The organism is Acidisphaera sp. L21 (genome assembly GCF_009765685.1).
In the GTDB taxonomy this organism is placed as follows: Bacteria; Pseudomonadota; Alphaproteobacteria; order Acetobacterales; family Acetobacteraceae; genus LMUY01.
Map to the genome: position 1 here is coordinate 1 of NZ_LMUY01000070.1, position 55488 is coordinate 55488.

Annotated in this window: 59 protein-coding genes and 1 pseudogene (1 of these 60 only partly in view); 17 read left to right on the top strand and 43 right to left on the bottom strand. The window is 66.0% G+C overall.

What is annotated here, in order from left to right; translation table 11 throughout:
* The 16 genes from GSQ76_RS12665 to GSQ76_RS12740 all read right to left on the bottom strand — a co-directional run.
* On the bottom strand, positions 1-480 hold a 480-nt coding region (locus GSQ76_RS12665), incomplete at its 3' end, for a nitrilase-related carbon-nitrogen hydrolase (protein WP_335904899.1).
* A 1-nt stretch (position 481) separates the two neighbouring features.
* Complete coding sequence (locus tag GSQ76_RS12670; protein ID WP_254070384.1) at positions 482-1834, bottom strand: dihydroorotase family protein; 1353 nt, start codon at positions 1832-1834, stop codon at positions 482-484.
* 65 nt (positions 1835-1899) lie between these two features.
* A complete protein-coding gene (locus GSQ76_RS12675; RefSeq protein ID WP_158744279.1) occupies positions 1900-2664 on the bottom strand; it encodes a tetratricopeptide repeat protein in 765 nt (254 codons plus the stop codon).
* 20 nt (positions 2665-2684) lie between these two features.
* Entirely contained in the window at positions 2685-3620 is a 936-nt protein-coding gene (locus tag GSQ76_RS12680) for a type II secretion system F family protein (RefSeq protein ID WP_158744280.1), read from the bottom strand.
* The gene (locus tag GSQ76_RS12685; RefSeq protein ID WP_158744281.1) at positions 3617-4573 is read right to left on the bottom strand and encodes a type II secretion system F family protein; all 957 of its coding nucleotides are present in this window, start codon (positions 4571-4573) and stop codon (positions 3617-3619) included. The genes GSQ76_RS12680 and GSQ76_RS12685 overlap by 4 nt, the downstream gene beginning before the upstream one ends.
* Before the next feature lie 26 nt (positions 4574-4599).
* Complete coding sequence (locus GSQ76_RS12690) at positions 4600-5958, bottom strand: CpaF family protein (protein WP_335904900.1); 1359 nt, start codon at positions 5956-5958, stop codon at positions 4600-4602.
* Positions 5955-7175 (bottom strand): cellulose synthase operon protein YhjQ/BcsQ, encoded by a 1221-nt coding sequence (locus GSQ76_RS12695; RefSeq protein WP_158744282.1) that lies wholly within the window; start codon positions 7173-7175, stop codon positions 5955-5957. Before GSQ76_RS12695 ends, GSQ76_RS12690 begins: the two co-directional genes overlap by 4 nt.
* Positions 7175-7393 carry a hypothetical protein gene (locus tag GSQ76_RS12700; protein WP_158744283.1) on the bottom strand — a complete coding sequence of 73 codons (219 nt, stop codon included), beginning with the start codon at positions 7391-7393 and terminating at the stop codon, positions 7175-7177. The genes GSQ76_RS12695 and GSQ76_RS12700 overlap by 1 nt, the downstream gene beginning before the upstream one ends.
* A gap of 89 nt (positions 7394-7482) precedes the next feature.
* Positions 7483-8853: a type II and III secretion system protein family protein gene (locus GSQ76_RS12705; RefSeq protein ID WP_158744284.1), complete on the bottom strand. Its 1371-nt coding sequence runs from the start codon at positions 8851-8853 to the stop codon at positions 7483-7485.
* Positions 8853-9710: a Flp pilus assembly protein CpaB gene (cpaB, locus tag GSQ76_RS12710; protein WP_158744285.1), complete on the bottom strand. Its 858-nt coding sequence runs from the start codon at positions 9708-9710 to the stop codon at positions 8853-8855. The genes GSQ76_RS12705 and cpaB overlap by 1 nt, the downstream gene beginning before the upstream one ends.
* A 3-nt stretch (positions 9711-9713) precedes the next feature.
* Complete coding sequence (locus tag GSQ76_RS12715; protein ID WP_158744286.1) at positions 9714-10223, bottom strand: prepilin peptidase; 510 nt, start codon at positions 10221-10223, stop codon at positions 9714-9716.
* 63 nt (positions 10224-10286) lie between these two features.
* Positions 10287-10469, bottom strand: a complete 183-nt coding sequence (locus GSQ76_RS12720; RefSeq protein WP_158744400.1) for a Flp family type IVb pilin — start codon at positions 10467-10469, stop codon at positions 10287-10289.
* Positions 10470-10611: 142 nt separating this feature from the next.
* Entirely contained in the window at positions 10612-11340 is a 729-nt protein-coding gene (locus GSQ76_RS12725; RefSeq protein WP_158744287.1) for a lytic transglycosylase domain-containing protein, read from the bottom strand.
* 81 nt (positions 11341-11421) lie between these two features.
* Entirely contained in the window at positions 11422-12423 is a 1002-nt protein-coding gene (locus GSQ76_RS12730; RefSeq protein ID WP_254070385.1) for an enoyl-CoA hydratase/isomerase family protein, read from the bottom strand.
* A 12-nt stretch (positions 12424-12435) separates the two neighbouring features.
* Complete coding sequence (locus GSQ76_RS12735; protein WP_158744288.1) at positions 12436-12882, bottom strand: hypothetical protein; 447 nt, start codon at positions 12880-12882, stop codon at positions 12436-12438.
* Positions 12883-12886: 4 nt separating this feature from the next.
* Positions 12887-13144, bottom strand: coding sequence for a hypothetical protein (locus GSQ76_RS12740; protein ID WP_158744289.1), 258 nt, complete (start codon positions 13142-13144; stop codon positions 12887-12889).
* 173 nt (positions 13145-13317) lie between these two features.
* On the opposite strand from GSQ76_RS12740, the gene GSQ76_RS12745 reads away from it, so the two are divergent.
* The 3 genes from GSQ76_RS12745 (at position 13318) to GSQ76_RS12755 (ending at position 16272) form a co-directional block, all read left to right on the top strand.
* Positions 13318-14367, top strand: coding sequence for an extracellular solute-binding protein (locus GSQ76_RS12745; RefSeq protein WP_158744290.1), 1050 nt, complete (start codon positions 13318-13320; stop codon positions 14365-14367).
* Positions 14352-15464, top strand: a complete 1113-nt coding sequence (locus GSQ76_RS12750; RefSeq protein WP_158744291.1) for an ABC transporter permease — start codon at positions 14352-14354, stop codon at positions 15462-15464. The genes GSQ76_RS12745 and GSQ76_RS12750 overlap by 16 nt, the downstream gene beginning before the upstream one ends.
* A 181-nt stretch (positions 15465-15645) precedes the next feature.
* The gene (locus GSQ76_RS12755; RefSeq protein WP_158744292.1) at positions 15646-16272 is read left to right on the top strand and encodes a glutathione S-transferase family protein; all 627 of its coding nucleotides are present in this window, start codon (positions 15646-15648) and stop codon (positions 16270-16272) included.
* On the opposite strand, the gene thiL is transcribed toward GSQ76_RS12755, so the two are convergent.
* Genes thiL through GSQ76_RS12800 form a run of 9 tightly spaced genes read right to left on the bottom strand, consistent with a single transcriptional unit; the run spans position 16269 to position 23573 of the window.
* Positions 16269-17195: a thiamine-phosphate kinase gene (gene thiL / locus GSQ76_RS12760; protein WP_158744293.1), complete on the bottom strand. Its 927-nt coding sequence runs from the start codon at positions 17193-17195 to the stop codon at positions 16269-16271. The genes GSQ76_RS12755 and thiL overlap by 4 nt on opposite strands.
* A 2-nt stretch (positions 17196-17197) precedes the next feature.
* Positions 17198-17698: a transcription antitermination factor NusB gene (gene nusB, locus GSQ76_RS12765; protein ID WP_158744294.1), complete on the bottom strand. Its 501-nt coding sequence runs from the start codon at positions 17696-17698 to the stop codon at positions 17198-17200.
* Positions 17698-18180 (bottom strand): 6,7-dimethyl-8-ribityllumazine synthase, encoded by a 483-nt coding sequence (ribH, locus tag GSQ76_RS12770; protein WP_158744295.1) that lies wholly within the window; start codon positions 18178-18180, stop codon positions 17698-17700. Before ribH ends, nusB begins: the two co-directional genes overlap by 1 nt.
* Entirely contained in the window at positions 18177-19292 is a 1116-nt protein-coding gene (gene ribB, locus GSQ76_RS12775; RefSeq protein WP_158744296.1) for a 3,4-dihydroxy-2-butanone-4-phosphate synthase, read from the bottom strand. Before ribB ends, ribH begins: the two co-directional genes overlap by 4 nt.
* 9 nt (positions 19293-19301) lie before the next feature.
* Positions 19302-19895: a riboflavin synthase gene (locus tag GSQ76_RS12780; RefSeq protein WP_158744297.1), complete on the bottom strand. Its 594-nt coding sequence runs from the start codon at positions 19893-19895 to the stop codon at positions 19302-19304.
* Complete coding sequence (gene ribD, locus GSQ76_RS12785) at positions 19895-20989, bottom strand: bifunctional diaminohydroxyphosphoribosylaminopyrimidine deaminase/5-amino-6-(5-phosphoribosylamino)uracil reductase RibD (RefSeq protein WP_158744298.1); 1095 nt, start codon at positions 20987-20989, stop codon at positions 19895-19897. The genes GSQ76_RS12780 and ribD overlap by 1 nt, the downstream gene beginning before the upstream one ends.
* Before the next feature lie 6 nt (positions 20990-20995).
* Positions 20996-21451, bottom strand: coding sequence for a transcriptional regulator NrdR (gene nrdR / locus GSQ76_RS12790; RefSeq protein WP_158744299.1), 456 nt, complete (start codon positions 21449-21451; stop codon positions 20996-20998).
* Between the two features lie 31 nt (positions 21452-21482).
* Entirely contained in the window at positions 21483-22778 is a 1296-nt protein-coding gene (gene glyA / locus GSQ76_RS12795) for a serine hydroxymethyltransferase (protein WP_158744300.1), read from the bottom strand.
* A 57-nt stretch (positions 22779-22835) separates the two neighbouring features.
* A complete protein-coding gene (locus GSQ76_RS12800; RefSeq protein ID WP_158744301.1) occupies positions 22836-23573 on the bottom strand; it encodes a dienelactone hydrolase family protein in 738 nt (245 codons plus the stop codon).
* A gap of 135 nt (positions 23574-23708) precedes the next feature.
* On the opposite strand from GSQ76_RS12800, the gene hemB reads away from it, so the two are divergent.
* Complete coding sequence (hemB, locus tag GSQ76_RS12805) at positions 23709-24701, top strand: porphobilinogen synthase (RefSeq protein WP_158744302.1); 993 nt, start codon at positions 23709-23711, stop codon at positions 24699-24701.
* A 46-nt stretch (positions 24702-24747) separates the two neighbouring features.
* On the opposite strand, the gene tsf is transcribed toward hemB, so the two are convergent.
* Both tsf and rpsB read right to left on the bottom strand, forming a co-directional pair.
* Entirely contained in the window at positions 24748-25656 is a 909-nt protein-coding gene (tsf, locus tag GSQ76_RS12810; protein ID WP_158744303.1) for a translation elongation factor Ts, read from the bottom strand.
* Between the two features lie 33 nt (positions 25657-25689).
* A complete protein-coding gene (gene rpsB, locus GSQ76_RS12815; RefSeq protein WP_158744304.1) occupies positions 25690-26469 on the bottom strand; it encodes a 30S ribosomal protein S2 in 780 nt (259 codons plus the stop codon).
* Positions 26470-26704: 235 nt separating this feature from the next.
* On the opposite strand from rpsB, the gene GSQ76_RS12820 reads away from it, so the two are divergent.
* Positions 26705-26923, top strand: coding sequence for a hypothetical protein (locus tag GSQ76_RS12820; protein WP_158744305.1), 219 nt, complete (start codon positions 26705-26707; stop codon positions 26921-26923).
* 3 nt (positions 26924-26926) lie between these two features.
* Here GSQ76_RS12820 and dnaE read toward each other — a convergent pair whose 3' ends face one another.
* The 16 genes from dnaE to hisB form a co-directional block, all read right to left on the bottom strand.
* Positions 26927-30331 carry a DNA polymerase III subunit alpha gene (gene dnaE, locus GSQ76_RS12825; RefSeq protein ID WP_158744306.1) on the bottom strand — a complete coding sequence of 1135 codons (3405 nt, stop codon included), beginning with the start codon at positions 30329-30331 and terminating at the stop codon, positions 26927-26929.
* 39 nt (positions 30332-30370) lie between these two features.
* Positions 30371-31288: an ABC transporter permease gene (locus tag GSQ76_RS12830; protein WP_158744307.1), complete on the bottom strand. Its 918-nt coding sequence runs from the start codon at positions 31286-31288 to the stop codon at positions 30371-30373.
* Positions 31285-32235 carry an ABC transporter permease gene (locus GSQ76_RS12835; RefSeq protein ID WP_158744308.1) on the bottom strand — a complete coding sequence of 317 codons (951 nt, stop codon included), beginning with the start codon at positions 32233-32235 and terminating at the stop codon, positions 31285-31287. The genes GSQ76_RS12830 and GSQ76_RS12835 overlap by 4 nt, the downstream gene beginning before the upstream one ends.
* Positions 32236-32239: 4 nt before the next feature.
* Positions 32240-33196 carry an ABC transporter ATP-binding protein gene (locus tag GSQ76_RS12840; protein ID WP_158744309.1) on the bottom strand — a complete coding sequence of 319 codons (957 nt, stop codon included), beginning with the start codon at positions 33194-33196 and terminating at the stop codon, positions 32240-32242.
* Positions 33193-34155, bottom strand: coding sequence for an ABC transporter ATP-binding protein (locus tag GSQ76_RS12845; protein ID WP_158744310.1), 963 nt, complete (start codon positions 34153-34155; stop codon positions 33193-33195). Before GSQ76_RS12845 ends, GSQ76_RS12840 begins: the two co-directional genes overlap by 4 nt.
* Positions 34148-35782: a peptide ABC transporter substrate-binding protein gene (locus GSQ76_RS12850; RefSeq protein WP_158744311.1), complete on the bottom strand. Its 1635-nt coding sequence runs from the start codon at positions 35780-35782 to the stop codon at positions 34148-34150. Before GSQ76_RS12850 ends, GSQ76_RS12845 begins: the two co-directional genes overlap by 8 nt.
* Positions 35779-37437, bottom strand: coding sequence for a peptide ABC transporter substrate-binding protein (locus GSQ76_RS12855; protein WP_158744312.1), 1659 nt, complete (start codon positions 37435-37437; stop codon positions 35779-35781). The genes GSQ76_RS12850 and GSQ76_RS12855 overlap by 4 nt, the downstream gene beginning before the upstream one ends.
* A 70-nt stretch (positions 37438-37507) precedes the next feature.
* The gene (locus GSQ76_RS12860; protein ID WP_158744313.1) at positions 37508-39487 is read right to left on the bottom strand and encodes an acetyl/propionyl/methylcrotonyl-CoA carboxylase subunit alpha; all 1980 of its coding nucleotides are present in this window, start codon (positions 39485-39487) and stop codon (positions 37508-37510) included.
* A 5-nt stretch (positions 39488-39492) separates the two neighbouring features.
* Entirely contained in the window at positions 39493-41100 is a 1608-nt protein-coding gene (locus tag GSQ76_RS12865) for a carboxyl transferase domain-containing protein (protein WP_158744314.1), read from the bottom strand.
* Complete coding sequence (locus tag GSQ76_RS12870) at positions 41100-42269, bottom strand: isovaleryl-CoA dehydrogenase (protein ID WP_158744315.1); 1170 nt, start codon at positions 42267-42269, stop codon at positions 41100-41102. Before GSQ76_RS12870 ends, GSQ76_RS12865 begins: the two co-directional genes overlap by 1 nt.
* A 39-nt stretch (positions 42270-42308) precedes the next feature.
* Positions 42309-43043: a 1-(5-phosphoribosyl)-5-[(5-phosphoribosylamino)methylideneamino]imidazole-4-carboxamide isomerase gene (gene hisA / locus GSQ76_RS12875; protein WP_174247339.1), complete on the bottom strand. Its 735-nt coding sequence runs from the start codon at positions 43041-43043 to the stop codon at positions 42309-42311.
* A complete protein-coding gene (locus GSQ76_RS12880) occupies positions 43040-44224 on the bottom strand; it encodes an alpha/beta fold hydrolase (RefSeq protein WP_158744316.1) in 1185 nt (394 codons plus the stop codon). Before GSQ76_RS12880 ends, hisA begins: the two co-directional genes overlap by 4 nt.
* A 29-nt stretch (positions 44225-44253) precedes the next feature.
* Positions 44254-44805, bottom strand: coding sequence for a GNAT family N-acetyltransferase (locus GSQ76_RS12885; protein WP_158744317.1), 552 nt, complete (start codon positions 44803-44805; stop codon positions 44254-44256).
* The gene (gene hisH / locus GSQ76_RS12890; RefSeq protein WP_158744403.1) at positions 44802-45437 is read right to left on the bottom strand and encodes an imidazole glycerol phosphate synthase subunit HisH; all 636 of its coding nucleotides are present in this window, start codon (positions 45435-45437) and stop codon (positions 44802-44804) included. Before hisH ends, GSQ76_RS12885 begins: the two co-directional genes overlap by 4 nt.
* Positions 45437-45796 (bottom strand): DUF2628 domain-containing protein, encoded by a 360-nt coding sequence (locus tag GSQ76_RS12895; RefSeq protein ID WP_158744318.1) that lies wholly within the window; start codon positions 45794-45796, stop codon positions 45437-45439. The genes hisH and GSQ76_RS12895 overlap by 1 nt, the downstream gene beginning before the upstream one ends.
* Positions 45793-46383, bottom strand: coding sequence for an imidazoleglycerol-phosphate dehydratase HisB (hisB, locus tag GSQ76_RS12900; RefSeq protein ID WP_158744319.1), 591 nt, complete (start codon positions 46381-46383; stop codon positions 45793-45795). The genes GSQ76_RS12895 and hisB overlap by 4 nt, the downstream gene beginning before the upstream one ends.
* 113 nt (positions 46384-46496) lie before the next feature.
* Between hisB and GSQ76_RS12905 the strand changes: the two genes are divergently transcribed.
* The 12 genes and pseudogenes from GSQ76_RS12905 to GSQ76_RS12960 form a co-directional block, all read left to right on the top strand.
* Positions 46497-47021 carry an SHOCT domain-containing protein gene (locus tag GSQ76_RS12905; RefSeq protein WP_158744320.1) on the top strand — a complete coding sequence of 175 codons (525 nt, stop codon included), beginning with the start codon at positions 46497-46499 and terminating at the stop codon, positions 47019-47021.
* Between the two features lie 45 nt (positions 47022-47066).
* A pseudogene (locus tag GSQ76_RS12910) lies at positions 47067-47965 on the top strand (ABC transporter permease).
* Between the two features lie 6 nt (positions 47966-47971).
* On the top strand, positions 47972-48799 hold the full coding sequence (locus tag GSQ76_RS12915) for an ABC transporter ATP-binding protein (RefSeq protein ID WP_158744321.1): 828 nt from the start codon (positions 47972-47974) through the stop codon (positions 48797-48799).
* Positions 48800-49534, top strand: a complete 735-nt coding sequence (locus tag GSQ76_RS12920; protein ID WP_158744322.1) for an ABC transporter ATP-binding protein — start codon at positions 48800-48802, stop codon at positions 49532-49534.
* Positions 49535-49662: 128 nt separating this feature from the next.
* Complete coding sequence (locus GSQ76_RS12925; protein WP_158744323.1) at positions 49663-50688, top strand: aspartate-semialdehyde dehydrogenase; 1026 nt, start codon at positions 49663-49665, stop codon at positions 50686-50688.
* A 1-nt stretch (position 50689) separates the two neighbouring features.
* Positions 50690-51010 carry a multidrug efflux SMR transporter gene (locus GSQ76_RS12930; RefSeq protein ID WP_158744324.1) on the top strand — a complete coding sequence of 107 codons (321 nt, stop codon included), beginning with the start codon at positions 50690-50692 and terminating at the stop codon, positions 51008-51010.
* A 125-nt stretch (positions 51011-51135) separates the two neighbouring features.
* Positions 51136-51567, top strand: coding sequence for a succinate dehydrogenase, cytochrome b556 subunit (gene sdhC, locus GSQ76_RS12935; RefSeq protein ID WP_158744325.1), 432 nt, complete (start codon positions 51136-51138; stop codon positions 51565-51567).
* Complete coding sequence (gene sdhD, locus GSQ76_RS12940) at positions 51567-51986, top strand: succinate dehydrogenase, hydrophobic membrane anchor protein (protein WP_254070386.1); 420 nt, start codon at positions 51567-51569, stop codon at positions 51984-51986. The genes sdhC and sdhD overlap by 1 nt, the downstream gene beginning before the upstream one ends.
* 24 nt (positions 51987-52010) lie before the next feature.
* Positions 52011-53822, top strand: a complete 1812-nt coding sequence (gene sdhA, locus GSQ76_RS12945; RefSeq protein WP_158744326.1) for a succinate dehydrogenase flavoprotein subunit — start codon at positions 52011-52013, stop codon at positions 53820-53822.
* Between the two features lie 72 nt (positions 53823-53894).
* Positions 53895-54677: a succinate dehydrogenase iron-sulfur subunit gene (locus tag GSQ76_RS12950; protein WP_158744327.1), complete on the top strand. Its 783-nt coding sequence runs from the start codon at positions 53895-53897 to the stop codon at positions 54675-54677.
* A 71-nt stretch (positions 54678-54748) separates the two neighbouring features.
* Positions 54749-55408: a tyrosine-protein phosphatase gene (locus GSQ76_RS12955; protein WP_158744328.1), complete on the top strand. Its 660-nt coding sequence runs from the start codon at positions 54749-54751 to the stop codon at positions 55406-55408.
* Positions 55409-55428: 20 nt separating this feature from the next.
* On the top strand, positions 55429-55488 hold the 5' end (the start) of the coding sequence (locus GSQ76_RS12960; protein ID WP_158744329.1) for a hypothetical protein. The gene runs 579 nt beyond the window's last position; 60 of the gene's 639 nt are visible here — the first part of the coding sequence; its start codon is at positions 55429-55431; the stop codon falls past the right edge of the window.

Here is a 55488-nt window from a genome sequence, read left to right on the forward strand (position 1 = left end):
CGAGGCGCCGGCACGCCAGACGGGAAAGCCCTTGTCGCCGTAGGTGAAGTAACGCTTCTCCAACTGATGGAACCGCTCCCCCGCCCGCGGCTCGACCGAACCCGGGAGGTGCACCTTGCGGTAGGTGCCGATGGTTTTGCCCTCGGGCGACACCAGGATGGCGGTGTTGAACAGCGCCCCCGGGGTTTGTTCCGCGTAGCCGATGGTGAAGGCGACGCGCAGGTCGCGGGCGCGGTCGAACAGGGTTTGCACCGCTGGGTTGGGCATCGCGGACTCGGTGAACGCAGCAAGCTCGGACGGGCTCAGCAGCCAGCGCGGAAAGAAGGTGGTGAAGGCGAGTTCGGGGAACACAACCAGCTTGGCGCCTTGCTTGGCCGACTGCTCCAGCAGGGTGATGATGCGGTCTAGCGTGTGGACGCGGGTATCGTCACGCTGGATGGGGCCCATTTGGGCAGCGGCGACGGCAATCTTGCGTGCCATGCTAGGCAGCTCCTCGTTTCACGAATTGTCCGGTGCCGGGCTTGGCCAGCACGTTGGTTCCATCCCACACCACTTTCCCACGCAAGATTGTGGCGGCGACACGGGCGCAGATGGCGCGGCCCTGGTACGGGGACCAGCGGAGTTCCGGTCGGTCCTGGATCTCCGCCTCCTCGAAGGTGAATTGGCCGGGCTGCATAACCACGAAATCCGCGTCCTTGCCGATCGAAATGGCGCCCTTGCGGCCGTCCAGCCCGTGATGTTGCGCTGGGCGTTCGGCGCAGTAGGTGGCCATCAGGGTCAAGGGCAGGCCGCGTTCTTCCAGCAGGGTGAACATCAACGGGGCGAAACTCTGCAGCCCCGTCAACCCGGCGCCGCATGCGAAGATGTCGGCGAAGTCCTTACGGTCCACCGGCCAGGGCGCGTGGTCGGTGGAGATGTAGCCCACCTTCCCCGCCACTAGCGCCTCCCACATCCGCTCCACCTCGGCCGCGGTGCGGAAGGGCGGGTTGCATTTGCCGCGGCCGCCGAGGCGCACCAGGTCCTCCTCGGTCATGCAGAGGTATTGGATGCACGCCTCGCCGGTGGCCTTCGCCCCCATGGCGCGGAAGGACTCGGCGATGGTGAAGCCGCGCGCGACGGAGGAATGGGCGATGTGGACGTGGGCGCCGGTTTCCAGCCCGATCTCGAAGATCTCGTTATCCGCCATCGTCTCCGCCAAGGGCGGGCGGGTGCGGCAATGCATGATGGCGTCCGTCTGCCCAGCAGCCCGGGCCTCTGCGGTCAGCCGCTCCACCAACTCCTGGTCCTCGTTATGGATGGAAACGGGGATGCCGGTGGTGGCAATCGCGGCGAAGGCTTCCACCATGGTGGGGTGGTCGATGCGGGGGAAGCGCACGGCGTCGTATTCGTAGGTGGACAGCTTGAACGAGCAGACGCCGCCCTGGGCAAGGCCCGGGATTTCACCGACGCCGCCCTGCTTCGTGATGGTGCCGTACAGGCCCATGTCGACATGGGCGGTGCGGTTCACCCAGCCGATCTTGTCGGCCAGGATGTCGGCGTTGGTGACAGCACGCGGCACGTCGTAGGGCATGTCGACGCAGGTGGTGACGCCACCCGCCGCGGCGGACCGGGTCGCGTTCTCGATCCCGGACCAGCCGAGCGACGAACTGGTGTGCATATGGCCGTCGACCAGGCCGGGGAAGACGCAATTCTCGCCATAATCCAGCACCCGCGCCGCATTGGGCGCCGGCCCCGTGCCGATGGCGGCGATGCGCTCGCCATCGATGGCGATCCAGCCATTTTTCGTGATGTCACCCGACGTCACGATCGTGCCGCGGACCAGACTGTCGTGCATGGGCTCTCCTTCGTTGCCCATCGTAAGCCCCCGAGGGAGGCTGGGCAACGAGGAGAGGGCTTTGGCTAGGGAGCCGGCGCGGCGACCGGGCCGGTGCTGGTGTTCAGCGCGGCATAGCCGGCCATGGCGATCGGCATTTGTTCCGGTGACAGATCCGGCTTCAGCAGCGAGGCAGCGCCGGCCTGGTCACCCGACATAGCCAATGCGGTGGCCAGGTCGTGGCGCACGCGCCGCGGGGCGCTGGGGCTCGCTGCGAGGGGCCGCAGCACCTCCACGCCCTGTGCCGCATTGCCACCAAGTGCCATCGACAGTCCGAGGTTGACGCGGGCTGCATCCAGTTCCGGCGATTCTTCCAAGGCCTTCTGATACGCCACCTGCGCCTCGGAATGCTTCTCCTGCATATCCAGCGAGATGCCGAGATTGGTGAGCGCGCGGGGATCGCGGGGCGAACTGGCCAGCACGCGCCGGAACGCTGCCTCCGCATCTGGGGCGCGGCCGCTGAGCAGGAGCACCCGGCCGAGACCGAATTGCGCCCCGGTGGAGGAGGATGACACGCGCAGGGCCCGGCGGAAGCTGCCCTCCGCCTGCGCCATCTCACCCATCTCGGTCAGCGCCTGGCCCTCGATGAGCAAGGCGCCCAGATCATCACGGTTGATGGCAAGCTGGCGACGGGCAACGGACAACGCGGCCTCTGGCGCGCCACCGGCCAGGGCGGCGGCGCCGACCTGCAGGCTGGGCGGCCTGTTGACGAATGATTTGGTCGACCCGGCGCAGCCGTTGAGCAGCATGGCCGAGGGTAGCAGCAAGGCAAGAAGCGGAAGCGCACGCATTTTGCGAAACTCCATTGAACCTAGTGACCGTGCAGCGACGCCATGACCTTCAGCGCCGCCGGACCACCCACCACTGCAAATACCGTCGGAAGTATGAACACAATCATAGGAACGGTGAGCAAAACCGGCAGACGGGCCGCTCTTTCTTCGAAACGAGTCAGCGCCTCGGTCCGCATTTCGGAGGACAGGGTGCGCAGCGCCTGCGAGAGTGGCGTGCCGTATTGCATGGTCTGCACCAACGTGGCGCCCAGCCGCTTCAGGCTGTCCAGCCCGGTGCGGTTGCCCATGTTCTGCAGTGCCACGCGACGGTCCGAGATGATGCGCAGCTCGCTTGCAGTCTGCCGCATCTCCTCCGCGACCGCGGGGTGGGCGTGACCGATCTCCGCGGCGACGCGGGTGATGGCGGGTTCCAGGCCCAGGCCTGCCTCGGAACAAATCACCATCATGTCCAGCGCGTCGGGCAGGCCGCGATCCAGCTTTTGCAAAAAGCTCTTGCGCATGGACTTCACGATATAGTCGGGTGCGAGCAGGCCGAGGATGGCTGCAACGCCGGTGCCGCCGTTATGCGTCACCGTTGAAAAGTGCATATAGCCCAGTCCGAACCAGGCCATGACCGGGAACCCCACCAGCATCAGCAACTTGCTGCCGACGAACAGGCCCAGACCGTTGCCACCGCGGAACCCCGCGGCCATCAACGTCTGCTCCAACTCGGTGACCGTCTTGTCCGACAGGAGGCCGCTGCGCGCGAGCGCCGTGCCGATCATCGCGATATAGCGAAAGGGGCCGCCATTGCCGGCTGCGCGGGGCCGGGTGGAGCGCGCCATGCCGGCCGCAAGCTGCATCTGTGCCACGCGATTGGCCATCTTCTCCTGCGCCTCGACCGCACGGAGCAGCAGCAGTGCTCCCAGGCCGCAGAGCAGTGATACGCCGCCCGCAGCCATCATCAGTGGCGTCATGACAGGCTCTTTCGGATCATGTAGCGCATCGTCACCATTCCAAGTCCTAGCCAGAGTACTGCGCAGCCGAACAATGTCTGCCCCGGCCCCTCGCGCATCAATTCCCCAATGTAGTCCGGGTTGAGCACGGCGAGCGCACCGGCGGCGAAGACCGGAAGCACGGTCAACACCGCGGCACTGGTTCGCGCCTCGGACGCAAGGGCGTAACCGCGGGATTTCAGTGCCACGCGCTTGCGCACCACATCGGCCAGATTCTCCAACGTCTCCGTCAACCCGCCGCCAGTCTGGCTCTGCAGCGCAAGGGCGGTGGCGAAGAAGCGATATTCCGGCAGCCGGTTGCGCGCGGCCATCTCCCGCAGCGCGTCCTCGATTGGCGTGCCGATGCTAACCTGGTCGTAAAGACGTCCGAATTCGACTGATGTCGGCGCCTCCGCATCCTGCGCCACCGCGCGCAATGCCTCGGACACGGGGATACCGACCCGCACGCCGCGGACGATCGTCGCAAGCGCATCCGGGAATTGGCGATAGAGCGTGGCGGCCCGCTTGTTATCGTTGCCTTTATAGACCGACCGCGTGACCAGTAGCGCGACCACCGGGACCAGCAGCCAGGACAGCGGCCCCAATAGGCCGTGCAGCAGCCATTGGACGGCCCAGCCAGGAATGACCGAGACTGGCATGACCAGGATAGGCTTCAGCGGATATGGGTCCCGCCGGATGGGGTCCATGCCGATGAAGCTTTTGACGCTTCGCAGGAGCGAGGCGGTTGGCAGGGCGACGGACAGGCGAGCGATGCCGACCGCGGCCTCCTGACTCGGCTGGTAGGGCGTGACGATTTTGACCCGACGCTCGCGCAACTGCCGGGCGCGTTGGTCGGCATACAGCACCAGCACCCCGGCGGTGGAGAAGCCGACGAGCACGACACTCGCGATCATCAGCAGGCTTGTCATATTCATCGCAACCTCCCGATCTTAGGCCTGTCCTACGACCGGCCAGCCTCTTCCAACGACGACGCCCATACCTTATCGAGGCCGAAATAGGCGAGCCGTTCGTTGAATGACGGGCGCGCGCGGCTGACGCGGTAGACGCCCTGCAGGCGGCCGTCTTGCCCCTCGCCCGTCATCTCGAAGGCAAAGATGTCGTTCAGGATCACCACGTCACCCTCCAGCCCGCAGACTTCCGTCACCTGGATCAAACGGCGGCCGCCGTCGCGCTGGCGTTCCACCTGCACGATGATGTCCACGGCACCGACGATCTGTTGCCGGATCGACTTCGAGGGCAGACCGAAATTGCCCATCTGCACCATGTTCTCGATACGCGTGATGGCGTCGCGGGCGGTGTTGGCGTGGATGGTCGACATGCTGCCGTCATGGCCGGTGTTCATGGCCTGCAACATGTCGAACGCCTCGCCGCCACGAACCTCGCCGACGATGATGCGGTCGGGGCGCATACGCAGGGCGTTTCGCACCAGATCGCGCTGCGTGATCTCGCCCCTGCCCTCCAGCGATGGCGGCCGCGTTTCCATGCGCACCACGTGCGGCTGCTGCAACTGCAATTCCGCCGCGTCTTCGACTGTGATCACACGCTCGGAGGCGTCGATCAACTGGCTGACGGCGTTGAGCAAGGTGGTCTTGCCGGAGCCGGTGCCGCCACTGATGATGATGTTCAACCGGCAGCGGCCAGCGATTTCCAGAATGCGCGCCACCGGTGCCGTCATCGAGCCGTATTCGACCAACCGGGCGAAGTCGATCCGCTTCTTACTGAACTTCCGGATGGAGATGTAGGGGCCGTCCAGCGCCAACGGCGGGAACACGATGTTGACGCGGCTGCCGTCCTTGAGGCGGGCATCCGCCATCGGGCTGCTTTCGTCCACGCGCCGGCCGACATCGGCAGCGATACGCTGGCAGATATTGGCGACGTGCGAGGCGTCGCGGAACTTCACGTTCGACAGATACACGCGGCCGGCGCGTTCGACGAAGACCTTGTCCGGGCCGTTGACCATGATGTCGGCCACGGTCTCGTCTTCCAGCAACGGCTCCAGCGGGCCCAGACCGAGCATGTCGTTAACCAACTCGGCCGCGAGTTGGCGCTGTTCGCGTCCGTTGAGCTGGATACGTTTATCGGTCGCGATGTCGGCCAACAACCGCTCCACCTCGATGGCGAGGCGGTCGGAGGCCATGCCGGCGATGGAGACCGGGTCCAGCCGGGTGAGGCAGAGCTGGCGCAGTTCCGCCAACGGTGCGGCGGCCCGAACGCCGGGTGTGGCCTCGACCACGACGGGGGTCGCGGCGATCGGCGCTGGCGGCAGGTCTGCCGCGGTGCGGCGGCCGAATGCGCTCACCGGCGAGACCAAGGCATGCGCCGCGTCCTCTTCATCGGCGCAACGGTCGGCGCGAACGCCACCTCCTTTGCCAGATCGAAGATACCGGTGCGGAAGCCGCTACGCTGCTTGACGGCTGGCTCACCCATATTTTCCGCCGCCCCCAGCACACGCGGAAGATCGGGGATCGTGACATCGACGGTCATGCGCATGGCTTCCTCCACCTGGCGCTTTGTGAGGCCGCCGGGCATCCCGTTGCGGTTCAGCACCAGCACGGCACGCCGGGCCTGTGCCGTGCCGGACGGCAGGGCGAGCATGCGCAAGGCGTCGCGAACATTGGCCAGCGTCGGCAGCATCACCAGGACGCGCTGCTGCGTCAGGTCCAGCAGGTCGCGTGACAGCAGGCTGCTGCCGAACGGCACATCGGCGACTACGAAGTTGAACCGGCGGCGCATCAGTGCCGCCAACCGCTCCGCCGCGCCTGGGGCGCAACCGGGCTGTTCCGACAGGGCTTCCTCGCCGGCCATGATGTGCAGGCGGTCGCCAAGGGGCATGGCGGCGCGTTCGACGAACAGTTCGTCCACCCGGCCGGGCTGTTCCAATGCGGAGCGTAGGCCTGGGCCCGATTGCGCGCCCAGCAGCATGGCGGCCGTGCCGGTCTGCAGGTTGGCATCCAGCAATGCCGTGTGGCGGCGGCCGATATCGGCCAGGTGCCAGGCCAGGTTTGCCGCGATCGTTGTGGCGCCTGCCCCGCCGCGCACGCCGGTCACCGTGACCATGCGGCCGCCGAGCGCGGCATTGGATGGCGCCTGATGCGTGATCTGGGCGCCGAAATGGCGGGCGACCATTTCCGACACCAGCGGCTTGTAGAGATACTCGGTGGCACCGAGCGTGCGGGTGACCTGGCGATAGAATGCCACGTCCTGCCGCTCGCCCACGATCATCACCTGCACATCCGGCTCCAGCACGTGGCTGAGGTCGGCGAGCAGGCCGAGCGGCTGTGATTCCCCGGTGATATCGATCACCAGGGAGCGCGGGGTGGACATCTGCGCCAGTGCCGTCAGCGCAGTACGAACGTTGCCGCGGCGGATTTCGAACCCGGCCGGCAGCGCCTGCGTCAAGCCTTCCCGCAGAACCGTCTCGCTGTCGCTGTCGGCAATGAAGGCGAGAAAGGGCATCCGGTCGGAACGCGACGTCGCTTCCGGCGGAGTCGGCGTAAGCGTTGTACCACCATCCATTATTGCGTGCTCGCTGCTGAGGCTTGTCCGCCAGTGCTGATCGAAATCGGAGATACCTTCGAGATCGACGCATCCGGCAGCTGATACGTCTTGCCCAAGCGATAGCGACCGACGGCATTCGCGACCACCTGGCCATCGGCGCGGCCATCCGCGACGCCCGTCACCAGATCCTGAGGATCGGCGATCATGGCGCGGAGGTTGGCATCGTTCGAGCCCACGGGCTGCCAAGTGCCTGGCCGCTCGTGAGGATCGCCACCCCACGCGCAGCCAACGGCTGGGAGCAGGATCGCGAGGCATAGGAGGCGCCTCATTGAACGATGAACCCGGCGTCGCCAGGAACCGTCTGGCGGATTGCGACATTCTGCGCCGTGCCATGCGCCTTCTGGCGCAGCAGCAGGATGCGCTCCAGGTCATTCGGCGGCTTCCAGCCGGCATCCGGCGTGCTGAGTGCGTCTGGGCTGCTGGCGGGTTGCACCAGATACGGGGTCACCAAGATCACCAACTCCGTCTCATTGCGTTGAAAGCTGTCGGACCGGAACAGGGCGCCCAGAATGGGCACGTCGCCCAGCCAAGGCACGCCATCCGTAGTCAGCCGCGTCGAGTCCTGCATCAGGCCGGCGATGGCGAAGCTCTGCCCGCTGCCCAGTTCGACGGTCGTGTCGGCACGTCGCACCTGAAGGGCCGGGATCTGCACCGTGTTGTTGCCGGAACCGAGCGTGATGGCGCCCTGGTTGGTCAACTCGCTGACTTCGGGGCGGACATGCAGGCTGATGCGGCCGGAGGTGAGAACCGTCGGCACGAAGGCGAGGCTGACACCATACTGCTTGAACTCGATCGAGATACTGTCGCCGAACTGTGCAATCGGGATGGGGAATTCACCGCCCACCAGAAAGCTCGCTGCTTCGCCGCTCATCGCGGTGATGTTCGGTTCGGCTAGCACGTGAACCAGTTGGTCCTGCGCCAGGGCGTCGATCACCGTGTTGACGTCAACCGACTTGCCGAAGTTGAAGCCAGTCGACAACGTACTGGTTGCCGCAGTGACCAGCGCGGTCGCCGTGCTGAACTGCGTGATACCGTAGCGCGCGCCGATATTCGCCATCGCCTGCCAGTTCACACCCAATTCCCGGGTGATGTTGCGCGACATCTCCACGACGCGAACGCGCAGGTTCACCTGCACGGCGCCATTCACCGTGGTGCGGTTGTCCAGCTTCTGGGTGTCGGAGGTGAGGTTGGCGCGGCCGATGGTCTGCGCACGCTCCGCGTCCATCGGCGTGCGAGCCGCGCCATTGATCACCAGACCGTTGTTGCGGACGCCCGCGGTCATGCTGTTGCCCGGCATGGACGCGTTCATCTGCCCGTTGGTTGCCGAAGCGGAATAGCCGCTAGGGCCAACGGTGACGTCGAACTGCGCGATCGGCTGGCCACCGGCCGACATGGCCGCGACCGTGGTGTGGCCCGTGGCGACGCCGAATAGAAACAGGCTGGTTGGGCTGGCAGGACGTACCTCCACCACTTTCGGGTCCGCTGCGAACACGCTGGCAGCGGGTGCAGTCAGGGTGACGACGCGGCCGGACCCGGCCTCGATCATCATGGACTGCCCCGGTAGATTTGGTGGGGGCCGGCGGGCTGCGGTGCAGGCAAGCACCAGCACCAGCAGAAAGGTTGCGCGTTTGAACATTAGAACCGGAACTCCTTTCCGTCGGATGCACCCTGGAACAGGCGCACCATGGAACCGCCATCTTTGGCGGTTGGGGGCGTAGGCCGGCCCAAAGCCGGCGAAACATCGCCGCCCCAGGTCGTTTGAACCACGGCGGACTGGGCCGCCTGGACTGTTTCGGTGCTATCGGCCGAGCGTACGGCAAGCGAAAGCTTGCCCAGCCGGTTGGCCACCGCGATCCGCTCCGCCTGGGAGGTCGTGACCTCCAGCGTGACGGTGCGGCCGCCACCATTGTTCTCGGTTGGCGCCACGCCACGCGCCAGCAACTGATCGATGGCGATCACGCGCACATCCGCCAGAACCGTTTCGGCAGCAACGCGGCGGGCGGGCGGCAGCGCCGGATCGTCCAGCGTCTGCGTCAGGATGAGGTCGACATGGTCGCCGGGCCAGATGAGACCGGCGCTGCCACTGACATTATCGACACCGACGGTAGCAGCCCGCATATTCGGGCCCAGCACCGCGGCGAGAAAGCCATGGTCGCCGGGGCGCATGACATCGGACGCCAGGACCGGCTCACCCGGGCCCAAGCTACGGCGCAGCATGGCGCCCGTCAGGCCAGCGCGGATCACGGGGGAGTCCTCCTGCGCAGTAGGTGGCGCATTAGGAAGGTCGGCCTGGATGACGTCCTCCGGCTTCAGCAGAGTGCCAGCACGCAATTGCGCGGCAGCTGCCAGCACAAGATGCTTCACCGGTGGTGGGGGTGCATCTGCGACGGCGCTCGGGGGCGCCGGCGGCGGCCGCGTGGACAACCATGCAACGGTGCCGAAGCCACCAAGGCCCAGCGCCATCAATCCGAAGACGGCGAAACGGAGCAGCATCGGTTAGCCCCCAAGTAGAACGAAGGTTGCACCAGCGGCGATTGCCGTGGCGTAGGGCAGCGGGCCACGCCGCTGCAGCCGGCGCTGCTCAACGCGAAGGTAGCGCCGCAAATAGGTTGCCGGCCGCTGCGGAGCGGGCGGTGGAGCGAAATGGGCCAGCACGGCGTAGCCCAGGGCCAGCGCGCCACCCGCCAAGCAGGAGGCCAGAACGAAGCCCAGCACCGCGGCGGGTGATACCAGCAGGGCACCCGCGCCAAACAGCTTGACATCGGCACCGCCGAGCCAGCCACGGCGCCAGCACAGCGCGGCGATGGAGAAAACGAGAAACGCGGCAAACAACCCCATTGGCAGCGTGCCGTCATCCAGCCTTAGGGCCAGCCCAAGAATGGCAATGGCGGCCGGGACGCGATTGGGCACCAGGCGCATCGCCCAGTCCTGCAAACACGCAACGCCAAATAGGGCGAGGCCTGCGGAGAGCAACAGCAATTGGACGGTCGAAAACGGCTCGGCCATGGTTTTGTCCTAGGCAAGAGTGGGCTACCGACACGGGCAAACGCATCGGCAGCCCATGTCGCTTTAGCGAGTGGTAACCAGCTTGGTGCTCACCGAATTAAACACGGTCGACAGATTGGTCCCCAGCGTGGTCACGGCGGTGATGATCACTACGGCGATCAGCGCGGCAATCAGGCCGTATTCCAGGGCGGTCACCGCGCGACGATCGGCCTTCAGTGCCAGCCAAGCCTTCATGTACTCGATCATATCCTGCATCCTTGTTTCCTGGCGCAGCCCCGGGAAGTCGGAGCGCCCACACACTCGTTTGTTCCGGCATTTTTGCCGGCAGAGGCTGCGCCGTCGGTGGCGGCCATGGGCAGGAGTTAATCAGCAAAAGTTGACTGAAATATTAAAGCCGCGACGCTGACGGTGTAATGACGACAGGAAGCCGCAAACCACCGCTACGCAGCGCCGTCGGCCGCATGACGCGAGGGGCTGCAGCCGCGTAATCGGTGATGCTGGCAGTGGCATTCGGCATGGCGGCGGCGGCATAGGCCTGCGGGACGATCACCCGCACTAGGGCTGCGACCTGCGACATCGGCGGTGCGGGCATGCTGGCGCCACCATGCCAGGACGCCACGACCTGTCGCATATACGGGATGCCTAGCGAGGGATCGGCGGAATGGTAGCGGCCGACCGCGTCTTCCCATCCTGTCGCGATCCCACGGAGATCACGTAGAAAAGCACCTGCCGCGCGGGCGTTTATGCCGGGGTCGAAGGCTGCCTCCAGGCTGGCGAAGGCGCCCGGGTGATACATGAGATTGACCTGGAAACAGCCGACGTCGATCGACCGGATCCCCCGGGCCTGAAGCGACCGAACCAGGCCGATCGCCTCGGCAGCGGAACTGAGGTAGTAGCCCTGTCCGGCTGCATTGACCGACCAAGGCCAGGGCGCCACGCGGCCATCTGCGCCGCGGCGGCCACTTTCGATGCGGCCAATCGCGACGAGAAGATCGGCCGGCAGCCCATCCGCCTGCTCCGCGTCATGGCCTGCCGACTCGCATTCGTTTGCGAATGCGGGTGGTGCCAGAAGCAGAAGTGCCAGGAGAAGTAACAGACGGGATGCAGCACGTTTCACCCCGGTAGGGTGACGCCTAAGCGTTAGTAAATGCCGAACGAGTCGGTAACGTTTACCCTCGGTCGACCCGGTGAGATGCGGTTAAGCGAACATTGCATCAATCGCTGCGGGATCCACGGCTTCGATACTGGGCGCCGACCAGCGTGGCTTGCGATCCTTATCGACCACCATGGCGCGCACACCCTCGGCAAAATCTGGGTGAGCGGTGGCATGCCGGGTAAGCGCCAGCTCCGCCGCCAAACATTGCGGCAGCGTACGCCCTGCCCCGGCACGCACGATTTTGAACGTCCACAGCACGGCGCTGGGTGACATGCTGCGCAAGGTCGCCAGCGTATCGCGTGACCAGTCGGTCTGTTCGGCGGAGAGGTTGGTGATGATGGCAGCCACGCTGTCGGCACCGAAGCACCGATCGATCGCGTCCATCTGGGCGGCAATCTGGGCGTCGAACGGGCGCTGGATGGCTGCCAAGGCCGACACGCCATGCGCCGCGAGCCCGGCCGGCAGGGCGGCAATGGTCTCCCGATCGGTGAAATGGGTCGCAAGCCCGGCATACGTAGCGTCCGGCCCCAACAGGCGCACACCAGTCAGCGCCATATACATCCCGATATGCCCACGCAGGCGCGGCAGGATAAAGGTTGCGCCGATGTCCGGGAATAACGCGATGCCCGTCTCCGGCATCGCGAACATGGCGGCTTCCGACACGACCCGCACGGTGCCATGCACCGACACGCCAATGCCGCCGCCCATGCAAATGCCGTCCACCAGGGCGATGAACGGCTTCGGATAACACGCGATCGCCTGGTTGACCTCGTATTCCTCAGCAAAGAATGCCGCGATGTCATCGTGTCGTTCGGCTAGCGCCATATCCCGCACCGCGCGAATGTCACCACCAGCACAGAAGGCACGACCGCCTGCCCCCTCGATGACGACGGCATGCACCGAGGGGTCATCCCGCCACTCGTCGAGGGCGGCGGCGATGCCGTGGATCATGCTGTGATCCAGCGCATTCAACACACGGGGGCGGTTCAGCAGGATGAACCCGGCGCGTCCTTCGCGCCGGGTCAGCACCATCGGTTCGGTCAAGGCACGCCCCGCTTATTTGTTGGTCACAAACTTAGCGAGGAGAGCAGCGACTGTCATGCCCAGTAGGCTTTGGCGACCCGCCTTGCGGAACAGCATCTGGCTGAGGGGAGCGAGCATTGCCGTCAACGCAAGGGTTTGACGCATGGCGGCGAGCGATTGATCACGCAAAATCTTCGCCTCCTCCTCCACCACGTCGGGCGAGCTGGACATGGCCATCAGCCCGCATATCAGGACGATCACCACATCGAACCCCAGCACCGCCACCGCGCCCCAAATCGGGGTTAGCAAAGCCGGCACCAGAGCGATGTAGGCAACGAAGTGCAGCATCACCAACACGGCGACCAGGAACACGACCGCAACCGCACCCCAAACGGCCCGCATGGCCTGGCGCCGTAGAAGGCGCTTGAGGCGGAAAATCTCCGCCTGGGCGGCGGCGCGCCCCAGATCGACCGTGCGCATCGGCCTAGCGGACGAAGCGGCCGAGAACGTATCCGACGACGCCTGCCAGTGCGATTGCGATCAACGGGCGATCACGCACCTGACCGGCAACGGTGTCGGCCTGTTCCTTTGTGTAGTCGCTCGCCTGCCTGGTAACCTGGCTGGCCCGGTCGACGTAGCCGGACACGGCTGGCCCAACGCGGTCTTCCATCAGCTGATTGACCTGCTTACGCAGCGCGGTGATCTGGGCCTGGGCATCGTCGGCGGAGAATGACATGGCCATGGTAAGCACTCCTGGTGTTGTAAACGGGGGGTGGCGCCAGAACGCGGTTCTGTGATCGGGGTTGCCAGTTGGATCGGGTATTTCGCCCCGCGACGACGCCTTGGCGGGATTGCTAGAACCGCCTGTGCGACGTTAGGTTCTGTTACACCCTCCTGGCCAGGACTGACCGCCTGATGACGTCTCGCATGCTGTTGGCCACCACGCTGTGCGGGGTTTCACTCTGCCTGTCTGCCGTCGCACCGTGCCTTGCCCGCGATTTGATGGTGGTTGGCCGCGGCGGCTCTCTGCAGCAGGCGCAAGAAGATGCGTATTTCAGGCCTTTCACCGCGGCGACGAAGATCCCGCTTTCCCTCCGATCCTGGCATGGCGGGTTGGCGCCTTTGCGTGACAAGACCGAACAGGGCTCCGCCGACTGGGACCTGGTGCAGGTAAACGCTGCCGAATTGCTGGTGGGGTGTGATGAAGGTCTGTTCGACAAGCTGAATTGGGCGGCGCTCGGCAACCGGGACAAATATGTGCCACCGCAGGCCGCCACCGATTGCGGCGCTGGAACCGCGTTGACGAACACGGTGCTGGTTTGGGACCGCGACAAATTTCAGACCACCCCGACCTGGTCGGATTTCTGGGATGTGGCGCGCTACCCCGGCAAGCGAGGCCTGCGCCGCGATGCGCGGACCAACCTTGAAATCGCATTGATGGCGGATGGCGTGGCGCCGGGTGAGGTCTACCGCGTGCTACGCACGGATGACGGCGTGGACCGGGCGTTTCGCAAGCTGGACCAGATCAAGCCGTATCTGGTGTGGTGGACGCCCGACGCGCCGGCGGGCCAGGTGCTGGGCGCTGGCGAGGTGCTATTTTCGACCGCCGACAGCGTGTCCGTCGCCTTGGCGAACCGGGTGGCCGGCCGGCATTACGGTGTGCAATGGACCGGCAGCCTATACACCATTCGATCCTGGGCGATGATGAAGGGCACCCCAAACGCTGCGGATGCCGCCAAGCTGTTGACCTCGATGGCCGACCCGATCCGCCAGGCTAATCTGGCCAGCACCGTCCCCGTCGGCCCCGTGGTCAAGGGCGCGAACGAGTTGCTGCCGCCGGACATGGCCGCCGCCTCCCCCACCCTGCCCGCCAACCTGGCCAACGCCCTGCAGGTGGACGAGGCGTTCTGGCGCGACAATGGCGACAAGCTACGACAGCGCTTCGATACGTGGCTGGCGCACTAGACACGGCCAACCCCACACGCCCCGGCGCCGTGTTGACCGAGGCACCGGGCGTGCTGGCAATCACCGGCCGATTGGACATTACAGGGACGGCGCAGCTATGGGCGTCGGCCATGCGGATCGCCCGGTCCTCGCAGGGGCAGACGCTGGTGATCGACCTGTCCGGCCTCACGGCGGTGGATACGGCGGGTGCAGCCCTGGTGGCGGCCACCATGACCCGGCATGGCGATGCGGCGTTGCGGGGTGCAGGTGCAGATGTGGCTGCGATGGTGGCGCAAGCCGCGGCGGCGCCAGCGCCGAAGGCGGTCCGGCCGCCGCCCTGGACCTATCTCGGCGTCATGCGCGCCACGATGCATCACATGGCCGATGCGCTGGCGTTCCTGGGGGAAGGCCTGGTCGCGCTCGTGACAGTACGACGACGGCGGCGGCAGTTCCGGCTTGCCGATTTGATGCGGCTGGCGGATGAGGCCGGGTGGCGCGCGCTGCCTCTGGTGCTGCTGCTGGGTTACCTGATGGGCCTGATCCTGGCGTTCCAATCCTCCATTCCGCTGCGTCGATTCGGGGCGGATCTGTTCGTCGTCAACCTGGTCGGCCTGTCGCTGCTGCGGGAGTTGGGCCCGCTGCTGGCGGCGGTGGTGCTGGCGGGACGCACTGGATCCGCCTTCGCAGCCGAACTCGGCACCATGAAGGTGAACGAGGAATTGGCCGCGCTGGAAACCATGGGCCTGTCGCCCGTCACCATGCTGGTGCTGCCCCGGCTGGCCGCCGCGGTACTGGTGATGCCCGTGCTGACGCTGTTCCTGGAACTGGCCGGGCTATGCGGCATGCTGACGGTGATGTTGGGCTTCGGCTACTCCCCGGCAGCAGTGTCGACGCAATTGCTGCGCGCGGTGCATGGGCATGATCTATGGAGCGGCCTGTTCAAGGCGCTGGTGTTCGGCGTGGCTGTGGCCGGGATCGGATGCCGCGCCGGGCTGGCCACCGGCTTCGGTCCACGCGCGGTGGGCCAGGCGGCGACCGCGGCGGTGGTGGGCGGGATCGTGATGACGATCGTGCTGGATGGCGTGTTTGCGGTCGTGTTCTTCCGGCTGGGGGTCTGAGTCAGGCGGAGCCGAAGCGATCGAGATAGGCGCAGAACATGTCGGCCATCGCCTCAGAATAGGCATCCATGGCGTTCGGCGAGGATTTGGAACTATCGATGCGGCTCTAGGGCTGCGCCGAGGCTAGCGGCGTGGCCACTCGAGGCCCTATGACCGAGGCAACTTACGCGAAAGAGTTCTCATGCTTCGGATCTGGGGCCGCGCCAACTCGGTGAACGTGCAGAAGGTTTTATGGTGCTGTGAGGAGTTGGGCCTGCCGTTCGAACGCATCGATGCCGGCATGCAGTATGGGCGCAACCAGGATGACGACTATCTGGCAATGAACCCAAATGGCCGCGTGCCCACGATCGAGGATGATGGTTTCCGGCTGTGGGAGAGCAACTCGATCATCCGCTACCTTGCCCTGCAATACGCGCCAGCGCACCCGATCTACCCGGCGGCCCCGCGCGAACGGGCAGGAATGGAGCGGTGGCTGGACTGGGTGCTAACGACGCTGCAGCCCGCCGAACGGCCAGTGTTCTGGGGCTACGTGCGCACCGATCCGGCCGACCGCAACGCAGCCGCCCTGGCCGATGCTACGGAGAAGGCCGGGATGCTGTGGGCGTTGCTGGACCGGCATCTGCAGGGGCGACGCTATTTGGAAGCGGAGTGCTTCACCTTGGCCGATCTGGTGATGGCCACCTATGCCAGGCGGTGGTTCGGCATTCCCGAGATCGTACGGCCTGCGATGCCGGATCTGGAGCGCTGGTATGCAGCGATGCAGTCTCGTCCAGGCTTCCAGAAAGTCGTGGCGCCGCCGCTGAGCTAAGCGAAATGGCTCCAACCGCGTGTGGCGATGTCCAGGGTCTGCCCTTGCTCGCCCAGTACGATCACGCCCTCGCCGGGTTGAAACCGGCCGATACGGGTGGCGCGGATGCCAGGCGGTCGCACGCCGGGGGGTGCGGCCAGGAGCAACTCGTAGTCGTCGCCGCCGATCCACGCCTTTTCCCGCCATGCCACGCCGGCCGCGATCGCTTGGGGGGAGAGCGGGATCTGCGATGCTTCCACCGTCGCGGCCAAGCCACTAGCGCGGCAGATATGGCCGAGATCCTGGAACAATCCGTCCGATACATCCATCGCAGCGTGCGCCCAACCTACGAGCGGCAGGCCAAGCCGCGGTGTGGGGCAGTCGTAGCGACCTTTCAGATACCCATCCGGGTCCGCCAACTCGCCTCGGGCGGCGTGTAAGCCCAACACGCCGTCGCCGATCGTGCCAGTAACCCAGACATCATCGCCGGGCTGCGCCCCGGACCGCAGGATGGCGCCGCCAGGTGCCACGTGGCCGATGGCGGTCAGCGACAGGGTCAACGGCCCAGGTGTTTCCGTCGTGTCGCCGCCTAGGAGGCTGATCGCGAAAGTTTCCTGGTCCTGCTTCAGCCCGGCCGCAAATCCGGTGAACCAATCATCCCCCAGAGAGCGTGGCACCGAGATCGTGATCAGGTAGCCGAGCGGCGTCGCACCCATCGCCGCCAGATCCGACAAGTTCACCCGCAGCAATTTGCGCGCGATCAGACCCGGTGCGGTAGCGGGGAGGAAATGCACCCCCTCCACCATCGCATCGGCGGTCACCACCAACTCCCGTCCGGGCGGCGGGGCGAAGACGGCGGCATCATCGGTGAGGTCCAGCGAACCAGGGCCAGCGATGGGGCGGAAGTGCCTGGCGATACGGGAAAACTCGGGTGGTAGCACCACGACTAGGCGGCCGGGTTGCCCACGACCTGAAACTCAGCCCCGCGCAGGGTCCGGGCCATATGGTCGAGCAGCCCGTTTACCATGCGCGGCTCGTCGCCGGTGAAGAAGCCATGCGCCACGTCCAGATACTCGTTCAGCACGACGCGGGCGGGTGGGCCGTCGGACATCCCGAGTTCCGCCCCGGCCGCGCGCAGCAGGGCGCGGAGCACTGGGTCCAACCGGGTGAACGGCCATTCCGCGGGCAGCGCGTCGGCCACCAGCTTATCCAGCATATCCTGCTCTTGCACGGCGCGGCGGACGATTCGGCTGAACAGCTTCACGTCCGCATCCGGCACCCGACCCTCTTCAAACCCACCGGAGCCCGGTATTTCGCCCAGGCGATGGCGGATGAACTGGTCGACGATCGTCTCAACCGTCTCACCACTCTGTTCCGACTGGAACAGCGCCTGGACGGCAGCGACGCGGCTGGCGGTACGGGGACGGCCTTTGACGGGTTTACCCATCAGACGGCGCCCAGTTGGCGCGCGGCGATGACTTGGCGCAGGGCAGCGACCGCGGCCTCCGCACCCTTGTTATGGCCATCCGGACCAGATCGGGCAGTGGCCTGGGCCAGCGTGTCCACCGTCAGCAGTCCGGTGCCCAGCGCCAAGCCGTATTGCAGCGCCACGTCCATCATGCCGGTCATCGTGGCAGCGCAGATGAAGTCGTAATGGTCTGTTTCTCCACGAACCACGCAGCCGAGCGCGATGAATCCGTCGAACTTTTCCGTCCCACGCAAGGCGATGCGGATTGCCTGAGGCAGTTCGAAGGCGCCGGCAACGTCCAAGACCAAGTGGCTGGCCTGTGCCTCCTCCAGGATGCGGATGGCCGCAGTGGTCATGCCGTCCACCACATCCTTGTAATACGGCGCTCGGACCAGAAGCATCCGAGCCGGCGCGCCAGGCACCGCCGGGGCGGTGGGTAGCGGAGCGTCAAGCGTGCTCATTCGTCGATCGACCGCTGGCTGACGATGTTCAGCCCGTAAGCCTCCAACCCGATCACCGTGCGATGGGTGTTCGAGATGAGCACCATATCCTTCACCCCGAGATCGACCAGGATCTGCGCGCCCACGCCATAATCGCGCAGCGAATTCACCGGCCGCGGGCTGGTGCCCATTTTCTTTACCCGGTCGGACAGCGACGTGCTGATTGCTTCGCGGATCAGGACGATGACACCCCGGCCCTCCTCAGCGATCATCTGCATGGCGCCGTGCAACTCGTTGGCATGCGGGCCGCCGAGCATGTCGCCCAGCAAATCCACCGCATGAACGCGGACCAGCGGCGGACCGCCCTCCGACAAATTGCCTTTATACAGAACCAGATGTTCCGCATATTCAACGGTGTTGGCGTAGACGATCAGCTTCCAATCGCCGCCCTCGGCATGCAGCGTCGCACCCTCCGTCACCCGGCGGACCAGACGCTCGGTCCGGCGGCGATGGGCGATCAGGTCTGCGATGGTGCCGAGCTTCAGATTATGGTGCTGGGCGAAGGTCACCAAGTCCGGCAGGCGGGCCATGGAGCCGTCGTCGTTCATCACCTCGCAGATCACACCCGCCGGGTTCAGACCGGCGAGGCGAGCGATGTCGACCGCCGCCTCCGTATGGCCGGCGCGGATCAATGAGCCGCCTTCCCGCGCCATCAGCGGAAACACGTGACCCGGCGTGGTGATGTGATCGCGACCCAGTTCCGGGTTGATCGCCACCGCCACCGTGTGCGCCCGGTCGTGGGCGGAAATGCCAGTGGTCACCCCTTCCCGCGCCTCAATCGAGACGGTGAAAGCGGTTTGGTGTCGGGTGCCATTCGCCTGCGCCATCAGCGGCAGGCCGAGTTGCTCGACACGCGCCCGGGTCATGGCCAGGCAAATCAGCCCGCGGGCGTAGCGGGCCATGAAGTTGATCGCGTCGGGCGTCGCGAATTGGGCGGGGATGACCAGGTCGCCCTCGTTCTCCCTGTCCTCGTCATCGACCAGGATGAAGATGCGCCCGGCCCGGGCTTCCTCGATGATGTCTTCGGCGCTGCTGATGTAGTCGTGCAGCGAGGCGCGCTTCAATTCGCTCATGCGGAGTTCCTACGCCGTCTCGGCCAGGCGCGCCACGTAGCGGGCGAGCGTGTCGATTTCGATGTTAACAGGCATCCCCGGCTGCAACCCACCCATATCCGTATGGTCAAGCGTGTGCGGGATGATGTTCACGCCGAACATGTCACCCTCTACCTCGTTGACCGTGAGGGATATGCCGTTCAACGCGACACTCCCCTTGGGCGCGATAAAACGCGCCAGAGCCTTCGGCACCCGGACGCGAAACCGGGTCGAACCATTTTCCGGCGTGCGGGACACGACCTCGCCAACGCCATCTACATGGCCGGACACGATGTGGCCGCCTAGTTCGTCGCCGACCCGCAGCGCGCGCTCCAGGTTGATGCGGCTGCCGACTTGCCAGTCGCCGAGCGTGGTGTGCGCCAATGTTTCCGCCGAAGCGTCGACTGCGAACCAATCCGGCCCAAGCGCCACCGCGGTGAGGCAGCAGCCGGAGCAAGCGATGGATGCGCCGATGGCCGGCGGGTCGGACCAAGCCTGTTCCACCACCAGGCGCATGTCCTGCCCGGCGGCGATCGGGGTGACGCTGCGAACACGGCCGACGGCGCTGATAATGCCGGTGAACATCAGGCGGCGCGCGAAAATTCGGTGAGCATGTCGTCTCCTACCGCGCGGATGCTGGTTCGGGTGAAGCGGGGCATGGCGGACAGGTCGGTGACGCCAAAGGCTTGGGCTGCGGGCCAGCCATCGCCGCCCATGATGCCCGGTGCGTGGAACCAGGCGATGCGGTCGACCAGGCCATCGCGCAGCAGTCCGGCGGCGATCTGCGCACCGCCCTCGACCAACACGCGCGTCAACCCGGCAGCACCGAGGGCCTGCAGCCCGGCGGCGAGGTCCACCCCACGCTCGCCACCGGCGACGCTCAACATGCGGACCCCCGCAGTGGAAAATGCCTCCTGCCGGTCGGCCGGTACGCCGCCGCGATGGATGATCCAGGTTGGGTCGGTCGTGGCGGTGGCAATCAGTCGTGCCGTCAACCGGGTGCGGAGGTGGCTGTCCACCACCACGCGCACGACGGGCGTGCTGCGGAAACCGACGATGCGACAGGTGAGCGAGGGGTTATCTGCAGCCACCGTGCCGACCCCGACAAGGACCGCATCGTGCTGCCCGCGCAGGGCGTGGGCGGCGGCACGGGCCGACGCACCGGTGATCCACTGACTTTCGCCACTGCGCGTCGCGATCTTGCCGTCGAGCGTCGTGGCCAGCTTCAGCGTGACCAATGGGCGGCCGTGCTGCACGCGGCACAGAAACCCGGCCTGCATCTCGTCGGCCTGGGCGGTGAGCACCCCGGTCACCACCTCGATCCCGGCGGCGCGCAAACGGGCGATGCCGGCGCCATCGACGCGGGGGTCAGGGTCATTCCCGGCGATCACCACGCGGGCGACGCCAGCGGCGACTAGCGCCTCGGTGCAGGGCGGGGTTTGGCCGGTGTGATTGCACGGCTCCAGCGTGACGTATGCGTCGGCCCCGCGGGCTGCCTCGCCTGCCATCGCCAGCGCTTGAGTTTCCGCGTGGGGGCGGCCGCCGGGCTGGGTGACACCGCGACCGACCACCTGCCCGTATTGCACGATGACGCAACCGACGGACGGGTTCGGCCAGGTGTTACCGAGCCCACGCCGGGCTAGAGCCAGCGCGGCGCGCATGTGCGAGGGGTCGACCATGAAATGCTATGTAGGTTCCTCAAGTGAGCCGAGGAAGGCCTCGAAATCCTTTGCCTCGCGGAAGTTGCGGTAGACGCTGGCAAAACGGACGTAGGCGACCGCATCCACCTCCTTCAGCGTCTCCATCACCATTTCGCCCACCTGCTTGGAAGGAATGTCGTTTTCGCCGGAGGCTTCGAGCTGACGGACGATGCCGGTGATGATCCGCTCGATCCGCTCGTCGCTGACCGGGCGCTTGCGTAGGGCAATGCGGACGGACCGGGCCAGCTTGTCCCGGTCGAATGCAACGCGGCGGTTGTCGGACTTCACCACCGTCAGTTCGCGAAGCTGCACCCGCTCCACCGTGGTGAAGCGCTGGCCGCAACCGATGCAGAAGCGCCGGCGGCGGATGGCCGCGGAATCCTCGGTGGGACGGCTGTCCTTCACCTGGGTGTCGTCATGGCCGCAAAACGGGCACCTCACGCATCGTCTCCCGTCAGCAGGAACTGCATGCTCAGTAGATGGGGAAGCGTGCGCACAATTCCCGTACTCTTGCAGCAACAGCCGCTTCGGTCGCCTCGTTGGCGCCGTCGTTGGAGTGGGACAAGCCCTCGAGCACCTGGTTGATCATCTCGCCCACCTGCCGGAACTCGGCGGCGCCGAAACCCCTCGTGGTGGCGGCAGGGCTTCCCAGGCGAATGCCGCTGGTCACGGCGGGCTTGGCCGGGTCGAACGGGATGGCGTTCTTGTTGGCGGTGATCAGCGCCCGTTCCAGGCTGGCCTCGGCCGCCTTGCCCGTGGTGTTCTTCGGCCGCAAATCCACCAGCACTAGGTGGCAGTCGGTGCCGCCGGTCACGATGTCGCAGCCCAGCTCCTTCAACGTCTCACCCAGGATGCGAGCATTCTCCAATACCGCCTTCTGATAGCTGCGGAATTCCGGGCGCAATGCCTCGCCAAACGCGGCAGCCTTGCCGGCGATGACGTGCATCAGCGGGCCGCCTTGCAGGCCGGGGAACACCGCGGAGTTGATCTTCTTCGCCAGATCCTCGTCATTGGTGAGGATCATGCCGCCGCGCGGGCCGCGAAGCGTCTTGTGCGTCGTGGTGGTGACCACATGAGCGTGCGGGAACGGCGAGGGATACAGCCCGGTCGCCACCAGCCCGGCATAGTGCGCCATATCGACCAGGAAGATCGCACCGACTTCGTCCGCCACCTTGCGAATGCGCGGGAAGTCGATCGCGCGCGGATAGGCGGAGCCGCCGGCAATGATCATGCGCGGCTTCTCGGTCCGGGCCAGACGCTCCAACTCCTCGTAGTCGAGCAGGCCGTCGTCCTTACGCACCCCGTACTGGATGGCGTTGAACCACTTGCCGGAGAGGTTTGGCGCGGCGCCGTGGGTGAGATGGCCACCGGCCGCCAGGCTCATGCCCAGGATGGTATCGCCGGGCTTCACCGTGGCAAGGAACACCGCCTGGTTCGCCTGTGCGCCGGAATGCGGCTGCACGTTGGCGAAGCCGCAGCCGAACAACTGCTTGGCGCGGTCGATGGCCAGCGTTTCCGCCACGTCCACTTCGACGCATCCACCATAGTAGCGACGGCCGGGATAGCCCTCGGCGTATTTGTTGGTGAGGACCGAGCCCTGCGCCTCCATCACGGCGGCAGACACGATGTTCTCGCTGGCAATCAGCTCGATCCCGTCTTGCTGGCGCACCAATTCGGCACGCAGCACCGCGGCAAGCGCCGGGTCGGTTTCGGCGAGCGGGGCGGTGAAGAAACGGCGCAGCGAGGTGGCCGGGGTCTGTTCGGTCATGGCGGAGTCTCACGAAGGACAAATGTTGGTATCACGCCCAAGGGTTCCGAGGATACCTTAAGGCAATCCGGCGATGAAGGCGGACACGCGGCGCCCAGCGTCCTCGCGCGCGGCGCTATTGACGCTGGCGCTGCTGATGCCGCCGACTGGGGTGAGCAGGCCATGCTTGCCTTTGACGATCTTGGTCCTCCCCGGCGCCTCGGGCACATCGAACTCATGGTGCGCACCCGCGTAGGTGACCAGGGTGACTTTGCCGGGCAGCTTATCGGCCAGGGCATGACAGGCGGCGACGGCGGCCGAGTTCTCCTCTGGCTCGCCCATCAGGATCATCAGCGGAGCGGCCGGGGCCCAATCCTTGGTTTCTGCCAAACCGCGACAGATCGGGTAAAAGGCAATGAGGCCGCGGATCAGCCCGGCGGGAAGGTCAGGCGAGGCGCGCCCGGCGTTGAGCACGGTATTGCCACCATCCGACCAGCCCATCAGCACCAGCCCACCCGGTGGCGTGCCGGGTCGATCGGCCAGCCAACGCAGAGCCGTGAGCGCGTCGTGACGCCGCACGCCCGCCGGCGTGACCAGCCGCGTGCGAGCCGAGCATTGCGAACCGAGACCGCGGGAGCCGAAGCTGTCGGGGAGAAGCACGGCGTGACCGGCGGCGGCAAGTTGCCGGGCCCAGCTATCGTCGCGTGCCGGGGCGGGTCCGCTGCAGCCATGCAATGCCACGATTGCAGCCCCGCGCGCCCTGCCCTGGGCGGCAAACAGGTCTGCATTCAGCATGATGCCCTCGGGTCCAGGCACACGAACAGCCTCCGCTCGCGCAAAAACGGGCAGCAAGAGCATTAATAGGACGATAAAACGCATGGGCGACACCGTATCATTGCGCGAACGAGGCTCGCTCTACCCGGCGCGGCCCGCTGGGTCTACGGTTCTTCCATGAGCATCGGTCGCTATCCCACCACCCGCCTGCGCCGCAATCGCCGCGACGGTTGGACCCGCCGCCTGGTTGCCGAAACCCATTTATCGGTGGACGACCTGATTTGGCCGATCTTCCTGATTGAGGGTGAGCATCAAACGACCGAAGTGGAGTCGATGCCTGGCGTGCAGCGCGTCACGCTGGACCGGCTCGCCGGGCATGTGCGCCAGGCGGCCGATCTGGGCATTCCCGCGATTGCCCTTTTCCCCAACATCCCGGTCGAGTGGAAGGATGCCGAGGGGAGCGAGGCCGGCAACCCGGACAGCCTTATGTGCCGGGCCGCCAGACTGCTGAAGAAAGAATATCCAGATATCGGCCTCGTCGGCGACGTGGCGCTGGATTGCTACACCAGCCACGGCCATGACGGGGTGCTTCGCGACGGCTACGTTCACAACGACGACAGCATCAAGGTGCTGACAACCCAGGCGCTGAACCAAGCCCAAGCCGGGATCGACGTGATTGCCCCGTCCGACATGATGGATGGGCGCATCGCCGCCATCCGGTCGCGGTTGGATGAAGCCGGGCTGATCGACACGCGGATCATGAGCTATGCCGCCAAGTACGCCAGCGCGTTCTACGGCCCGTTCCGCGATGCAGTGGGCACCGGCGGCGCGCTGAAGGGTGACAAGAAAACCTACCAGATGGACCCGGCCAACTCCGACGAAGCCCTACGCGAGGTTGAGCAGGATCTGGCGGAGGGCGCGGACATGGTGATGGTCAAACCCGGCATGCCCTATCTGGACGTGGTACGCCGGGTGCATGACCGGTTCGGCGTGCCGACCTTCGCCTATCAGGTATCGGGCGAATACGCGATGATCGCCGGAGCGGCAGAACGCGGCTGGATCGATGGCGACCGCGCCATGATGGAAAGCCTGACGGCGTTTAAACGGGCGGGCGCTGCGGGGGTGTTGACGTATTTCGCCGTCGCCGCCGCCAAGATACTGCGCAGATAGAAAGAACTGCGCCCTCCCCCGTGGGAGAGGGCGCGATCTTTAGGCGTTAGAGGCCAGCGGCCGCCGCTACTTCGGCTGCAAAGTCGCCGGTCTGCTTTTCGATGCCCTCGCCGAGCGCATAGCGCACGAAGCCGGTGATGCTGGCGCCAGACTTCTTGGCGACAGCCTTCACCCGGCTCTCGCCGTCATGCACCCAAACCTGCTCAAGCAGCACCACTTCTTCGTAGTATTTGCGGATACGGCCGACGACCATCTTCTCGATGATCTCCTCGGGCTTGCCGGAGGCACGCGCCTGCTCGGACAGCACGGCCTTCTCACGCTCCAGCGCGGCGGAATCGACACCGTCGACGTCCAGCGCCTGGGGCTGGGTGGCGGCAACGTGCATGCCGACCTGGCGGCCAAGCTGCTCCAGCGCGGCGGTCTCACTGGCGCCTTCCAGCGCCACCAGCACACCGATCTTGCCCAGGCCGGGCTTCAGCGCCTGATGGACGTAGCTGGCGACGGCGCCAGACTGCACCTTCAGCACGCGGACGCGACGGATCGACATGTTCTCGCCGATCGTGGCGACCATGTGGGTCAGTTCCTCAGCGACCGTGCGGCCGGTGCCGGGGAACGGCGCGGCCTTGAGCGCCTCCACATCCTCGCCGATGTCCAACGCCATGCGGGCGGCGGTCTCGACGAAGTTCTGGAACGTCTCGTTGCGGGCGACGAAATCAGTCTCGGCGTTAACCTCGATGATCGCGCCACGGTTCGGCATGGTGGCGACGCCAACCAAGCCCTCAGCCGCAACCCGGCCGCTCTTCTTCGCAGCCGCGGCAAGGCCCTTCTTGCGCAGCCAGTCGACTGCAGCTTCCAGGTCGGCGCCCGTCTCGGACAGCGCCTTCTTGCAGTCCATCATCCCGGCGCCGGTCTTCTCGCGAAGTTCCTTCACCAGGGCTGCTGTTACTTCAGCCATCTTTCTTCTCCGTCTTCCTAGGCGCCGGGCTTCTTATGCAGCGGGCTGTTCGGCCAGGACGTCGTCCGGCATGGCGCCCATCGGCAGTTCTTCATCGGCACCGATGTCACGGCCCGAAGCCGCCATCTCGGCGCTGATGCCGTCCAGCACGGCGCCGGCAATCAGGTCGCAATACAGCGTAATGGCGCGCAGGGCGTCATCGTTGCCGGGGATCGGGTAGGTGACGCCGGCCGGGTCGGAGTTGCTGTCCAGAATGGCGATGACGGGGATGCCGAGCTTGTTGGCTTCCTCGACCGCCAGCTTCTCCTTGTTCGTGTCGATAATGAACAGGATGTCCGGCAGGCCGCCCATCTCCTTGATGCCGCCCAGCGCGCGCTCCAGCTTGTCGCTGTCGCGGGTAATATCGAGCACTTCCTTCTTGGTCAGACCCTCGACGTTACCGGCGAGCAGTTCCTCGATCTGGCGCAGACGCTTGATGCTGCCGGTGATGGTCTTCCAGTTGGTCAGCATGCCGCCGAGCCAACGATGGTTGACGTAGTACTGGCCGCAACGCTTGGCCGCATCCGCCACGTGCTCCGCCGCGGCGCGCTTGGTGCCGACGAACAGAACGCGGCCGCCATTGGCCGTCGTGTCCCGAACGGCGCGCAGGGCGCGATCCAGCATCGGGACGGTCTGCTGCAGATCGATGATGTGCACCTGGTTGCGAATACCGAACAGGAACGGCGCCATGCGCGGGTTCCAGCGGCGGGTGTGGTGACCGAAATGGACACCGGCCTCGAGCAGCTGGCGCATCGTGAAATCGGGTAAAGCCATGAGAATGTTACTTCCTGCAGTCCGGTTGAGCCTCCGCGGGGCCAGGCCTTGCGGCACCGGTACTGGCTGTGAAGCCAGGAAGGCGCCCCGCGTGTGAATTATCGGCCCGCACATCCTGCGCGCTGCCGATGGGCGGCCATATGGCGGAAACCGTCGACGATGGCAAGGGATGGGGCAGTGACGGAACCAAACCGTCCGCAGCTTCGTTTTCCGTCCCTAGGACACGGAGGTAACGATGATCCGCGCGATACTGGTGGCCACGCTTGCACTGGCGGCCCCGGCGCTGGGCCAAACACCCCGAACGCCAGGCCCGACAGCGGACCCGGCAACGACCAACACCACGCCGCCCGCCAAGCCGAGCGCGACGGATGCATCTGGGTTGCCAGCGAAGACTGTGCCGGCGACACCAGCCGCGCGCGTCGACACGCCGCCCGAAGTGGTGGCACCGAAGTAGCGGCTAGACTTCCTCGACTCGCTCCACGCCCGGGATCAGCTTCAACGCCTGGGCCAGGCGGGGGGTGACGTTGAAGCCGCCGGGGAGCTCGATCTCCACGTCCTGGCTTTCGCCGACACGCGGCAGCAGGGTCACCCGGCCCTTCCCTTTCCGCTCGCGGTCCAGGATCGTCCGAATGTGCGGCACGGCGGCGGTGGCACCCAGCCAGATGCGGATGCCGGCGCCAACCTCGGTCGAGGCTTGTTCCAAGGATATGACGGCGGTGGCGGTCAGGCGTAGCGCCTCGCCTTCCTGCTTGACGTCCGCCGTCACCAGGATTGGAGCGCCATCGCGCAATAACTCGCCGCTGGCGGCCAGGACCTCGGAGAAGAACGTCACCTCGTAGCTGCCGGCTGCGTCGGATAGCCTGACCCACGCCATCTTGCTGCCACTGCGGGTGGGGCGTTCCTTGCGACCGATCACACACCCCGCCAGCTTGACGCGTGTGGTGCCGGAGGCAGCCAGCGCCTCCAACTTGCCAGAGCCAGTTGTGCCAAGCCGGCGCAGCAGGGTGGCATACATATCCAGCGGATGCGCGGTCAGGTGGAAGCCGATTGCCTCCGCCTCGAAGCCCAATCGCTCGAGCGGTGGCCAATCCGGCGTAGCAGACAGTCGGATCGGCTGCGGCGCGGCGCCGCCGAACAGGCCGATTTGCCCGCTATCCTTCTGCTCCGCATCGGCCTGGGCCCGGCGCAGTATCTGCTCGGCCCCGGCGAAAAGCTGCGCCCGGTTCGGGCCGAGGCAATCCAGTGCCCCGGCGCGGACCAGATTTTCGATCTGCATCTTGTTCAGTTGGCGTGGATCGACCCGGCTGGCCAGGTCGGTCGCGTCGCGGAACGGCCGGTCGCCCCGCGCCTCCACCAACGCCTCCATGGCCGCCAAGCCGACCTTCTTCACTGCCGCCAGGGCGTAGCGGATGGCGGGCTTGCCCAGCGCATCCTTGTCAACCGTGAAGTCGGCGCCAGAGCGATTGATGTCTGGCGGCAGCACCCGAATGCCCAGCCGCTCCGCCTCCTGCCGCAGGGCGGCCAGCTTGTCGGTGTTGTTGATCGCCAGCGACATGCAGCCGGCGAGGAATTCCACCGGATGGTTGGATTTCATCCACGCGGTTTGATAGGCGACCAGGGCGTAGGCAGCGGCGTGCGACTTGTTGAACCCGTAATCGGCGAATTTCGCCATCAGTTCGAACACTTCGACGGCCTTCGGCTCCGGAATGCCGCGCTTGGTGGCACCGTCCACGAAGGTGGCGCGCTGGCTGTCCATCTCTGCCCGGATTTTCTTGCCCATTGCCCGGCGCAACAGGTCGGCGCTGCCGAGGCTGTAGCCGCCCATGGTCTGGGCGATCTGCATCACCTGCTCCTGATAGACCATGATGCCGTAGGTCTCGCCCAGGATGGCGTGTAATTCGGGGTGCGGCGGCTCCCACGCCTCGCCATGTTTACGGCGGCAGTAATCGGGAATGTTCGCCATCGGGCCGGGGCGGAACAGCGCCACTGCGGCGATCAGGTCTTCGAACCGGTCGGGACGCATCTGGCGCAGCACGTCCCGCATACCGGCGGATTCGAACTGGAACACCCCGCCGGCATCGCCCTTGGCCAACATGGCGAAGGTGGGCGCGTCATCCAGCGGCAGGCGGTCCAGATCCGGCGGCTCGGCCATGTAGGCCAGCGCACGCTGCAGGATGGTCAGCGTGGTCAGGCCCAGGAAGTCAAACTTTACCAGCCCGGCCTGCTCCACGTATTTCATGGAGTATTGCGTCACCAGCGTGTCCGATTTCGGATCGCGGTATAGCGGCACCAATTCCACCAGCGGCCGGTCGCCAATCACCAAACCGGCGGCGTGGGTGCTGGCGTGGCGGTACAGCCCCTCCAACTGCAACGCGACTTCCAGCAGGCGATGGACCGATTCGTCGTCGGTCTGCATCTGCTGCAGCTTCGGCTCGCCATCGATCGCCTGGCGCAAAGTCACGGGCTTGGCCGGGTTGTTCGGGATCAGTTCGGCAACCCGGTTCACTTGGTAGAACGGCAGGCCCAGCACGCGGCCGACGTCGCGCACGGCGGCGCGGGCCTGCAGCTTTCCGAACGTGATGATCTGCGCCACACGGTCGGCGCCGTATTCGCGGCGGACGTACTCGATCACCTCGTCCCGCCGGTCCTGGCAGAAATCGATGTCGAAGTCGGGCATGGACACGCGTTCGGGGTTCAAGAACCGCTCGAACAACAAGCCGAACCGTAGCGGATCCAGATCGGTGATCGTCAGCGCCCACGCCACCACCGACCCGGCGCCGGAGCCACGACCTGGCCCGACCGGAATGCCCTGCGCCTTCGCCCACTGGATGAAGTCGGCGACGATGAGGAAGTAGCCGGGGAACCCCATCGCGGCGATGACGCCCAGTTCGTATTCCAGCCGCTCGCCATAATGCGCGCGGGCAGCGGCATCTGCGCCGATCGCGTCCATGCGGTGGACAAGCCCTTCACGCGCCATGGCCCGCACGGTCTCGTCTTCGGACGCGCCGGGACGCACCTTCGGGCAGACGGGCAGCAGCGGCTTGCGGGTTTCCGCCATGATGGAGCAGCGCCGGGCGATGGCCAGTGTGTTATCGCAGGCCTCGGGCAGGTCGGCGAACAGCTTGCGCATGGCGGCGGCGGGCTTGAACCAGTGTTCACCCGTGACCCGGCGGCGCTCCGGATCCGCCATCAAACGGCCGCCGGCGATGCACAGCAGGGCGTCATGCGCCTCCTGCATCTTGGCGTTGGCGAAAAAGCACTCGTTGGTGGCGACCAGGGGCAGGCCCGCGGCATCCGCCAGGCTGATGAGGCCGGGCTCGATCGCCCGCTCCAGCGCCAGGCCGTGGCGGTGCAGTTCCACCACGGTACGGTCGCCGAACGCCTCGACAAGCTCGGCCAGCAACGCCTCCGCCTCAGGCTGCCGGGCCTCCGCCAGCAGCCGCGCCAGGGGGCCGCGCGTGCCGCCGGTCAGCAGGGTCAACCCAGCGGCGTGGTCCAGCACCGTGCGCAACGGTAATTGTGGTTCCGCCGGGTCGGAAGTGGCGAAGCCGAGGGAGGACAGGATCTGCAGATTGGCCAAGCCCTGCGCATCCTGCGCCAGCAGCACGATGGGGTCCGGCGCCATGCCCGGCCTGTCGGTGCGCACCAGGCTAATCTGGCACCCAATGATCGGCTGCACGCCCTTGCCAGTGCAGTACTGGCTGAACTCCAGCGCGCCGAACAGATTGCCAGTGTCGGTAATCGCCACCGCGGGCATCGATGCCTCCCGCGCCAGGGCGGCGATCTTATCCACCTTGATGGCGCCCTCGCTCAGCGAGTAGGCGGAGTGGACTCGGAGATGGACGAAATCGGCGTGCGGCATGCCTCTAATGTAGGGCGTAGCGTCGCCAACCCCCAAGCATCAACGTTCGCTGCGGGGGTCGAAGGCATGCTGCAGGCCGTCGCCCAGGAAGTTCACGGCGATGACGGTGATGAAAATCAGCAGGCCCGGGTAGATCGCTAGCGCCGGGGCGGTGGTGACCAATTCCTGCGCGTTGTTCAACATGTTGCCCCAGGAGGGTGTCGGCACGACGATGCCGAAGCCCAGAAAGCTCAGCACGCTTTCGAACAGGATGACGCGGCCGACCGTCAGCGTCACGGCCACGATCAGCGGCGTGGCCACGTTCGGCAGGATGTGGGTGCGCATCACGTAACCCGCCCCGCCACCGCTGGCCCGGGCGGAGCGGACGTAGTCGCGGTCGCGCAGCGCCATAGTGGCGGCGCGGGTCAGCCGGGCAATGCTGGTCCAGTCCACCAGGGCGATGATGATCACCACGCGCCAGAACCCGGCAGCGCTGGAATGCGCGAATTCGGAGGAGAAACCCAGCTTCGTCAGGTCCAGCGCGCCCAGCACGATCAGCAGCGGCAGCAATGGCAGGGCGATCATGCCGTCGGTGAAGCGCATCAGCAGCGCATCGGTGCGGCCGCCAAAATACCCGGCGACCACGCCGATGAACAGCCCGATGACGCTGCCCACCCCGGTCGCCAGCAACCCCACGAGCAAGGAAATCTGGCCGCCGAGCATAAGCCGGATCAGTTCATCGCGGCCGGCATCGTCGGTCCCCAGCGGGTGCTGGGCGGAGGGCGGGCTGTATTGCGACAGCAGATCCGTCTCGTACGGGTCGACGCCCAGGTAGTGCGCGACCGGGCTCGCCGCCAGCACGAACACCAGCAGCAGGAACAGCACGAACAGGCTGGCCAAGCCCGTTCGGTGATTGCGGAACCGGCGCCAGCGCAGCGTCCAGGGGGAAACGGCGCGGTCGGTCGTGGTCGCGCTCATAGGCTGATCCTCGGGTCCAGCCAGCCATAGGCGAGGTCGGCCACGAGATTGCTCAGCAAGGTGACCAACGTGGCGAATAGCAGTCCGGTCAGCGCCAGGTTGAAGTCGTTCCCCAGGATGGCGTCGTAGATCATCTTGCCCATGCCGGGTTGGGCGAACATCGTCTCGGTGATCAGCGCCCCGCTGAACAGGCTGCCGAAGCTGAGCGCCATGACGGTGACGACCGGGATCATGGCGTTGCGCAGGGCGTGGATCATGACAATCCGCCCCTCCCCGGCGCCCTTCGCCCGGGCGGTGCGGACATGGTCCATGCGCAACGTCTCGATCATGGCAGCGCGGACAAATCGCGTGAAATGCCCGGTATTGGCCAGGGCGAGCGTAGTGACTGGCATGACCAGATGTCGGAGATAGTCGTTGAACCCGCCATCGCCCACGGTGCTGATGCCGCTGGCCGGGAACCAGTGCAGTTGCACTGCGAACACCAGGATCATCACCAGCGCCAGCCAGAACACAGGCACGGAAATGCCGGCGAAGGCGAACAGGCTGACGATGTTGTCGATGATGCCACCCGGCTTCAACGCCGCCGCCACACCCAACGCAAAGGCCAGCAGCACCGACAGGATGAAGGACGCAAACATCAGCTTGCAGGTCTGCAGCAGCGCCGGGCCCAGCACCTCCAGCACCGGCTGGGAATGGGTGCGGGAGAAGCCGAAATCGCCCTGCAACGCCGCGACCAGCCAATACCAGTAGCGCAGCATAATCGGCTGATCCAGGCCGTAGATCGCTCGCAGATGCGCCACTACCTCAGGCGTGGCGCCGGGGTTCGACGCGATCATGACGTCGATCGGGTCGCCCGGCATCAGCCCGATCAGGCTGTATATGACGAAGGACATCACCAGCAGCACGATCAGCGCCTGACCGACCCGGCGCAGAATGAATCGAGTCATGCCGTCATTCCTTGAAATGACACGCCGCGAGTTGCGCCGGCCTCCCAGGGGCGGATTCCAATTGGGGCGGCGTGGTGCGGCAAATATCCTGGACCTTCGGGCAGCGAGGGTGAAAGACGCAGCCCGGCGGTGGGTTCAGCGGGCTCGGCATCTCGCCGCGGATGGCCACGCCCCGGCTGCGACGCTTGCCGATGCGGGGAACCGCCTGCAGCAGCGCCTGGGTGTAGGGGTGGGACGGCGTGTCGAACAACTCGGCGCGGGGTGCGACCTCGACCAGCCGGCCGAGGTAGAGCACGGCCACTCGATCGGCCAGATGGTTCACCACCGCCAGGTCGTGGCTGATGAACAGGTAAGCCAATCCGGCCCCGCGCTGCACAGCCGCTTCCTGCAGCGCACGGAACAGGTTCAGCACCTGGCTCTGGATCGACACGTCCAGGGCAGACAGCGGCTCGTCCGCCACGATCAGCGTCGGCGCCGGGGCGAGTGCGCGGGCGATGGCGATGCGTTGACGCTGGCCGCCGGAGAATTCGTGTGGGTAGCGGTTCAGCGCATCCCGCGGCAGGCCCACCTGCCCCACCAGTTCCGCCGCCCTCGCCTGCCGTTCCGCCGGGGTGCCGATGCCGCCGATGCGCAGCGGCTCGGCGATGATGGCGGAGACCGGCATGCGTGGGTCCAACGCGCCGAATGGGTCCTGGAAGACGATCTGGATCGCCTTATGGGTTTCCTTGCGCACTGCCTTGTCGATGGCTTTGCCGCGGAACCGCATCGTCCCCGAGGTCGGCCGCTGCAGCCCGGCCACGACGTTGCCCAGCGTGCTCTTGCCGCTGCCGCTCTCGCCGACCAGGGCCAGCGTCTCGCCCTCGGCAATCTCCAGCGACACATTCTCCACCGCGCGCAGCAGGCGGCGGTTGACGGTGAAATGGACCTGGATGTTCTCCAGCGTGACAAGCGGCGGACTCATTGGCGGGCCTTGAAGCAGGCCGCCCAATGACCGGGCGCCAACTCGTCCAATGGCGGCTCCGCCTGCCGGCACGACGCATCGCCCCGTGGGCAGCGATCGGCGAAGCGGCAGCCGACGAAGCTGCTGTCCAGGTTCGGCACGCCCCCGGGGATCACCGGCAGTTCGGCCACGCGATGCGCCGGATCCGGCAAGGTGGCGATGAGGCCGAGCGTATAGGGATGCAGCGGTTCCGCGAACAGCGTGTCGGCAGGCGCACGCTCCACCACCCGGCCGGCATACATGACGATGATCTCGTGCGCGATCTCGCTGACCACGGCCAGGTTGTGGCTGATGAACTGGATCGCCATGCCGATCTCGTCCTGCAGGCCCAGCATCAGGTCGAGGATCTGCGCTTGGATCGTTACGTCGAGCGCGGTCGTCGGCTCGTCCGCAATCAGCAGCGCCGGCCGGCAGGCAAGCGCCATCGCGATCATCGCCCGCTGCCGCATGCCGCCCGACAGCTGGTGCGGATAGGCTGCCGCGCGCTCCTTGGGTGAGGTGATGCCGACATCGGACAGGCTCTCGACGGCGCGGCCGCCGGCCTGCTTCCAGGTGAGGCCCTGGTGCAGCACCATCACCTCCGCGATCTGCCGGCCCACCGTCATCACCGGGTTCAGGGCGGTCATCGGCTCCTGAAACACCATGGCGACCCGTTCGCCCCGTAGCTTGCGCCAGACGGAGGCGGGTTGGCCCACCATTTCGCGCCCCTCGACCTGGATGGAGCCGCCGACCAGGCCGGGCGTGGGCACCAGCCCCATCACCGCCAGCGCTGTCATGGATTTGCCGCAGCCGCTTTCGCCCACCACGCCGAGCGTGCGCCCGGCCGGCACGTTGTAGCCGATTCCGGCAACGACCTGGCGGATCTTGCCGCCGACCGGGAAACCGACGGACAGGTTGTCGACGGCGAGCACGTCACTCATGCCAATGCTCCGCCCAAAGCGTGGTTGGCTGGTTGTGGCCGGTCGGGACCACGCCCTTCAGCCAGGTCGGCCAGACATGCGCCTCCGACCCGAAGAACAGCGGCAGCACCGGCAGTTCGTCGGCGTAGATGCGCTGCATGTCGGCCCAAAGCGGAATGCGCTTGGCCGGTTCCAACTCCCGCTCCATTGCGTCGATGTCGGCATCCATTTTCGGGTTGCGGAAGTCGGTGTAGTTGGTGCCGCCCCAATTATTCGCCGCGGTCGGGATCTGGCCGCTGGACAGAGTCTGCCGCGGGGAGCTTTCGACCGAACTCAGCCAGCCGAACATCGCCATGCCCTGGAAGCTACGGTGCTTCAGCGTTTCGCCGAACAGGGTGCGGGGCGGCTCGTTCTTGATGATCGTCTCCACGCCGATGGTGCGCCACTGGCTTTGCATCACCTGCTGAAGCAACTCCCGTGCTCGAACGCCGGTGCTGGTGCTGAACACGATGCTCAGCCGTTGCCCGGCGGCGTTGCGCAGAACGCCATCATCGCCGGGCTTCCACCCGGCCTCTGCCAACAAGGCGCGGGCTGCGGCGGGGTCGTATTGATAGGTGCGCACGTCGCCGGTGTATTGCGGCTCCTGCGGGTTGACGAAGCTATTGGCGATGGGAACGCGGCCGCCCATCAGCCGGTCCACCATGCTCCGCCGATCGATGGCCATCAGCAGCGCCCGGCGCACCCGGATATCGGCCAGGATCGGGTTGTCCAATTGCAGGTCGATATGGGTGTAGGCCAGGTTCGGTTTGTAGGCGTAGGCGAAGCGCGTGGGCTCCTGCTTTTGCAGCACCAGCACCTGGTCCAGCGTCAGCCCCACGCCCTCACCGGGCACCATGTCGACATCGCCGGATTGTAGGTTCGCCTGCAGGGCGGCGGTGTTGGCGATGGCCTTGATGACGATGCGGTCGAAATAGGGGCGGTCGCCGGACCAATGCTCGTTCCGCTCCAGCACGAGTTGACCTCCCTGCTGCACGTTGGCGATGCGGTAAGGGCCGTTGTACAGCCCGGGATTGGTCGGCTCGCGATTATAGATGCTGCGCTGCATGTAGTCGCCGGGGTTGCGGGCGGCGTCGAATACCGGCTGCTCCAGATGGGCGGGCAGCAGTTCGGCCAGTTCGTCGAACTGATAGAATGGCTCGGTGTAATGCAGCACGGCGGTTTGCGGGTCCACGACGTCGACCCGGCTGATCCGCGTCCAGGTCTGCGTGTTGGTGAAGCCGCTATTCGGGTCGCGACCTACGCGGGCGGTGAACGCCAGATCGGCCGCACCCAACGGCGCGCCGTCACCCCAGGTGAGCCCGGGCTTGAAATGCCAGGTGACGGCCATCCCCGTGCCCTCCATCACCGCACCGCCGTTGGCGATGCTGGGGATTTCGGTGCACAGCAGGCAGACCAGCTTGCGGTCCGGATCGAACGCGACCACCGGGCGATCGGCGAAGCCCAGTATGTAAAATTTGATCGCGTCCGGATCGATCGCCGGCTGTAACGTCGATGGGTAGGAGGAGACGCCGATCGTCAGCGTCTTATGCGGTTGCGCTGCGACCGCGCCGCACAGCAGCGCCAGCCACAGCGCAACCGCACGGATCAACCCGCGTGCCAGTTTTCGGCCCAGTAGGAGCTGACGTCCCCCTGCCCGGTCGGCGTGTAGCCCTGCAGCCAGGTGGGCGTAATGTGCGGCTCGGCCCGGAAGAACAGCGGCAGCACGGGGATCTGGTCGGCATAGAGTTTCTGCATGTCCGCCCAGATCGCCTTCTGCTTCGCCGGGTCCAACTCGCCATCCACGGCGGTGATGTCGGCGTCCATCTTGGCGTCGCTGAACCCGGGGTAATTGGCGCCGCCGAAATTATTCGCCTGGTTCGGGATCTGCGACGTGCCCAGGGTACGGAACGGCGATTCCGTGACCGCACTGCTCCAGCCATACATTTCCATCGCGGTGTAGGTGCGATGCTTCAGCGTGTCACCGAACAGGGTGCGGGCGGGCTCGTTCTTCAGCGTCACCTCGATGCAGGCGTTCTTCCAGTTGGATTGCAGCACCTGCTCCTGCAGCTCACGCAGGCGATTGCCGGCGGTGGTGCCGAGTTCGAAGGCCAATCGGTCCCCCGCGGCGTTGCGGCAGACGCCATCGCTACCCGGCGTCCACCCCGCCTCTTTCAGCAGCGCCTTGGCGCCGGGCAGGTCGAACTTTACCACCGGGATCGAGGCATCATACATCGGGCTCAGCGGGTTGACCCAGGTGGCCGCGACCGGCTGCTTGCCCTGGAACAGGCGGTCCACCATGGTCTGGCGGTCCATCGCCATCAGCAATGCCCGGCGCACGCGCACATCCGCCAGCAGCTTGTTCTCTTTCTTCAGGTCGATGTGCTCGTAGGTCAGGCTCGGCTTGAACTCGTAGTGGAACTGGTCGGGATGCGCCTTCTGTAGCGACAGCGCCTGGTCGATGGTCAACCCCACGCCTTCGCCGGCCACCATGTCGACATCGCCGGATAGCAGGTTGGCCTGCAAAGCGGCAGTGTTCTCGATGTGGCGCAGCACGATCCGCTTGAAGCCGGGCTTGGTGCCGCTCCAATGCGGGTTCGGCTCCATCACGATCTGGTTGCCGCTCTCGTAGCTGGTGATGATAAACGGCCCGTCATACAGCCCGGGATTGATCGGCGCCCGGTTGTAATTGGTACCGTTGATGTAGGCCCCCGCGCTATTGTCCTTGGCGACGATTGCGCCCTCGATATGCTCCGGCAGGATCTGGTCCCACTGGTTGTAGTCGGAGCGCACCTTGTCCAGGTGCAGCACGGCGGTGTGGTCGTCCACCACGTCCACCTTGGTGGCGCGGTTCCACGGGTTGCCGTTGGAAAAGCCGCTGGACGGGTCGCTGCCTAGCTTCCAGGTGAAGGCGATGTCCTTCGCGGTGACCGGCTGGCCGTCGCCCCATTGCAGATCGGGCTTCAGCTTGATGGTGACCGCCATGCCCTTCTTGCCGCCGGGCAGATCCTCGATCTTGGCCAAGCCGTTATCCAGCGTCGGCAGTTCCGTGCACAGCAGGCAGGTGTTGTGCCAGTCCTTGTCGAACGCGGTGATCTGGCGGATGACGAATCCCATCGCGTAGCCGCGCACGACCTCCGGGTCGATGTCCGGCTGCAGCGAAGACGGGAATTGCGCGATACCGATCGTCAGCGTGTCGTGTTTCGGTTGGGCGGTAGCGGCGCCGGCGGTGGCCAGCAGCAGGGCGAGGGCCGCGCGGAATTTCATTGGATCACCAAGGTCATTGCTTTGACCCCGATAAAGCCGAGGCCGACCCGCGCCGTCAACGCCGGGCCGCTTACTCGGCGACGAACGTCACCAACGGCACCCCTTCCTCCACCATGTCGCCGACCGCGGCGCGCACGCTGTCCACCGTGCCGTCGGCGGGGGCAGACAGGGTGATCTCGGTCTTCATCGCCTCCAGCACCATCAGGGGCGCGCCCTTGGCGACGGTGTCGCCGGGTGCGACGAGAACGCGGGTGACGCGGGCGGGAATGGGGGCGGCCACACGATCGCTGCCGGCGGCCTCACCGCCCGGCGGCGCCAACGGGTCGATCTGGCGCACCGTATAGCCCTGCCCGGCCAGCAACACCGTCAGCGCATCGCCATTGCGCACCACGGTGGCAGGGCGGCCGACGCCATCCACGCGCAGCAGGCCGGCGTCGAGCGAGGCGGAAACCGGCCCATCCGGCATGTCCAGCCGCGTGCCGGCGGCGGATAGATGGGCGCGGATTGTCACAGTGGCAGCGTCGGTGGCGAAATGCAGATCCTGGTAGCCGTCCCCGTTCATCCGCCAGGCGTCCAGGTCTGCCCACGGGGAATGCGGGTCGCCGGTGCGCGCTGCGTCCGCGCGCGCGGCTGCCTGCACCTGCGCCAACGCGGTGAGGCAGGCGGCGGCCCATACCGCCGGCTCGGGCGTAGCGGCGGCGGGGGATAGGACGTCTGGATGGCGGCCGATGAACCCGGTGTCGAAATGACCGCTGGCGAATTCCGGATGCGCGACGACGGCACGCAGCAACGCCAGGTTGGTCTGCACGCCGACCACCTCGTACTCCGCCAGGGCAGTGGACATGCGGCGTAGCGCGTCCTTCCTGTCGGCGCCGTGGACGATCAGTTTGGCGATCATCGGGTCGTAATTGGGCGTGATGCTGTCACCCTGGCGCACGCCGGTATCCACGCGAACGCCGGGCCGCTCGGTGGGCTGGCGCAAATGCAGCAGGCGGCCGACGGACGGAAGGAAGTCGCGCGCCGGATCCTCGGCGTAAACTCGGGCCTCGATCGCATGACCTGTGATGGACAGGTCAGACTCGGCTGAGGGCAGTGGCTCGCCGGCAGCAACGCGAAGCTGCCACTCGACCAGGTCCAGCCCGGTGATCGCCTCCGTCACCGGGTGCTCCACCTGCAGGCGGGTGTTCATCTCCATGAAATAGAACGCGTCGCCCTCAGCGATGAACTCCACCGTCCCTGCCCCGGCGTAGTTCACGGCGCGAGCGGCGGCGACCGCCGCCTTCCCCATGGCGCGACGGCGGGCTGGGTCCATGCCTGGGGCGGGTGCTTCTTCCAACACCTTCTGGTGGCGGCGCTGGACGGAGCAGTCGCGTTCGAACAACGACACGACGTTGCCATGCGTGTCTGCGAAGACCTGAATTTCGATGTGGCGCGGGGACGTGAGGTAGCGTTCCACCAGCACCCGATCGTCGCCGAACGACGCCGCGGCCTCGCGCTGCGCACCCTCCAACGCAGCGGTAAAGGCCGTGGCTTCGGCAACGACCCGCATGCCCTTGCCGCCACCGCCGGCACTGGCCTTGATGAGCACTGGATAGCCAATACGGGCAGCCTCCGACGCCAACAGCGCCGGGTCTTGCGCCTCGCCGTGATAGCCGGGGACGAGGGGCACGCCGGCCTGCGCCATCAACGCCTTCGCCGCGGCTTTTGAGCCCATGGCGCGGATTGCGTCGGCGGGCGGCCCGATGAACACGATGCCGGCCGCGGCGCAGGCATCGGCGAAGTCGGCGTTTTCGGACAGGAAGCCGTAGCTTGGGTGAACCGCCTGCGCGCCGGAGCGACGTGCCACGTCCAAAATCACGTTACCGCGCAGGTAGCTGTCGCGGGCCGGTGCGGGACCGATCGGCCATGCCTCGTCAGCGAGATGAACGTGCCGAGCCGTGGCATCCGCGTCGGAGTAGACGGCGACGGTGGCGATGCCCATGCGGCGGGCGGTGGCGATCACCCGGCAGGCGATTTCGCCGCGGTTGGCGATGAGGATCTTGCGGAACATGCCCATCACATCCGGAACAGGCCGAAGCGGGTTTGCGGAATCGGCGCGTTCAGGCTGGCGGACAGGCCCAGCGCCAGCACACGCCGCGTATCCGCTGGGTCGATGACGCCGTCATCCCACAGCCGCGCAGACGAGTAATAAGGATGGCCCTGCGTCTCGTATTGCGCACGGATCGGGGTCTTGAACGCCTCCTCCTCCTCCGCCGGCCAGGTGCCGCCCTTCGCCTCTATCCCATCGCGGCGAATGGTGGCGAGCACGGAGGCAGCCTGTTCGCCGCCCATCACGCCGATGCGGGCATTGGGCCACATCCAAAGGAAGCGCGGCGAGTAGGCGCGGCCGCACATGCCGTAATTGCCAGCGCCGAAACTGCCGCCGATGACAATGGTGAATTTCGGTACCGCGGCCGTGGCGACCGCCGTCACCATCTTGGCGCCGTCCTTGGCGATGCCGCCGGCCTCGTATTTCCGCCCGACCATGAACCCGGCGATGTTCTGCAAAAACACCAGCGGAATGCCGCGCTGGGCACAGAGTTCGATGAAATGCGCGCCTTTCTGGGCGGACTCGCTGAACAGGATGCCGTTATTGGCGACGATCCCGACCGGATAGCCCCACACATGGGCGAACCCGGTGACCAGCGTGGCGCCATATAGCCGCTTGAACTCGTCGAACTCGCTGCCATCCACCAGCCGGGCAATCACTTCGCGCACATCGAACGGGCGACGCGTGTCGGTGGGAACGATGGAGTGCAATTCCGCCGGGTCGTAGCGCGGGGGAACCGGTTCGCGCAGGGCAAGGCTCGGCTGCTTCACCGTGTTCAGGCTGGCGACGATGCGGCGGGCGATGCCCAGCGCATGCGCATCGTTCTCGGCCATGTGGTCCGTCACGCCGGAGATGCGGCTGTGCACCTCGGCGCCGCCCAGATCCTCGGCCGTCACGACTTCCCCGGTCGCCGCCTTCACCAGCGGGGGGCCGGCCAGGAAGATGGTGCCCTGGTTGCGCACGATGATACTCTCGTCCGACATGGCAGGCACGTAGGCGCCGCCTGCGGTGCACGAGCCCATGACGACTGCGATCTGCGCAATCCCCTGCGACGACATGGTCGCCTGGTTGAAGAAGATGCGGCCGAAATGGTCGCGGTCGGGAAACACCTCGTCCTGGTTCGGGAGATTGGCACCGCCGCTATCCACCAGGTAGACGCAGGGCAAGCGGTTTTGCAGCGCGATCTCCTGCGCGCGCAGATGCTTCTTCACCGTCAGCGGGTAATAGGATCCGCCTTTCACCGTCGCATCGTTGGCGACGATCATGCATTCGCGTCCCACGATGCGCCCAATGCCGGTGATGATGCCGGCGGACGGAACTTCGCCGCCATACAGCCCGTGTGCGGCGAGTTGGCCGATCTCCAGGAATGCCGATGCCGGGTCGATCAGCGCGCGGATGCGGTCGCGGGGCAGCAATTTGCCGCGGGACAGATGGCGCTTGCGCGACACCTCTCCGCCACCCTCCCGCACCGTCGCCGCAACCCGACGTAGATCCGCGACCAATTCGGCCATGGCGGCAGCGTTGGTGTGCGCCTCGGGCGAGCGGAGGTCGAAGGCGCTGTCCAGAACGGGCATCAGACCGTTTCCGCGAACAGCTCTCGTCCAATCAGCATACGGCGAATTTCGCTGGTGCCGGCGCCGATTTCGTACAGTTTGGCGTCGCGCAGCAGGCGTCCGGTGGGATAATCGTTGATGTAGCCGTTACCCCCCAGCGTCTGGATCGCCTCCAGCGCCATCCAGGTCGCCTTCTCCGCCGCATAGAGAATGGCGCCGGCCGCATCCTTGCGGGTGGTCTGCCCGCGGTCGCAAGCCTTCGCCACCGCATACACGTAGGCACGGCTGGCGTTCATTGTCGTGTACATGTCGGCCAGCTTACCCTGCATGAGCTGGAACTCGCCGATCGCCTGACCGAACTGCTTGCGCTCGTGCACGTAGGGCAGCACTACGTCCATGCAGGCCTGCATGATGCCGATCGGGCCAGCCGCCAGCACCGCACGTTCGTAATCCAGCCCGCTCATCAAGACGTTCACACCGCGGCCGAGCGTACCGAGCACGTTCTCCTCCGGCACCTCACATTCCTCGAACACCAACTCGCAGGTGTTGGAGCCGCGCATCCCCAGCTTGTTCAGCTTCTGCGCGGTGGTGAAGCCGGCGAAGCCCTTTTCAATCAGGAACGCGGTGATGCCACGGGCGCCGGCCGCCGGGTCGGTTTTCGCATACACCACCAGCGTGTCGGCGTTCGGGCCATTGGTGATCCACATCTTGGTGCCGTTCAGCACCCAGCGCTCGCCCCGCTTCTCCGCACGCAGCTTCATGCTCACCACGTCCGACCCGGCACCGGGCTCGCTCATCGCCAGGGCGCCGACATGCTCGCCGGAAATCAGCTTCGGCAGATAGCGCGCCTTCTGCTCCGCATTGCCGTTACGGGCGATCTGGTTGACGCAGAGGTTGCTATGGGCGCCGTAGGACAACCCGACGGAGGCCGAGGCCCGGCTGATCTCCTCCATGGCGACACAATGTTCCAGATAGCCCATGGCCGCGCCGCCATATTCCTCCGGCGCCGTGATGCCCAGCACGCCGAGGTCGCCAAACTTGCGCCAGAGGTCGGCGGGAAACTCGTTTTCCGTGTCGATGGCGGCAGCGCGGGGCGCGATCTCGTCGGCCGAGAAACTCGCAACCTGGTCGCGCAAGGCGTCGACGGTCTCGCCGAGGTCAAAATCCAGGCCGCGGAAGCTGTTCAGCATATTTTTGTCTCCCTCCCTGTAGCCGTAGCGTAATTCTGACTAGCCGTCCAACAAGGTCAGTGCTTCTGTCGGATCGACCCGCCCGTCATAGAGCGCCCGCCCGACGATGACGCCCTCGATATTGGCATGGTTCAGGGCCGACAAAGCGCGCAGATCGTCCAGGCTGCCCACGCCGCCGCTGGCGATGACGGGGATGGCGCTAGCGGTCGCGAGGTCTGCAGTCTGTTGCAGGTTCAGTCCGCCCAGCATGCCGTCGCGGCCAATGTCGGTGTAGATGATCGCCGCCACCCCGGCATCGGCAAAGCGTGCGGCGAGGTCGGCGGCGGACAGGGTAGAGGTTTCGGCCCAGCCATCCGTGGCCACGAACCCGTCCCGCGCGTCGATACCCACGGCAACGCGACTGGGATAGGCTCGACATGCCTCCCGCACCAGCGCCGGGTCACGCACGGCGGCGCTCCCCAGGATCACTCGGCGCACCCCGGCGCTCAGCCACCGCTCCACGCCCGCCATGTCACGGATGCCGCCGCCCAATTGCACCGGCACGGTGGCCGCCTCCAGGATGGCCGAAACGGCGGTGGCATTCACCGCGGCGCCCGCAAAGGCGCCATTCAGGTCGACCACGTGCAGCCAGCGGCATCCGGCGTCCTGCCAGGCACACGCCTGGGCCGCCGGGTCGTCGGAATAAACCGTCGCCTGGTCCATGTCGCCACGGCGCAAGCGAACGCAGGCGCCATCCTTCAGGTCGATCGCCGGGTAGAGGGTAAGTGACGTCACGCCTTGTGCATCTCGGCCAGCATCTCCTCCACCATGTGGAAGGCGGTGTTGGCGGCGGGAACGCCGGCATAGATGGCGGATTGGATCAGCACCTCGCGCACCTCCTCCTCCGTCAGGCCCTTCTGTTCCAGGGCGGAGCGGGTGTGCAGGCGGAATTCCTCCCACCGGCCGAGCGCGATGGTGATGGACAGCACGATGATGCGCCGGGTCCGATGGTCCAGCCCGGGGCGGCCCCATACCTCGCTCCAGGCGAAGCGGGTGATGAATTGCTGGAATTCCCATGCAAAGCCACCCTGCTTGGCGAGCGCCTTGTCCACCCAGGCGTCGCCCAACACGGCGCGGCGGTTGCCGATCCCGCGCTCGAAGATCGCCAGGCGCCCCGCCTCCAGCGCGTCGTCCGACCCGGCGGCGAAGAAATCGGCCAGCGCTGCGGCCAGGGCATCCGGGCGCTCCAGGGGGGAGATGTGGCCAGTTGGGAGGCTGACCAACTGCGCGCCAGGAATAGCAGCGGCGATCGGCTCACCGCCGGTTGCGGGCGGCGTTGCCTGGTCCAGCGAGCCAACGACGACCAGCGTTGGCAGGGTGATAGCGGGAAGCCCGTCCTTCACGGCCAAGCCAGCGATCGCCATGCAGCAGCCAATATAGCCCTGTGGCTCCTGCGCTTCGGACGTCGCGCGGGCAGTGGATAGGTAGGCCGGCTTGGCCGCCAACACGGACGCAGGAAACCAGCGGGTCATGATGGCGTCGGTCATCGACGCCATGCCATTGGCGCGGACAGACGCCGCGCGGTCCAGCCAGAATTGCGGGACCACCTCAGCGGTGCTGTTGCAGATGGCAATACCGGTCAGACGCTCCGGCGTGGCGATGGCCATCTGCATGACGGTCATCCCGCCCATGGACAGCCCGGCCACCACGGCCTTCGCTGCCCCGGCGGCATCCAGTACTGCGACCGCATCGGCCGCCAACTCGGCAATGGTGTAGTCACCCGGCGGCACGTCGGATGCACCATGGCCCCGCGCATCCATCCGCAGCAGGCGAAACCGCCCAGACAGGGCGCGCACTACGCCATCCCAGACCGCGTGGTCGGTGCCGACCCCATGCAGCAGCAGCAGCGCCGGGCGATCGGGGTGGCCATCGGCCCGCCAATACAGCCGCACGCCGTCCCGGGTGACGAAGGGCATCAGGTCGCTCCCACCAATTGGTTGCCGCGTTACCGGCCGTCGCGCAGCCGCTTGCAGTAATATAAGCCGCGGATGATCTTACCGCCCACCCGGGCATAGGCCGGATGCTCGCCCCATCGCTGATAGCCGGAACCTTCGTACAGCTTTATCGCGGCGTCCTGCGTTTCGCGGACGTCGAGGTTCAGCATCTGGTAGCCGAGCGCCCTGGCCGCGTCTTCCACCCGGCGGGTAATCATCCGCGCCAGCCCGTGGCCGCGGGCGTAGGGCGCCACGAAGCTGTGCATCAACTGGGCGGCGAAGGCCTGTGCCTCGTTGTTGCGGGGCGGGCGCACCAATTGCGCGCTGCCGACGATGATGCCGTCCAGCCGGCCGACGAAAAGCTGCCGCTCCGGCACCAACAGCAGGCCGCGGAAGTAGCTCTCCAGCGCCGTCCGGCCCGGCGGTTCCACCCAGCCGAACCCACCGCCCTCGATGATGGCAGCGTCGGCGGCCTCACATAGAGCGTGCAGATCGTCATCGCGCAAGGATTCAGCCAGTTCCACCGCCAGGGTCGGGGCGAGGCCCGCTTGCAGTTCGCTCATGGGTTCCAGCGCAGGAAATTGCCGAGGATGCGCAGGCCGACAGTCTGGCTCTTCTCGACGTGAAACTGGGTGCCGGCTCGATTGCCGGTCGCGACCATCGCCGGCACCGGGCCGCCATAGTCCGTCGTCGCCAAAACGTCCCGGGCGCGCGCGCCGGTCAGCGCGTAGCTGTGCACGAAGTAGACGTCGTCGCCGGGCGTCAACCCCTCCAGCAAGGGGTGGCTGCCGGGCACGAAGTCCAACGCGTTCCAGCCCATTTGGGGCAAACGCAGATTGGCGGCCGGCATTTCCGCCACGTCGCCAGCAATCCAGCCGAAGCCGGCGGTAATTTTGTGCTCCAGCCCGCGTTCGGCCATCAATTGCATGCCGACGCAGATGCCCAGGAACGGCCGGCCCGCGGCGACGGAGGCGTCGATCGCGTCGCGCATACCGGGTACCGCGGCCAGGCCGGCGGCGCAATCGGCGAACGCGCCCTGCCCTGGCAGCACGACGCGATCCGCCGCCGCGACAATGGCCGGGTCATTCGTCACAGTCACCTCGGCGTCCATCCCGGCATCATCCGCCGCTCGCGATAAAGCACGTGCGGCGGAGGTCAGGTTGCCGCTGCCGTAATCCACCACTGCGACACGCATCACACCGCAAGCCCCATCAGGTCGGTGCGGTAGGACAACAGGCAGTAGAGCGCCTCGTCATTGTTCCGGGCGGCAACGACGTGGCTGAGTTGGTAGCGCATCAGCCCCAGATGGGCCCGGCGCAGGTCGTGTCCAAGCAGGCCAAGCAACACCATGGTCCCGATGAACAGAACCGGCCGAAGCTCGGGCGGTACCACGGTGCAGACCAGCACCAGCACGGCCAATGCGATCAGGGCCGCGATCCAGGCGCCGCGCAGCAGCAGCCAGATCGGGCCGAAGAACAACGCGCCCCAGGCAAACGCCTCCGGCACCAGGATCGGCATCTTTCGCTGGTGCAGATGGACCGTAAAGGTCTTCACAACGCCCCCTTGGTGGAGGGAATCGCATCGGTGGCGCGCGCATCCATCTCTGATGCCATGCGCAGTGCCCGGGCTAGCGCCTTGAAGCAGCCCTCGGCAATGTGGTGCGCGTTGCGGCCGGCCTTTGCGGTGACGTGCAGCGTTATCAGCGCGTTATGCGCGAAAGCGCGGAAAAATTCCTCGAACAGCTCGGTGTCCATGGTGCCGATCGTCGGCACGTTGAACGCCACGGACCAGACCAGCAGCGGGCGGCCAGAAATGTCGATTGCAGCCTCGATCAGCGCCTCGTCCATCGGCACCACGGCGTGGCCGTAGCGGCGGATGCCGCGCTTGTCGCCAATCGCGCGGGCGAAGGCCTGGCCCAGCACGATGCCGATATCCTCCACCGTGTGGTGGTCGTCGATATGCAGGTCGCCGCTCGCCTGCACCTGCAGGTCGAACAGGGCGTGGCGGGCCAGCGCGGTCAACATATGGTCCAGGAACCCGACGCCAGTGGCGACCTCGGACCGGCCGCTGCCGTCCAGGTCCAACGCAAGCTGGATATCGGTTTCGGAGGTAGTGCGGGAGAGTTCGACGGACCGGGACATGCGGGGGTGGATAGCGCAATCCGATCCGCTTGTCCTGCCCCGGCGAACGAAGCGGTAAAACCAAAGCGCGGTCGCTGCGTCTGTCCCATAGAATATAAAGTGGAGCCATCGACATGGCGGACGACATCACGACGACCCTGGCCCATAAGCACGGCATCAGCGTGGATGCGGTGGTGGCGCTGAAGGACGCGCTGCAGCGCGGCGGCGGGCGACAGGCCCAGTTCAGCCACCGCGACCTTGGCGGCATGGGGCAATGGTCGGCCGGCGGCATGACGCAGGTCGGCGACATGTTCAACAATGCGTTGCGCGACAAGGTGAATGCGCTGTGCACCGAACTGGCACGCGGCGTCGCCAACGAACCCACCCCCGCGCCAAAGCAACAGACACCCGATTCGAATCATTGGTGGCCCGGCGACTTGGGCCGCGCCTCCGCAACCGGGGCGCAAAACGGCATGCGCTATGCCTGTTTCCCCGACACGCATCGCGTTGCGATCAAGCAGGAAGGGCGCGTCACCGTCTATGACAGCGGCGATCACCGCATCAGCGGTGTGTCGCAGCAGCAAAGTGGCACGCAGGATCTGTCGTTCAGTAGCCAAAATGGGACCGTCCGCGCCGCGGATATGCCAGTGGTAGGCTAAAACCCCTTCCCTTTCCCGGCCGGGGCTGGAAAGGGTGATCTGACGATGCCCAACACACGCACATGGCTACTGACGGACTCCCCCGCCTCCCGCTCGCAGGCGGCGTGGGGGCGGCGGTATCGGGCTTGGTTGCTGTTTCGCAGCAATGGCATGGCGATGGCTGGGCTGGTCGTGGCATTGCTATTGGTGCGATGACCCTCGCGGCGCCGCTGATCGCGCCCTATAATCCGGCCACGCAGGATCTGGCGCACCGGCTTGCCGTGCCCAGCCATGCACATTGGCTCGGCACGGACGAGTTGGGCCGGGACATCGCCTCCCGAATCGCCTATGGCGGGCGGATCACGCTTGGGATGGTGGTGGCAGTCGTGGTGCTCGTAGCGCCGCTGGGCTTGGCGGTGGGCTGCGTCGCCGGGTATGCGGGCGGCATGTGGGACCGGGTGCTGATGCGGGTGACCGACATCTTCCTCGCTTTCCCCCGATTGATCCTGGCGCTGGCGTTCGTCGCGGCCCTGAAACCCGGCATCCTGTCCGCCGTGGCCGCCATCGCGCTGACGGCGTGGCCACCCTATGCTCGTCTGGCCCGGGCAGAGACGATGGGCTTCCGCAACACCGACTTCATCGCCGCGGCCCGGCTGACCGGTGCATCCGGCGCGCGGATCGTGCTGCGACACGTGGCGCCGCTTTGTGTGCCCAGCCTGGTCGTGCGAATGACGCTGGATATGAGCGCCATCATTCTGACTGCGGCCGCGCTTGGCTTCCTCGGCATGGGGGCGCAACCGCCCTCGCCAGAATGGGGGTCTATGGTGGCGACAGGGCGGCGGTTCATCCTGGACCAATGGTGGGTGCCGACCGCGCCGGGCGCGGCGATCTTCCTGGCATCTTTGGCCTTCAATCTGCTTGGGGATGGGCTGCGCGACGTGCTCGACCCCAAGCAGGGCGGCTGACCCGGCATGTTGGTCGACATCGCCAATCTGCACGTGGCCTTTCCCACCCCGTCCGGTCCGGCAATGGCCGTGCGCGGCGTGTCGCTGCGTCTGGGGCAGGAGAAATTGGGTATCGTGGGCGAAAGCGGCTCCGGCAAGTCGCTGACGGCGCGGGCGGTGCTGAAGCTGCTGCCGGGCCAGGCCAGCGTCACCGCCGATCGGCTGAGTTTCGACGGGATCGACGTATTGACCGCATCCGAATCCACCATGCGCAAGATCCGCGGCAGGCGCGCCGGGCTGGTGCTGCAGGACCCAAAATACTCGTTGAACCCCATCATGACCGCGGGCGACCAGGTGGCGGAGGCATGGCGCGCCCATAAGGGTGGCAGTCGCAAGCAGGCCCGGGCAGCCGCGGTCGATCTGCTGGCGCAGGTGTTGATCCGCAACCCAGCCGATGTCGCCAACCAGTATCCGCACGAATTGTCCGGCGGGATGGGACAGCGGGTGATGATCGCCATCATGCTGGCACCCGACCCGGAATTGCTGATCGCCGACGAACCCACGAGCGCGCTGGATGCCACGGTGCAGGCCGAGATCCTGCGGCTGATCGACGACTTGGTCGCCCGGCGCGGCATGGGCCTGTTGCTGATCAGCCACGACCTGCCCCTGGTCGGCCATTTCTGCGACCGGGTTGCGGTGATGTACGCTGGCCGCATCGTGGAAGAAGTAGGCGCCGGCGAATTGGCACGCGCCCGGCATCCCTACACCCAGGGCCTGCTGCGCTGCATGCCGTCCCTCGCGCACCCGCAGGCCACGCTGCCGACGCTGGTGCGCGACCCAAGCTGGGCTGCCTGAGTGATCCAGGTTGACGGGCTGCGCATTCGCATCGGCCAGACCGAGATCGTCCACGGCGTGAGCTTCGCTGTGGCACAAGGCGCGGCGTTCGGGCTGGTGGGGGAAAGCGGGTCCGGTAAATCCACCATCTTGCGCGCATTAGCCGGGCTGAACCCGGACTGGACGGGGCGCATGGCCATCGACGGCACACCCATGACCCGGCGCCGCGACCGCGCCGTGCTGCGCCGGGTGCAGATGGTGTTCCAAGACCCATACGGCTCCCTGCACCCGCGGCAGACGGTGGATCGCGCGCTGTCCGAGCCGCTGACTGTGCACGGGATTGGCGACCACGACACCCGCATCCTGCGTGGTTTGGACGAGGTTGCGCTGCCGAAGACGGTGCGCTTCCGCTACCCGCATCAGCTCTCCGGCGGACAGCGCCAGCGCGTCGCCATCGCGCGGGCGCTGATGACCTCACCCGAGGTCTTGCTGCTGAACGAGCCAACAAGTGCCTTGGACGTGTCGGTACAGGCGGAGGTATTGAACCTGTTGACGGCGCTGCAGCGGGGGCGAGGGCTGACCACGGTGTTGGTGAGCCACAACCTCGCAGTGGTCGCCCATCTCTGCCCCAACATCGGCGTCATGCAGGGTGGCGAATTGGTGGAGATGGTGTCGGCGGCGGATCTGCGCCTGGGAGATATCCATCATCCGCACACAATCGCGCTGAGAGCACTGAGCGTATCGTTACCGGGGTGAACGATCGAGCTTTGTTGCCTGCTGACTGAGCCTTGACAGATAGCCGGGTTGCCGTCGTGAGACTTGTATCCCCGAGGGGCGGACGCTACGTGCCAGCCCTGCGGCTTCTCGTAGAAGGATACAGCGTCATGGCGTTCAGGGTTGCGGTCGTCGGTGCCACCGGCGCGGTGGGTCGCGAGATCCTGAAGATCCTGGCAGAGCGGAACTTCCCCGTTTCCGAAGTCGCCGCGTTGGCCTCGGGCCGGTCCGTTGGGCAGGACGTGTCGTTCGGCGACAAGAAGGTGCTGAAGATCCAGGCGCTGGACCGGTTTGACTTCACCGGCTGGCATATCGGCCTGTTCAGCCCCGGCGCCGCCGTCTCCGCCATCCATGCCCCACGGGCTGCGGCGGCCGGCTGCATCGTCATCGACAATACCAGCCATTTCCGCATGGAGCCGGACGTGCCGCTGGTGGTGCCGGAGGTCAATCCGGAGGCGTTGAGCAAGATCCGCCGCGGGATCATCGCCAACCCCAACTGCTCCACCATCCAGATGGTCGTGGCGCTGAAGCCGCTGCACGACAAATACCGCATCCGCCGCGTGCAGGTGTCGACCTACCAATCCGTCTCCGGCGCCGGCAAGGACGGGATGGACGAGTTGTGGAGCCAGAGCCGGGCGATGTACGTGAACGACCCGGTGACGCCACAGGAATTCACCAAGCAGATCGCCTTCAACGTGATCCCCCATATCGACAAGTTCATGGATGACGGGTCCACCAAGGAAGAGTGGAAGATGGTGGTCGAAACCCGGAAGATCCTGGACCCCGACATCAAGGTGCATGCGACTTGCGTGCGCGTCCCGGTGTTCGTGGGTCACGCCGAGGCGATCAATATCGAGTGCGAGAACCCCATCACCCCCGCCGAGGCCCGCGCCATCCTGCGCGAGACGCCGGGCATCCATGTGCTGGATACGCGGGAGGACGCGGGGTATGCGACTCCGCTGGATTGCGCCGGGGAGGACGAGGTCTATGTCAGCCGCATTCGCCGCGACCCGACTGTGCCGAATGGCCTGTCGTTCTGGTGCGTAGCGGATAATCTGCGCAAGGGTGCCGCGCTGAACGCGGTGCAGATCGCGGAGGTACTGGTCGCCCGTAAGCTGCTGGCCCAGGCGGCCTAGCATGTCGCCAGCCTGGCTGTGGCTCGCCACGGCCGGGGTGTTCGAGGTCGTTTGGGTGGTGCTGCTGAAGCAGGCCGATGGCTTCACCCGCCTCGGCTGGAGCGTAGCGACGGTGGCGGCGATGGCGTGCAGCTTCGGCGCCATGTCGCAATCCCTGCGGGTGTTGCCGATGGGCACCGTCTACGCGGTATGGACTGGTATCGGTGCAGCCGGTGGCCTTGTCTGGGGCATCGCTGTTGAAGGCGAGCCCGCCGGGCTGCTGCGCATCGCCTGCGTCGCTCTCATCCTCGCAGGCGTCGCGGGCCTCAAACTGGGATCGTGACTGTCTAGTCAAGCAGGCCACATGTGTGATCGCAACATTGCGCTCGCGTTGACCCTCCCCACCTCCAGCAGTAAGCACATTTGTGCATTGCGGCGCGACCCGGCGCCGCGCCTCCGGAGCTAGGAATGACGGACGTCCGCGACGCTTTGATGATTGGAACCCGGACGGACGGAACGACCGTCCAGCGACCGCTTTCCCCCCATCTGCAGGTCTACAAGCCGCAGATCACCTCCGTATTGTCCATCATGAACCGGTTATGCGGCATCGCCACCTCGGTCGGCACGCTGCTGATGGTGTGGTGGCTGGTCGCCTCGGCCGGTTCGCCGCACGCCTACGCCTCGATGCAATCGTTCATGGGCTCCTGGGGGATCGTACTGCTGTTCGGCTGGACGGTCGCGCTGGTTTACCATTTCGTCGCCGGGCTGCGGCATCTTGCATGGGACGCCGGCTATGGCTTCGAACTGCCGCAGGTTTATGCCAGCGGTATTGCAACGCTGGTCGCCACGGGCGCGATCACGCTGCTGATCTGGATTATCGGCCTGGTGGTGTATCTCTGATGTCGAACGCAAGCACAGGCGGCGCCGCTCCCAAGGTCACGATCATGCGCTCCCAACTCAGCCGCGCGCGTGGCATGGGGGCTGCGGGATCCGGCGTGCATCACTGGAAGGTCGAGCGGATTACCGCCATCGCCCTGGTGCCGCTCACCACCTGGTTCATCTACGCCGTGCTGCACCTGCTGGGCGCTCCCCAGGCCGGGGTGCATCGCTTCGTGCACAATCCATGGAATGCGGTTCTGCTGCTGGCGATCGTCACCATGACATTCCACCACATGCAGCTTGGGTTGCAGGTTGTGCTCGAGGACTATGTGAGCAACCACAAATGGCAGATGGCCTCGCTGCTGCTGAACAAGGCCGTTGCGCTCATCCTCGGCCTACTCTGTGTCGTCTCCATCCTCCGCATGGCCTTTACGGCCTGACCCTCTGATCGGACGAACCGAACGATGAACGCGATCTCGAAGCCTTCGAACGGCGCCTATAACATCATCGACCACACGTATGACGTGGTCGTGGTCGGCGCCGGCGGCGCCGGACTGCGGGCGACGCTGGGCATGGGTGCGGCCGGGCTGAAGACGGCTTGCATCACCAAGGTATTCCCCACTCGCTCTCACACCGTGGCGGCGCAGGGTGGCATCGGCGCCTCGTTGGGCAATATGGGCGAGGACGATTGGCGCTGGCACATGTATGACACCGTCAAGGGGTCGGACTGGCTGGGTGACCAGGACAGCATCGAATATATGTGCCGCGAGGCGGTGCCTGCGATCTACGAACTGGAGCATTTCGGCGTTCCGTTCTCCCGCACCGAGGACGGTCGGATTTATCAGCGCCCGTTCGGCGGCCACATGCAGGAATACGGCAAGACCCCGGCCAACCGCGCCTGTGCCGCGGCGGACCGCACTGGCCATGCCATCCTGCACACGCTGTATCAGCAGTCGCTGAAGCACGAGGTCGAGTTTTTCGTCGAGTATTTTGCGCTCGACCTGATCATGGACGAGGAAGGCGCCTGCCGCGGCGTCATCGCCTGGTGCCTGGAGGATGGTAGCATCCATCGCTTCCGTGCGCAGAGCACGGTGCTCGCGACGGGTGGCTACGGCCGCGCCTACCTATCCTGCACCTCCGCCCACACCTGCACGGGCGATGGCGGCGGCATGGTGATGCGCGCCGGGCTGCCGGTGCAGGATATGGAATTCGTGCAGTTCCACCCGACGGGCATCTTCCCCGCCGGCTGCCTGATCACCGAGGGCGTGCGCGGCGAAGGCGGCTACCTGACCAATGGCAACGGCGAGCGCTTCATGGAGCGGTATGCGCCGACGGCAAAGGACCTGGCCAGCCGGGACGTTGTCAGCCGCTCCATGACCATCGAGATCAACGAGGGTCGCGGCGTGGGTCCGAACAAGGACCACATCCACCTGCACATCGAGCATCTTGGCGCCGAATTGCTGAACGAGCGTCTGCCCGGCATTTCGGAGACGGCGAAAGTGTTCGCCGGCGTGGACGTGACGAAGGACCCGATCCCCGTGCTGCCGACCGTGCACTACAACATGGGCGGCATCCCCACGAACTACCGCACCGAAGTGCTGCGCCCGACCGCTGCCGATCCGGACGCGATCGTGCCCGGCCTGATGGCAGTCGGTGAGGCCGCCTGCGTGTCGGTGCATGGCGCAAACCGTCTCGGCACCAACTCGCTGCTGGATTTGGTGGTGTTCGGCCGCGCCGCTGCCCACCGCGCCGCGGAGATCCTGAAGCCCGGCGCCAGCCAGGCCCCGCTGCCCGCAAAGGCCGGGGAGATGGGGTTGGATCGCTTGGACAAGAAGCGCCACAATCAGGGCACGACCCGGACCGGTGATGTGCGCGAGCAGATGCAGCGCGCGATGCAGGCCCATGCCGCGGTGTTCCGCACCAGCAAAAGCCTGACTGAGGGCGTGTCGAAGATGAAGGCCATCTACGACGGCAAGGAGACGATCGGCGTCACCGATCGCTCGATGATCTGGAATAGCGACCTGGCCGAGGCACTGGAACTGGACAACCTGCTGAGCAGCGCCATGACGACCATGGTCGGCGCCGAAGCCCGGCACGAAAGCCGCGGCGCCCACGCACATGACGATTTCCCGGACCGCGACGATGGCGAATGGATGAAGCACACCGTCGCCCATATCGACGACAAGGGTGCGGTCGATCTGAGCTACCGCCCCGTGCGCATGCAGACGCTGACCAACGAGGTGAGCGTCTTCCCGCCGAAGAAGCGGGTCTACTAAGTACCATTGCAAGATCGAGGGTCTCGGCCAGGGTCCCAGCGGCCCTGACCGCTGTGTACGAAAGAGTATAGAATGGTCGAATTCACGCTTCCAAAGAACAGCAAGGTCACGCCGGGTCACACCTGGAAGGCCGCGGCTGGCGCCAAGAACATCCGCGAGTTTAAGATCTACCGCTGGAACCCGGATGATGGCGCCAATCCGCGGCTGGATACTTACCAGGTCGACCTGGATGCCATTGGGCCGATGGTTCTGGATGCGCTGATCCACATCAAGAACGACATCGACCCGACGCTGACCTTCCGCCGGTCCTGCCGCGAAGGGATTTGCGGGTCCTGCGCAATGAACATCGATGGCGGCAACACGCTGGCCTGCCTGCAGCCGATCGAGGACGTGAAGGGCGACGTTAAGATCTACCCTCTGCCGCACATGGCGGTGGTGAAGGACCTGGTGCCCGATCTGTCGATGGCTTACGCGCAGCTCCGCTCGGTCGAGCCGTGGCTGAAGTCCGACACGCCGCCACCGCCGGATGGAGAGCGCCGCCAAAGCGTGCAGGAGCGGCATAAGCTGGACGGCATGTGGGAGTGCATTCTGTGCTTCTGCTGCACCACGTCCTGCCCGTCCTATTGGTGGAACGGCGACCGTTATCTTGGCCCAGCCACGCTGCTGGCGGCTTATCGCTGGATCGCCGACAGCCGCGACGAATACACCGGGCAGCGGCTGGATGCGCTGGAAGATCCATTCAAGCTGTATGCCTGCCGCACGATCATGAACTGCACCAAGACCTGCCCGAAGGGTCTGAATCCAGCCAAGGCAATCGGCGAGATCAAGCAGATGCTGGTCGAACGGGCTGGCTGATCGGCTGGGCGATTCACACCCATCTCCCGCTGGGGGTTGTATGAGGATCGCCCGCCCCTCTATTTCTCTGCATGGCCTTTTCCGGCGACATAACCCGAAACCGCACGGCTGCTTGGCGCGACTCACTCCTGGTCGACCACGCTGTCTTTCGCGTTTTATGGGACAATTTGGCGGAGGTGGTGCCGGGTAAACTCTACCGGTCCAACCATCCGACGCCTGCCCGGTTGGCCGCGGCGAAGCGGCAGTATGGGCTGCACACGTTGATCAATCTGCGCGGTCACCGCAAATGCGGTTCGGATGCGTTGTCGCGCCAGGCCTCGGCCGACCTCGGGCTCAACCATATCGACATGGCGTTCGAGAGCCGGGGCGCGCCGCATCGCGACCGGATCCTGCGCTTTGCCGAAATCTACGGTACATTGGACGCCCCGGCGCTGATGCACTGCAAATCGGGCGCCGACCGCGCCGGCCTCGCTTCCGGCCTGGCGGTGATGTTTGAGGGTGGCAGCAGCCGGGATGCACTGGCCCAGTTGTCGTGGCGGTTCGGACATTGGAGCAGGTCGCGCACCGGCATTCTGGACGCGTTCTTCGTTCATTACGCGACCGTGGCCGAGGGCCGGGTTCCCTTCCTGCATTGGGTCGAGCATGAGTATGACGAGGTGGCGCTGCGGCGGAATTTCGTGGCGGGGGGCCTGTCATCGTTCATCGTGGACCGGGTGCTGGTTCGCGAATAGCCGCCTGGTAGAGTGACGCCATGTCCGCCTGCGCATTTTGCGGCACTCCCGTTCCGCCGCCCTTCCGCGCGCCGGCCCCC

What these genes read in the sequence shown, in the direction of transcription:
- sdhD (WP_254070386.1), top strand. Translation starts at nt 51,567, where the DNA reads ATGTCGAACGCAAGCACAGGCGGCGCCGCTCCCAAGGTCACGATCATG.
- glyA (WP_158744300.1), bottom strand. Translation starts at nt 22,778, where the DNA reads ATGACCGAACAGACCCCGGCCACCTCGCTGCGCCGTTTCTTCACCGCC.
- GSQ76_RS12915 (WP_158744321.1), top strand. Translation starts at nt 47,972, where the DNA reads ATGTTGGTCGACATCGCCAATCTGCACGTGGCCTTTCCCACCCCGTCC.
- hemB (WP_158744302.1), top strand. Translation starts at nt 23,709, where the DNA reads ATGAGCATCGGTCGCTATCCCACCACCCGCCTGCGCCGCAATCGCCGC.
- sdhC (WP_158744325.1), top strand. Translation starts at nt 51,136, where the DNA reads ATGACGGACGTCCGCGACGCTTTGATGATTGGAACCCGGACGGACGGA.
- ribH (WP_158744295.1), bottom strand. Translation starts at nt 18,180, where the DNA reads ATGAGCACGCTTGACGCTCCGCTACCCACCGCCCCGGCGGTGCCTGGC.
- hisB (WP_158744319.1), bottom strand. Translation starts at nt 46,383, where the DNA reads ATGTCCCGGTCCGTCGAACTCTCCCGCACTACCTCCGAAACCGATATC.
- GSQ76_RS12745 (WP_158744290.1), top strand. Translation starts at nt 13,318, where the DNA reads ATGACGTCTCGCATGCTGTTGGCCACCACGCTGTGCGGGGTTTCACTC.
- GSQ76_RS12675 (WP_158744279.1), bottom strand. Translation starts at nt 2,664, where the DNA reads ATGCGTGCGCTTCCGCTTCTTGCCTTGCTGCTACCCTCGGCCATGCTG.
- GSQ76_RS12870 (WP_158744315.1), bottom strand. Translation starts at nt 42,269, where the DNA reads ATGCTGAACAGCTTCCGCGGCCTGGATTTTGACCTCGGCGAGACCGTC.
- GSQ76_RS12930 (WP_158744324.1), top strand. Translation starts at nt 50,690, where the DNA reads ATGTCGCCAGCCTGGCTGTGGCTCGCCACGGCCGGGGTGTTCGAGGTC.
- GSQ76_RS12755 (WP_158744292.1), top strand. Translation starts at nt 15,646, where the DNA reads ATGCTTCGGATCTGGGGCCGCGCCAACTCGGTGAACGTGCAGAAGGTT.
- ribD (WP_158744298.1), bottom strand. Translation starts at nt 20,989, where the DNA reads ATGGTCGACCCCTCGCACATGCGCGCCGCGCTGGCTCTAGCCCGGCGT.
- cpaB (WP_158744285.1), bottom strand. Translation starts at nt 9,710, where the DNA reads ATGCTGCTCCGTTTCGCCGTCTTCGGATTGATGGCGCTGGGCCTTGGT.
- sdhA (WP_158744326.1), top strand. Translation starts at nt 52,011, where the DNA reads ATGAACGCGATCTCGAAGCCTTCGAACGGCGCCTATAACATCATCGAC.
- GSQ76_RS12705 (WP_158744284.1), bottom strand. Translation starts at nt 8,853, where the DNA reads ATGTTCAAACGCGCAACCTTTCTGCTGGTGCTGGTGCTTGCCTGCACC.
- GSQ76_RS12735 (WP_158744288.1), bottom strand. Translation starts at nt 12,882, where the DNA reads ATGCGCACGGTCGATCTGGGGCGCGCCGCCGCCCAGGCGGAGATTTTC.
- rpsB (WP_158744304.1), bottom strand. Translation starts at nt 26,469, where the DNA reads ATGGCTTTACCCGATTTCACGATGCGCCAGCTGCTCGAGGCCGGTGTC.
- GSQ76_RS12840 (WP_158744309.1), bottom strand. Translation starts at nt 33,196, where the DNA reads ATGAGTCCGCCGCTTGTCACGCTGGAGAACATCCAGGTCCATTTCACC.
- GSQ76_RS12695 (WP_158744282.1), bottom strand. Translation starts at nt 7,175, where the DNA reads ATGGATGGTGGTACAACGCTTACGCCGACTCCGCCGGAAGCGACGTCG.
- GSQ76_RS12820 (WP_158744305.1), top strand. Translation starts at nt 26,705, where the DNA reads ATGATCCGCGCGATACTGGTGGCCACGCTTGCACTGGCGGCCCCGGCG.
- GSQ76_RS12780 (WP_158744297.1), bottom strand. Translation starts at nt 19,895, where the DNA reads ATGTTCACCGGCATTATCAGCGCCGTCGGCCGTGTTCGCAGCGTCACC.
- GSQ76_RS12680 (WP_158744280.1), bottom strand. Translation starts at nt 3,620, where the DNA reads ATGACGCCACTGATGATGGCTGCGGGCGGCGTATCACTGCTCTGCGGC.
- GSQ76_RS12830 (WP_158744307.1), bottom strand. Translation starts at nt 31,288, where the DNA reads ATGAGCGCGACCACGACCGACCGCGCCGTTTCCCCCTGGACGCTGCGC.
- GSQ76_RS12955 (WP_158744328.1), top strand. Translation starts at nt 54,749, where the DNA reads ATGGCCTTTTCCGGCGACATAACCCGAAACCGCACGGCTGCTTGGCGC.
- nusB (WP_158744294.1), bottom strand. Translation starts at nt 17,698, where the DNA reads ATGGGTAAACCCGTCAAAGGCCGTCCCCGTACCGCCAGCCGCGTCGCT.
- GSQ76_RS12720 (WP_158744400.1), bottom strand. Translation starts at nt 10,469, where the DNA reads ATGATCGAGTACATGAAGGCTTGGCTGGCACTGAAGGCCGATCGTCGC.
- tsf (WP_158744303.1), bottom strand. Translation starts at nt 25,656, where the DNA reads ATGGCTGAAGTAACAGCAGCCCTGGTGAAGGAACTTCGCGAGAAGACC.
- ribB (WP_158744296.1), bottom strand. Translation starts at nt 19,292, where the DNA reads ATGAGCGAATTGAAGCGCGCCTCGCTGCACGACTACATCAGCAGCGCC.
- GSQ76_RS12715 (WP_158744286.1), bottom strand. Translation starts at nt 10,223, where the DNA reads ATGGCCGAGCCGTTTTCGACCGTCCAATTGCTGTTGCTCTCCGCAGGC.
- GSQ76_RS12740 (WP_158744289.1), bottom strand. Translation starts at nt 13,144, where the DNA reads ATGGCCATGTCATTCTCCGCCGACGATGCCCAGGCCCAGATCACCGCG.
- hisH (WP_158744403.1), bottom strand. Translation starts at nt 45,437, where the DNA reads ATGCGTGTCGCAGTGGTGGATTACGGCAGCGGCAACCTGACCTCCGCC.
- GSQ76_RS12880 (WP_158744316.1), bottom strand. Translation starts at nt 44,224, where the DNA reads ATGCCCTTCGTCACCCGGGACGGCGTGCGGCTGTATTGGCGGGCCGAT.
- GSQ76_RS12925 (WP_158744323.1), top strand. Translation starts at nt 49,663, where the DNA reads ATGGCGTTCAGGGTTGCGGTCGTCGGTGCCACCGGCGCGGTGGGTCGC.
- GSQ76_RS12685 (WP_158744281.1), bottom strand. Translation starts at nt 4,573, where the DNA reads ATGAATATGACAAGCCTGCTGATGATCGCGAGTGTCGTGCTCGTCGGC.
- GSQ76_RS12885 (WP_158744317.1), bottom strand. Translation starts at nt 44,805, where the DNA reads ATGAGCGAACTGCAAGCGGGCCTCGCCCCGACCCTGGCGGTGGAACTG.
- GSQ76_RS12950 (WP_158744327.1), top strand. Translation starts at nt 53,895, where the DNA reads ATGGTCGAATTCACGCTTCCAAAGAACAGCAAGGTCACGCCGGGTCAC.
- GSQ76_RS12670 (WP_254070384.1), bottom strand. Translation starts at nt 1,834, where the DNA reads ATGCACGACAGTCTGGTCCGCGGCACGATCGTGACGTCGGGTGACATC.
- GSQ76_RS12835 (WP_158744308.1), bottom strand. Translation starts at nt 32,235, where the DNA reads ATGACTCGATTCATTCTGCGCCGGGTCGGTCAGGCGCTGATCGTGCTG.
- GSQ76_RS12860 (WP_158744313.1), bottom strand. Translation starts at nt 39,487, where the DNA reads ATGTTCCGCAAGATCCTCATCGCCAACCGCGGCGAAATCGCCTGCCGG.
- dnaE (WP_158744306.1), bottom strand. Translation starts at nt 30,331, where the DNA reads ATGCCGCACGCCGATTTCGTCCATCTCCGAGTCCACTCCGCCTACTCG.
- GSQ76_RS12905 (WP_158744320.1), top strand. Translation starts at nt 46,497, where the DNA reads ATGGCGGACGACATCACGACGACCCTGGCCCATAAGCACGGCATCAGC.
- GSQ76_RS12865 (WP_158744314.1), bottom strand. Translation starts at nt 41,100, where the DNA reads ATGCCCGTTCTGGACAGCGCCTTCGACCTCCGCTCGCCCGAGGCGCAC.
- GSQ76_RS12855 (WP_158744312.1), bottom strand. Translation starts at nt 37,437, where the DNA reads ATGAAATTCCGCGCGGCCCTCGCCCTGCTGCTGGCCACCGCCGGCGCC.
- GSQ76_RS12845 (WP_158744310.1), bottom strand. Translation starts at nt 34,155, where the DNA reads ATGAGTGACGTGCTCGCCGTCGACAACCTGTCCGTCGGTTTCCCGGTC.